Source organism: Cellulomonas sp. SG140, from assembly GCF_025770785.1.
In the GTDB taxonomy this organism is placed as follows: Bacteria; Actinomycetota; Actinomycetes; order Actinomycetales; family Cellulomonadaceae; genus Cellulomonas.
Genome location: NZ_JANZLA010000008.1, coordinates 57,672 through 112,359, shown reverse-complemented (window position 1 = coordinate 112,359; position 54,688 = coordinate 57,672). Strand labels below are relative to the sequence as shown.

Genomic DNA, 54,688 nt, shown 5'->3' with positions numbered 1-54,688 from the left:
CGAGCCGAGTGGCGGCGCCGAGCGCGCCGACGTGCTGACCGTCCAGGTACAGCCCGACGGTCACCACGATGCCGACGGTCACCAGCAGCACACCGCCGGCGCCGAGCGAGGCGAGGTCGAACGTCGCACTGCGGAACAGCGCCGTGGGGACCAGGGGTGTGCGTCGCCCGGCCGAAGCCGGGTCCCCACCGGCGGACCGCAGCGCCGCGACCAGGGCAAGAGCGCCGAGCACGACCGGCGCGGCGACCAACCGCCAGTCGCCCACCAGCACCACGGCCGCCACCAGGAACGGTCCGGTGCCCAGCCCGGCGACCGTGGCGGCGGACCAGCCGGCCGTCCGTCGTGCCCGCGCCGCACCGTCCCCGGGGATCCGGCTGAGGGCCACCAGGCTGCCGGTCATCGCGAGCGCCGCTCCGACGCCGGCGAGACCCTCGCCGACCCACGCCGCCCCCAGTGCGGCCCGCGGAGCGACCAGCCCGCCAGCCATCACGACCGTACCGGCGGCCGTGAGTGCGAGTCCCACGCGGACCACCTGTGCTGCTCCGCGCCGGGCGACCAGCGCGCCGGCCGGCAGCACCGCGACCGCGATCGCCGTCGCGAACGCGTCGGGCACCCACGCGAGCGTGGCGCCGGTGGCGTGCGTGGTGCGTGCGACGAGGGCGAGCGCACCCGTCGCCACGGAGAACGGCCAGTACGCCACCAGCATCGACATGCACAGCGCGAGCACCGTGCCGGTGCTGCGCCGGGGGAGTGCCGGGGCTACGGGTGCATCGGCGATGCCTGCGGGCGGGTTCGGCTGCGAGGTCACGCGAGGACGCTAAGTCAACATGTTGAGATAAACAAGTTGAGACTAGGATCGGCGCCATGCAGACGTCCCTCCAGCGGCTCGGCCAGAGCCTCAAGCGCGCCCAGTGGCGCGACCACCGGACCATGGACACCGCCCTGCGCGCGGTCGGCGTGAGCCTGGTGCAGTGGGACGTGCTGCGCGCGATCGACTCGAACCCGGATGCCTCGGGACACGAGCTGGCCGGCATGACGTTCATGAGCGACCAGGCGTTCGCGACGCTCTCGACGCGGCTGCTGCGCGCGGGGCTGATCGAGCGCAGCTCGGGGGGAGGCCGTCGCCTGCACCACGCGCTGACGGCGGAGGGCCGCAGGCTGCTCGACGAGGGTGGCCGGGTGGTGGAGAAGGAGCTCGATGAGCTGTTCGCCCCGCTGGACGCCGCGCAGCGCAGCCAGCTCCAGCACCTGCTGGACACGCTGACCGGCACGGGACCGGCCACCCGCTGAGCAACCACGGCCAGCGATGAACCGCCCGGTTCCGATCAGAACCGGAACGGGACCGGGATAGGCCCGCAGCAGCAGACGCCCTCGCCGTGCAGGCGGGCCGGCGTGATCATCAGCGCGGCGCGGTAGCAGAGCGCCAGCTGTGCCAGCGTCGGCAGCACGGCGCCGAGCGCGCCCCGGGTGCGGACGGCCTCCCGCGCCGCCGCCGAGCACGACGGGCCGCCCGTGACGACCCGGGCCGCGCACGACCAGCCCTTCCGCGGCGAGATCGAGCGCTGGTACCAGCCGATGGCGGCGTCGGCGGCTCGGGCGAGTTGGCTCATCGTTCGACGGTACGGAGGCGGTGGCGACGACGCACCCGGACCGTGTCGCCCGCCCAAGCCCGGCGGCTGGCCGAGCGGACGCACGACAGCGTGGGCGGCCGCCTGCAGAATCACGACGTGACCTCCGAACCCCGTACGTCATCCGCTTCGGCGGTCGAGGCCCTGCTGGTCGGCGGCCCGACCCTGCTCCTCCGACTGGGCGGCGTCACGCTGCTCACCGACCCGACCTTCGACGAACCGCGCTCCTACCAGGCGCCGCGGGTGCTGACCAAGCTGACCGCCCCCGCCGTCGGCCCCGACGACCTCGGTCCGGTCGACGCCGTGCTGCTGTCCCACGACCAGCACTTCGACAACCTCGACGTGTCCGGCCGCGCCTTCCTGGACCGCGTCCCGCTGGTGCTGTCCACACCCGCCGCGGCAGGGCGCATCGAGCACGTCACCGGCCTGGCGCCGTGGGAGCAGACGACCGTCGGCCCGCTGACGGTCACCGCGCTGCCGGCCCGGCACGGGCCGGTCGGTGCCGAGGCGCTGTCCGGCGACGTCACCGGCTTCCTGCTGCAGGGCGAGGGTCTGCCGACGGTCTACGTGTCGGGGGACAACGCCGGTGTGGACGTCGTCGAGCAGATCGCCGCGCGCATCGGGCGGGTGGACGTCGCCGTGCTGTTCGTCGGCGCCGCCAACGTCGGTCGGTTCGGGCCGGAGCCGATGACGCTGAACGGGGAGCGGGCCGCGCGGGTCGCCGCGCTGCTCGACGCGTCCGTGGTGGTGCCGGTGCACGCCGAGGGCTGGGAGCACTTCACTGAGGGGGTCGGCGAGGTGGCGGCGGCCTTCGACGCGGCCGGTATCGCAGACCGCCTGCTCGTGCTGACGCCGGGTGAGCCGACCCTCCTGTCGTAGGTCACGCGCGGCGGGTCAGACGGTGCTGGACTCCCGCACGACGATGCGGAAGTCGGGCGCGACCATGCGGCCGGGGGCAGCGTCGGTGGTGCCCATGATCCGTTCGAGCAGCATCGCGACGGCCAGCTCGGCGATCTGCCGGCGACCCGGGTCGACGGTGGACAGGCTGGGGTAGGAGTAGCGGCCCTCGTCGATGTCGTCGAACCCGATGACGGCGACGTCCGCCGGCATGCGCAGGCCGCGCTCGTGCAGGGCGCGCATCGCGCCGAGCGCCAGGTCGTCGTTCATCGCGAACACCGCGTCGAACACCGTGCCGGAGCGCAGCAGCTCCCACATCGCCGCCGCCCCGTGGTGCCGGTCCCACACCTCGATGGGCACCACCAGCTCGTCCGGCGTCGGCAGCCCCGCCGCCTCGAGCGCCGCCCGGTACCCGTCCCGGCGTAGGGAGGCCGTGGTGCCCTGCTCGGCCGGGTGGGCGCCGAGCAGCACGATGCGCGTGCGGCCGCCGTCGATGAGGTGCGTGGTGGCGGCGCGCGCCGCCGCCTCGTGCTGCATGGTCAGGTGGTCGGCCTCGTCGAGCAGCGGCTGGCCGAGCACGACGACAGGGCGGCCGAGCGCGATGTCCTTCGCGTCGTCGCGGGTGAGCCCGAGAGGGCTGATCAGGGTGCCGTCGGTCAGGGCCAGGCGGGGGTCGCGCAGCAGCTCGCGCTCCCGTTCCCGGCGGCCGCCGGTCTGCTCGACCAGCACCACGTAGCCCTCGGCGCCGGCCGCGCGGATCACGTCGTCTGCCAGCTGCGCGAAGTACGACTGGTTCAGCTCGGGCACCGCCAGCCCGATCACGCCGCTGCGCCCGGAGCGCAGGTTCCGCGCGACGAGGTTGGGTCGGTAGCCGACCGCCGCGATCGCGTCCATCACCCGCTGGCGCGTGGACTCGCGCACGTGCGGGTGGTTGCGGATCACGTTGGAGACGGTGGAGAAGGAGACCCCCGCGGCGGCCGCGACGTCGTGCAGGGTCGGGGCGCCGTCTCCGGCTCGGGTGCTGTCTGCCACGCCCAGAGGTTATAACGTTGCAAGCATCAGTGGCACCGGATCGCCGACCGACATCGTCGCCTGGACGGCGGTCCGTCGCCGACCGTGGCCGGCTCTGCATCGCAGGTGACATGCGGGAGCGGCTCGCCCGCGTGACGATGAGGAGCAGCTCGACCGCGCAGCGTCGCGGCGCTCCGTTGACACCTCCCGAGGCGGTGGCTACAGTCCCGTTCAAACGTTGCAATTGCAACGTTGTAAACCCGACGATCGACGAAGTGGTCGATCCGAGAGAGGCCTTCGATGAAGAACACCGTCGCGACACTCGCGGTCGTCACCCTCGGTGCGGCTCTCGCACTCACGGGGTGCTCCGGCCCGGCCAGCTCGTCCAGCACCGCCTCTGCCGGTCCCGTCAGCCTGACCTTCTGGCACGGCTACACCGAGGCCGACGGCAAGGTCCTCGACAAGATCGTCCAGGACTTCAACGCGTCCCAGAGCGGCGTCAAGATCACCACGACGACCAAGACCTGGGCCGTCATCGGCGACACCCTGCTCCCCGCCCTCTCCGCCAAGCAGGGGCCGGACATCGTCGCCCTGCCCGCGGAGAACCTGCCGGTCTACGCCGCCAAGGGCGCCTTCGCCAAGCTCGACGACTTCTACTCCAGCGCCACCACCAAGAGCGCGTCGCTGAACCCCAACGCCGTCGAGATGGAGAAGGTGAACGGCTCCTACTACGGCGTCCCCACCGGCTTCGTCCCCCTGTCCGTGATCTACAACAAGGCCCTGTTCGCCAAGGCCGGCATCACCACCTTCCCCACCACCTGGGACGAGTGGGTGGCCGACGCCAAGAAGCTGACGGTCGACCAGAACGGCGACGGCACGCCGGAGCAGTACGGGCTCGCGCTGCCGGACCACGCCACCGTCGGCAACGGCGTGTGGGCCAGCCTGTTCTACGGCAACGGCGGCGCCCTGGTGGACGGCACGAAGTCCGTGGTCGACTCCGACGCCAACGTCCAGACGCTGACCTACTGGGCCAAGGCCGTCACGCAGGACAAGATCTCGCCCACCGGCCTGGACGGCGTGGCCTCGGACAAGCTGTTCTCCTCCGGCAAGGCCGCGATGGAGATCGGCGGCCCGTGGATGGCGAGCGTCGCCACCGAGAACAAGATCGACTACGGCATCGCGGGCATCCCTGCCGGTCCGAAGGGTCAGGGCGCCTCGGCCATCGGCATCTCCGCGGCCGTCACGGCGCAGGCCGGTGCGGCGAAGAAGGCCGCTGCCGAGAAGTTCTTCGACTACCTGTTCTCCAAGGACGTCGCCACGCAGTGGTCGCTCGGCTCCGGCTGGCCCCCGCTGCGCACCGACATCCCGTCGAGCGCCGTGTCCTCCAACCCCGTCGTCGCGTCGCTGACCGAGATCGCCGGCACGGCCAAGCCGCTGCTGCCCGGCGTGGCCACCAGCAGCGACATCCTCAAGTCGGTGGACGAGGCCACCCAGAAGGCGTTGGCCGGAGGAGACCCCGCCGGTCTGCTGAAGACCGCCTCCACCGCTGTCCAGCAGTCGCTGGCCGGCTGAGCCGACGCACCCGCGGTGGCCGTCGTCCTGACGACGACGGGCCGGCGGCCACCGCCCCTCCCCAGGAGAACCACCATGGCCACATCCACCCGCACCCGCGGTCCACGGGTGTCCTACCGGGCACCCGCACCGCTCGGCGGTCGACCGGTCGCCGCCGGGCACCAGACCCGCGTCGCCGTGCTGTTCATGGCGCCGGCGCTGGTGATCCTGCTCGCGTTCGTCGCCTGGCCGATGGTGTCGGCGCTGCGCCTGTCGTTCACGGACGCCAGCGGCTTCGGCGCCGAGACCTGGGTGGGCCTGGCGAACTACGTCCGCATCTTCACGGACCACAAGATCCTCGCGACGCTCGGCAGCACGGCGCTGTACACCGTGATGTTCACGCCGGTGGCCCTGGTCGGCGCGCTGGCGCTGGCCCTGCTGCTGACCACCCGCTCGCTGATCGGCCGCAACGTGTTCCGCACGGCGTTGTTCGTGCCGTTCATCGTGTCGCTGGCCGTGGCGGCGTTCGCGTGGAGCTACCTGCTCGACCCGCAGATCGGCCTGCTGACCTACTGGTTGCGCGGGCTCGGCCTGCACGTGGGCAACGTGCTGCAGGACCCGACCTGGGCGATGCCCACCGTGGTGCTCGTCGCCGTCTGGAAGAACGTCGGCTTCTACATGGTCATCTTCATCGCCGGTCTGCAGGAGATCCCGGTGGCGCTGTACGAGGCGGCCAAGCTCGACGGTGCCGGCGCCTGGCGGCGGTTCTGGAACGTCACGCTGCCGCAGCTGAGCAGCACCCTGACCTTCGTCGTCGTGTTCGCGATGATCGCGGCCCTGCAGGCGTTCGACCAGATCTACGTGATGACAAGCGGCGGCCCCTACCGCAGCACCCAGACGGTGGTCATGGAGATCTACCAGGAGGGCTTCAAGAAGCTCGACCTCGGCATGGCGACGGCGCTGTCCTACGTGCTGCTGCTGGTCACGCTGATCCTCTCCCTGGTCCAGCTCCGGTTCTTCGGCAAGCGTGAGAAGGACGTCGCCTGATGAGCGCTGTCACGTCCTCCCAGCGCCGGTTCAGCCGGCTCCAGCCCAGCCGCGCCGCCTCGCGCTGGCTCGTCCTCGCCGCCGTCACCGTGCTCACGCTGCTGGTGCTGCTGCCCGTCCTGGTGATCGTCTTCACGGCGTTCAAGCCGACCGCGGAGATCAACGCGTTCCCGCCCACCCTGCTGCCGGGCTCGTGGACGTTGGCCAACTTCGGCCGCATCTTCACCGACCTGCCGTTCGCGCGGCTGTGCCTGAACAGCTTCGTGTTCGCCGGCGGGGTCACCGCGTTCGCCCTGGTCTTCGACTCGCTGGCCGCCTACGCGCTGGCGCGGCTCGACTTCCGCGGCAACCGCGTGCTGCTGGTGGCGATCGTCGCGAGCCTGATGATCCCGTTCCAGGCGACGCTGATCCCCGTCTACCAGCTGGTGGCGCACCTCGGCTGGGTGAACACCTTCGCGGGGATGATCGTGCCGCGGGCGGCCGACGCGTTCGGGATCTTCTTCCTGCGGCAGTTCTTCGTCTCGCTGCCGCGAGACCTGGACAGCGCCGCCCGGATCGACGGCGCCAGCGAGCTGCGCATTTTCCGCTCGATTGTGCTGCCCAACGCCGTCCCGGCGCTGATGACGCTGGCGATCTTCACGTTCGTGAACAACTGGAACGACCTGCTGTGGCCGCTCGTGTTCACCACCACGCCGGAGATGGGCACCATCACCTCGGGGCTGACGCTGCTCACGGGACCGAGCGGGATCGTGCCCTACGGCACGATGATGGCCGGCTCGCTGATCGCCGTGCTGCCGCTCGCGGTGCTGTTCCTCCTCATGCAGCGCCGCTTCATCGAGTCCGTCGCCACCACGGGGCTCAAGTGAGCGCCCGCTGGTTCGCCGACGGACGGCTGCACTTCGCACTGGGCATCGAGGACACCTTCGTGCCGCAGAGCCGGCCGGGGGAGCGGGCGATCGACGAGTACGTGCTCACCGAGCATGACCGGCGGTACGCCGCCGACTTCGCGCTCGCGGCGGATGCCGGTGCGGACCTGCTGCGCTGGGGCGTGCCGTGGTACCGGGTGAACCCCGAGCGCGGCAGCTGGGACTGGTCGTGGACCGACCGTGCCGTGGACGCGCTGCTCGGCGCCGGGCTGCGGCCGATCGTCGACCTGCTGCACTACGGCACCCCGTTGTGGCTGGACGAGCAGTTCGCCAATCCCGACTACCCGAAGCACGTCGCCGAGTACGCGCAGCGGATCGCGGAGCGGTTCGGCGACCGGGTCAGCGACTGGACGCCCGTGAACGAGCCCACGGTGCACGCCCTGTTCTGCGGCGAGTACGGCTACTGGCCGCCCTACCTGACCGGTGCCGACGGGTTCGCGACTGTGGCGCTGAACATCGCCCGCGGGTTCGTCGGGACGCAGCAGGCGATCCGGGAGATCGCCGGGCCGGGGTCGACGTTCGTGCACGTCGACGCGGCGATGAGCTTCGTCGTCGACCACCGTGCGCCGGAGCACCAGGACGAGGCGACGCGGCTGCGGCACCAGGTGCACCTGGTCGAGGACCTGGTCACCGGGCGGGTGGACGACGCGCACCCGCTGCGGGCCTTGGTGGCGGCCGCGACGAGCGACGACGAGCTCGCGTGGTTCGCCGCCAACGCCGTGCAGCCGGACGTGATGGGGGTCAACTACTACCCCCGGCACTCCACCGAGCTGTTCGAGGCGGGGGTGCGGCACGTCGGCGGCTTCTCCGACCCGCGGCCCAGCGTGGACCGGGGGACCGACGGGCTGCGCGAGGCGGTGCTGGCGTACGCCGAGCGGTACGGCGCCCCGGTGATGATCACCGAGACGTGCGTGACCGCGACGGTGGCCGAGCGGCTGCAGTGGCTGGACGAGTCCGTCGCACTGGCCGACACGCTGCGCGACGAGGGCGTGAACCTCGTCGGGTACACGTGGTGGCCGCTGTTCGACATGTACGAGTGGACGTGGCGGCACACCGACCGGCCGCGCGCCGACCACCTGCTGACGATGGGCTTGTACGACCTGGTGGAGAGCCCGGACGGCCTGCAGCGCGTGCAGAACCCGGTGGCCGACCGCTACCGGGAGCACGCCCTGCGGCACTGAGCCGCGGCGCCGGGCGTCCCGCTACCGGGCATCCCGCTACCGGGCATCGCGCCGCCGGTCAGAGTCCCTGCCACTCCGGCTTCGCCGCGTACGTGCTGCGGAAGTAGTCGGCCAGCTGCAGCCGACCGGCCGCCGCCGGGTCCACCAGCACGCTCACGTGCGGGTGGTGCTGCAGCACAGTCCCCGGCCACATCGCGCTGACCGGCCCCTCGACCAGGTGGTGCACCGCCTCCGCCTTGGCGTACCCGGTGGCGATCAGCACGACGTGCCGCGCGGACATGATCGTCGCCAGCCCCTGGGTCAGGCAGTGCCGCGGCACCAGGTCGATGTCCCCGCCGAAGAACCGTGCGTTGTCGCCGCGGGTCTGCTCGGTCAGCGTCTTGATGCGCGTCCGCGAGGCCAGTGACGACCCCGGTTCGTTGAACCCGATGTGCCCGTCGGAGCCGATGCCGAGGATCTGCAGGTCGACACCGCCCGCGGCGACGATGGCCGCCTCGTACTCGGCGCAGGAGGTGACGACGTCGGCCGCCAGCCCGTCCGGACCCCGCACGGCGCCGGGGGCGAAGTCGACGCGGGACACGATCTCCCGGTCGATCACGTTGCGGTAGCTCTCCGGGTGGTCGGCCGGCAGGCCCACGTACTCGTCGAGCGTGAAGCCGCGGGCCTGCGCGAAGGAGATCCGGCCGGCCTGGTACCGCCGCACCAGCTCGTCGTAGATGCCCAGCGGGCTCGACCCCGTGGCCAGGCCGAGCACGGCGGTCGGCTTGGCGGCCAGCAGCTGCTCGATCGCGTCGGCGGCCAGCCCGGCCAGCTCGTCGGGAGCGGCGATGACGACTTCCATGGCAGGTCTCTCTCTGCTCTAGGGGAGGGGTGGCCCGGTCAGGGGGTGACGACGACGCCCGCGCGCCAGACGGTGATGGGCCGCAGGTGGTCGTCGACCACGACGACATCGGCCCGGCGGCCCGCCTCGAGCGCGCCCACCGACGGGTCGCCCAGCACGGTCGCCGGCGTGGTGGCCGCCGCGCGCACCGCGTCGACCAGCGGCACGCCGCCCGCCACGGTGGTGCGCACCACGTCGAGCAGGTGCGCCGTTCCGCCCGCGATCGACCCTCCGTGGGCCAGCCGCGCGACGCCGTGCTCCACCGAGACGTCCAGGGAGCCGAGCCGGTAGGCGCCGTCCGGCATGCCGGCGGCGGCCATCGCATCGGTCACCAGCGCGACGTTGTCGGCACCGACCAGGCCGATGATGCTGGTCACCAGCTCCGGCGCGACGTGCGTGCCGTCACCGATCAGCTCGAGCACCGCCTCGCCGCGCGCCGCCGCGAGCAGGTAGGCCGGGATCGGCCCGGGGTTGCGGTGGTCGAGCGGCCTCATGCCGTTGAACAGGTGCGTCACCGTCGGACGTCCGGACCGTGCCGGCCCGGCTGCCAGCCGCCGTCGCGCGTCGTCGAGCGCCGCCGTCGTCTGCGCCCAGCTGGCGTCGGTGTGCCCGAAGCTCGGCAGCGCACCGTTGCTGATCAGCGCGTCGACCACCCCGCCGTCGCCCGGCACGCCGGCCAGCTCCGGCGCCACCGTCATGGTGACCAGGTGCCCGCCGGCCAGCTTCGCCAGCTCGGAGGTCAGGTCGGCGTCCGGCGCCTGGATCAGCTCCGGGTCCTGCGCGCCGCAGCGCACGGTGGAGACGAACGGCCCCTCGAGGTGGATGCCGGCGATCTCCCCGGCGTCGGCCAGCCCCGCCAGCACCTCGACGCGCTGCCGCAACGTCTCCGGCGCGGCCGTGACCAGGGAGGCGACCAGCGTCGTCGTCCCGTGGGCGCGGTGCTCGCGGACCGCCACCATCGCCTCCTCGGCCGTGGCCGAGTCCGGGAAGCTGGCGCCGCCGCCGCCGTGGTCGTGCACGTCCACCAGCCCGGGAAGCAGCGTGGCGGGGTTCGCGTCCGCCTCCGGGACGTCGGACCAGCCGGCCGCGGCGGCCCCCGCCGCCTCCCCGACCCAGGCGATCAGGCCGTCGCGCAGCACGACGAGGCCGTCGGCGATCACCTCCGCCGGGGTGACGACGCGGCCGCGAAGGAACGTCGGTGCGCTGTGCTCGGACAGGTGCTCGGACATGCGGGTGTCAGACCTCCGTGGTGGCCGTCGGGACGACGCTCGTCTCGATCGTGGTGCTGAGGGTGTGGCGCTCGCCAGGGGCGAGCTCGACGGCGGCGGGGCCGACGTTGGCCGCCTCGACGCAGAGCATCGTCGTCCAGCCGTCGTCGTCGATGTCGGCCGTGGCCCGGGCGCCGTCCTGCCAGGGGTTCCACACGACCGTGCTGGCCGACCCGCGCTTGGTCACCTGGGTCCACCGGCCTCCGGCGTCGACCACCATCACCGGCTTCAGAGCACCCGGGTAGATCCGGTCGGTCTCGCCGGTCAGGCGCAGGGCGTCCGGGTCGCCGGGGCGCTCGGCACCGTCGGCCGTCTTGTCGACGTACGGGATGTCCTCGAGGCCGGTCACCTCAGCGGTGGTGACGTCGGTGACGGCGAGGTAGGTGTGCAGCGCCTCCTCGTAGCGGAACGGCCGGTCGCCGGTGTTGGTCACCTCGAGAGCGACCGTCAGGCGGGCGCCGACCACCACCGTGCACACCGCCGAGAAGGGGTGCGGCCAGGCGGAGGTCCGAGTCCGGTCCGAGTCGCGCAGCGACAGTCGGACGGTGACGTCGGTGCCGTCGTCGTCCGCACCGTCCAGCGTCCACAGGGCCGTGCGGGCGAACCCGTGCCGCGGGGCGTCCGGATGGTCGGCCAGCGGACCGAACCACGGGAAGCAGACGGGGATGCCTCCGCGGATCGCCGAGTCGGGGGTGAACCGGCTCAGCGAGCTCAGCCACAGCGCGGGCGGCTGACCGTGCGGCCCCCAGGCGGTGACGTGGGCGCCGTGCAACGAGATCGCGGCCCAGCCGTCGGGTCCGTCGACGTGCAGCATCGGCAGCGGGCCGCTGGTGTCGAGCCGGACGGAGGCAGGGAGGGTGGTCATGCGCTGGGCTCCTCGGTCGGGATGCGGGCGACGGCGTCGGCCAGCTCCGTGAGGTCGGGGACGGTCTGGTCGGCACCGGCGGCACGCAGGTGCTCGGACGGATGGCCCGTGGTCACCCCGATCACCAGGCCGACACCAGCCTGCCGCGCCGAGGCGATGCCCGCAGGGGTGTCCTCGACCGCCGCGAGGCCGGCCGGGTCGAGGCCCAGCAGCTGTGCGCCGCGCCGGAACGGCTCGGGGTCCGGCTTGCCGCACGTGCAGTCCTCGGCTGTGACCAGGGCGATGCCGGTCGGGTCGACGTGCAGCCGCTCCAGCGCCGCCAGGGTCCAGTCGCGCCCGGCGGACGTGACGACGGCGACGGGGACACCGCGCGACACGCAGCCGGTGAGCAGCCGGGCGGCACCGGGGACCGCCTCGGGCCGGACGTCGAGCGTCGCGAGCACGTCGAGCACGTCCTGCCGCAGCCGCTCGGGGTCCTCGTCGCCCCACGGGCCGGCCAGGCTCGCGAACACCTCGTGCGCGCGGCGACCGGCGAACGCGCGGACCACGTCGTCGTGCACCTCCCAGCCGCGGCGCGCGAAGTAGAGCCGGTACGCCTGCCGGTTGGCGGGCTCGGTGAGCACCAACGTGCCGTCGAGGTCGACCAGCAGACCCGCCCCGGGCTGCGCGAGCCGAGGGGCCAGCCGGGCAGCGACCGGTTCGGGGCTCAGTTCCACTCGAACAGCGCCGCCCCGGACCGGATCTCCGCACCCGCGCCGACCAGTTCGGTCAGGGCCTCCCGCTTGGCGTCGAGCGCGACCACCGGGCACATCGGGGAGCGTCCGCCGGCCTCGACCTCGGCCGGGTTCCAGCTGACCACCACGTCGCCGGCCTTCACCACGTCGCCCTCCTTGGCGTGCAGCGTGAAGCCGGCACCGCCGAGCTGCACCGTGTCCAGCCCGAGATGCACCAGCGCCGAGTGCTGCGCGTCCGCGGTGACGACGAAGGCGTGGGCGTGCAGCTTGACGATGGTGCCGTCGATCGGCGCGATCGCCTCGACCACGCCGTCCCGGACGGGGTCGATCGCCAGGCCGGGCCCGACGAGCTCGCCGCCGAACACCGGGTCCGGCACGTCCGCCATCGCGCGCACCACGCCGGTGACCGGTGCGAGCACCGTCAGGGGCTCCGACATCAGCGCAGGTCCCCGATCTCGGAGGCGAGCGTGTCCGCCTCGGGGCCGACGACCACCTGCACCGCGTTGCCGGACCGCACCACGCCGTAGCTGCCGTTGGCCTTCAGCGCCGCCTCGTCGACCAGCGACGGGTCGACCACCTCGACGCGCAGCCGGGTGATGCACGGCTCCAGCTCGACGAGGTTGTCCGCCCCGCCGAGCGCCGCGAGGATGTTCTCCGCCTTGCTCATCTCGATCTCCTTGCTGACCGACTTGCTGGTGACCACGGCCGTGGGCCGCCTGTCCGGACTGTTCAGAGCAGCTCTTCGAGGTCCGACGCGATGATGTCGACGTTCGGCCCCATCACCACCTGCACCACGTGGCCGGAGATCATCACGCCGTGCGCGCCGGCCGTGCGCAGCGCCTTGACGTCCACCGCCGCGGTCTCGTGCACCTCCGACCGCAGGCGGGTGGTGCAGGGCTCGATCTCGATGATGTTGCCCACGCCGCCGAGCGCGGCGAGGATCTCCGCCGCCTGCGCCCGCTCGCCGTACCGCCGGTCGTCCCTGCCCACACTGCCCTCGCTCATGACAGGACCTCCGCCGTCGCAGGTTGTGCCGCTCGCTCCGCCGCGCCGCGCTTGGGGGTCAGCGCCGGCTTCGGTGCACGCAGCGGCACCCAGAGCACGTAACGGTCGGCCCGGTAGGTCGACCGTGAGTACACGCAGGCGGTCTCGCCCGCGAAGGTCCGCCGGGTGACGCGCAGCACGGCACGCCCGGGAGGGACGCCGAGCAGCTCCGCCTCGCCGGCGTCGACGTCCGCGGCCGAGACCACGTCCTCACCCCAGTCCGGCTCCAGGCCGCGGCGGCGCAGCTCGCCGTAGATGCTGTCCGGCAGCGGGCCGTCGAAGAAGCCGGGCACCAGCTGGCACGGCAGCCACGACTGCTCGATGGCCATCGGCTCACCGTCGGCCAGGCGCACCCGGTGCAGGGAGAACACGCGCTCACCAGGCAGGATGTCCAGCGCGTCGGCGATGTCCGGCGTGGCGGCGACCACCTCGGCGGACAGCACCTTGGACGCCGGTTCCATGCCGCGGCGCTGCATCTCCTCGCCGAAGGACGCCAGGCGCACCTCGAGGTCGACCTTGGTGGGGGCGACGAACGTGCCGCGGCCCTGCTCGCGGGCCAGCAGACCCTCCACGACGAGCGCGTCGACCGCCTGCCGCACGGTCATGCGCGAGACGCCGAACTGGTCGCACAGGATGCGCTCGGAGGGGATGGCGTCACCCGGCGCGAGCTCGTGGGTGACCAGGGAGCGCAGGTAGTCGCGCACCCGCACGTACTTCAGAACGGAGCGACCCACCCTCGTCCCCTCGTCGCGACTGGTCCAGACGGTGCGAAGCCTGCCGCTCTTGACACCGTGCGCGCCATTCCATCATGGTTGCGGGCAACTGGTCCAGACATCTAGCGCACTAGTCCGGACGAGTGTCCCGTCGCCGACGACGGACCGCCGGTGCGACCGGCCACCCGCACAGCCGCACGCAACGACATGCACACGATGACGAGCACACGACGAGGAGTGCACCTGTCATGACAGCCACCACCGCACCTGCGACCCGCGAGAAGCGCGGGATCCCCGGCCTCGCGCAGCTGCAGCGCGTCGGCCGATCGCTCATGCTGCCGATCGCCTCCCTGCCGGCCGCGGCGCTGCTGCTCCGGCTCGGCCAGGCGGACATGCTCGGTGCCGACGGGCTCGGCAAGCACGCCACCTGGCTGCAGCCGGTGGCCGACGTGCTGGGAGCGGCGGGCAACGCGCTGTTCGCCAACCTGGCGCTGCTGTTCGCGATCGGTGTCGCCGTCGGGTACGCCCGCAAGTCCGACGGGTCCACCGGCCTCGCGGCGGTGATCGGGTACCTCGTCTTCAAGGGTGTCACCGACGCTCTGTCGCCCTACGTGCTGGGCAAGCCCACCGGCGACGCGAAGCAGGAGCTGATCAACTACGGCGTCCTCGGCGGCATCGTGATCGGTCTGGTCGCCGCCTTGATGTTCCAGCGGTACTCGAGGATCAAGCTGCCGCCGTACCTCGCCTTCTTCGGCGGGCGACGGTTCGTGCCGATCGTCACCGCTGGCGCCTCGGTGGTCGTCGCGGTGATCGCCGCCCTGGTCTACAAGTGGTTCGACTCCGGCCTCACGGCCGTCGGCTCCTGGGTCACCGGCTCCACGATCCTCGGGGCGTTCGTCTACGGCACCGCCAACCGCCTCCTCGTCCCGATCGGGCTGCACCACCTGCTCAACTCGCTGCCGTGGTTCCAGTTCGGCTCGTACACCGACCCGAGCGGCAAGGTCTGGAACGGTGACATCCTGCGGTTCCTGCACGGCGACCCCACGGCCGGCACCTTCATGACCGGCTTCTTCCCGATCATGATGTTCGCCCTGCCCGGCGCGGCCCTCGCCTTCGTGCACACCGCCAAGCCCGGCAAGCGCAAGGTGATCGCGGGCATCATGGGCTCTGCCGCGCTGGTCTCGTTCGTCACCGGTGTCACCGAGCCGCTCGAGTTCTCCTTCGTCTTCCTCGCGTACCCGCTCTACGTGGTCCACGCGCTGCTGACCGGCACGTCGCTCGCGATCGTGAACTGGCTCGGCATCCACGACGGGTTCGGGTTCTCCGCCGGGGTGATCGACTACCTGCTGAACTTCCGGATCGCGCAGAAGCCGCTCTGGATCATCCCCATCGGGTTGATCTACGGGGCGATCTACTACTTCCTGTTCCGCTGGGTGATCACCAAGTGGAACCTGCGGACCCCGGGCCGCGAGGACGACGACGCGACGTCCGACTCGATGTCGATCCTGGTCGACCAGCCCGCCGACGAGCCGGTGAAGAAGACGGCCACCGCTGCGCCGGCCGCGCCGGCAGGGGGCGGCGCGACCGCCTAGCGAGGGTCGCCACAGACGAACGCCCGGCCGGGGACCGCTGCCCCGGCCGGGCGTCGTCGTGCGGGTCCGCGGTTCAGCCGGCGGACTCCAGGTACTGCACCAGGGCCTCGAGCGACGGCTCCGCAGCCTCGTCGTCGCTCGCGAGGAACACCTCGTCGCCGGGGCCGGCGCCCAGGCCCATCACCGAGAGGATGCTCGAGGCCGGGACGGGGTCGCCGTCGGCCTTGCGGATGGTGACCGCGACCGGCTGCTGCGCCGCGAGGTTGACGAACAGGGCGGCGGGACGGGCGTGGAGGCCTTCGGCGATGGCGACGACGGCACGGCGTTCGGGCATGGGCACCTCCGTTGGTGTGGTCCGGCGACGCGCCGGTGCGAGTGGTCTAGACCACCATAACGCACGGTGTGGCGGTGGCCAGCGGACGCATCCGGCCCGGCGTCGGGGCGGGTGGCCGCAGGGTCAGTACTCGCCCTTGATGACGAAGAACGAGCCGCGGATGGTGCCGGCCAGCTTCGACCTCTGCCGGGCGAACTTGAAGGCGCCCAGCTCGTCCGGCACGTCCATGCCGTCGGACAGCTTGAAGCCGACCGCGCGCTTGCCGGCATCGGCGAGCGTCCACAGCACGTTGACCGACAGGCCGGACTTGTAGAACACGTAGGTCCAGCGGATGCCCTCGACCTCGAAGTCGGTCGCCTCGAGCGCGGGGGAGGCGATGACGATGCCGCGCTCGTCGGCCAGGATCCGCGTGACCCGGTCGACGGCGTCGGGCGCCTCGGCGGCGGGCTCGACGGTGAACACGTGCTGGTACTTGTTGCGGAAGTAGCGCGCCTCGTTGGCGCGCAGGCCGGCGAGCGCGTCCGCCACCGGGGAGGACTCGAGGCCGACGGTGGAGACGTTCACGAAGTCGACGACGTACGGCACGGGTACCTCCGGTGGCGCTCAACGGTGAGGGCAGCCTAACGACGGCGCCACCACGGGAGCGTCGAGCGCGCGGGTGCACCCGCGCGGGTCACATCAGGGGTCACGCCACGCCGTAGCCCTCGCGCGGCAGCGCGACCGGGACGGGCGTGGGGGCGGCGGGGCGCCGGCGGTGGGCGACGTGGACGAACCACAGCAGCACCGCCACGCCGGCGGTGGCGATCACCAGGTGGACCGCCACGGACGTCGAGCCGTCCCAGGTGGCGTGCAGCAGGACGGCGGCGACGAACGTGCCGACGAACGCCAGCACGGCGCGCCCACGGCGGGGCGCTGACGGGATGCGCCACAGCATCGCCACCACCATGCCGGTCCAGGCGATGTGGCACGCCGGTGCCAGCAGGCCGCGCAGCAGCAGGGTGCTGTCCACCGCCGCGATGCTCCGGGCGGCGAGCAGGGTCTGGAACCCGTACCCCATCGTCTCCAGGGTGGCGAAGCCCATCCCCGACGCGATGCCGATCACCACGCCGTGCCGGGGGTCGTGCGGGCGCACGACGAGGAACACGAGGAAGGGCACGAGCAGCTTGGCCGACTCCTCGGCCAGCCCGACCGTGGTCATCGGCACGGTGCCGAGCCGCCGCAGGGCGCTGTACTCCAGGATCCCGGCGGTGACGGTGCCCGCGAGACCGCCGACGATCGCGACGAACGTCACCAGCGGGACGCGCACCGGTGGCACGCGACCGCCCTCGACCGCGAACACCAGCACGCTGATCGGCACCGTGATGGCGCCGATCAGCAGGAGCGACGGGAAGAAGTTGATGTTCTGGGTGGCGACCATGGTGCGCAGCACGATCACGTAGGCCACGACGCCCAGCACCAGGATGGCCAGCCACGACCAGCGGCGCAGCGCCGGCGGCGCGGTCCAGCCGCCGGTGGTCATCGGGGTGCGGCCCTCCAGCGGGACAGGGGCGATCCGGTCGTCGTCCGGTGCGTCCACGTCGTCCTCCCGTCAATCGACCGGTGCTCCTGCATCGAGCGTGGAGACCCGGACGTCGGACGGCAAGCGGTGGCCTGCACGACGCCCGCGACAGTCGCTCACCCGGAGGCGTAGGCGAGCTCGAGGTGGTCGTGGTGGTCGCCCCACGTGAGGTCGAGCGACCAGCAGCCGGGCGCGGGCAGGTCGATGGTGGACGGTCCCAGACCGTTCTCGACGGTGCGGTTGGCCGTCGTGCCGGTGGCCGTCAGGGTGGCGCGGATCTGCAGAGGTGTCCCGACGGGGGAGGCCACCCGCGGGACCCAGAGGATCTTGTTGTTCCGGCCGGCCACCGGCGGGGCCACCAGCGGGTCGTGGTCGGCCCAGAGGATGGCGACGACGTCGCCCCGGTCGCTCAGCACGTACGGCACCGGCTGGTCGGGCGGCGTGAAGCCGCCCCGCGCCCAGGTGGGCAGCGGCACCGGCGAGTAGTCCGTACGGCAACCAGCGTCCGACGGCAGGGGCGACGCCGCCGGCGACGGCGCGCCGGTGCTGCCGGCGGGCGGTGACGATGTCGCGGCCGACGATGAACCGGCCGCCCGGGTCGCGGACGGCGTGGAGCCGCCGGCCGTGCAGCCTGCGAGCAGGAGCCCGCCCAGCAGCAGGCTCGACAGGGCCGCCACCCCCGACCGTCCCATGACGGGAGGCTACGTCCGTGCCGTCGCGATCTCGATGGGTGGAGCGCGCCGGGGCGCAGCCCGGTCTAGCCGAGCCGCGGCAGCGTCTGGTCGTGCAGCAGGACGCCGCGGAACGGGTCGCCGCGCTCGGCGATCCGGTCGAGCACCGTGCGGACGGTGAAGGCGTCGGGGCGCAGCCAGTCCTCGTCGAGCTCGTCCCAGGTGATCGGTGTCGACACCGGGGCGCCCGCCGCCGGGCGTGGGCTGTACGGCGCGACCAGCGTCTTGTTGATCGCGTTCTGGGTGTAGTCCAGGCGCGCCTTGCCGCCGCGCTCGCGGACCTCCCACCGCCAGCTGACCAGGTCCGGGATCACCGCGCCGACCGTGCGGGACACCCGTTCCACCCAGTCGCGGGTCTCGTCGAACGACGGGCCCTCCGCGATCGGGATCCACACCTGGATGCCGCGCCGGCCGGTCAGCTTGGGGTAGGCGCGCACCTTGAGGTGGGCGAAGGCGTCCCGGTGCAGACGAGCCATCGCCAGCAGGTCCTCCCAGCGCGTGGACGTGCCCGGGTCGAGGTCGACCATCGCGTACGACGGGTTGTGCGGGTGTGCTGTCGTCGAGGTCCACGCGTGCCACTCCAGGCCGCCGAAGTTGGCCGCCCACACGAGCGCCGCCGGCTCGTCGACCACCAGGTAGGTCGTCGTCTCGTCGTCGTCCGCCTCCGGGTTGTCCCACCGGGTCAGCCAGTCGGGGGCGTGCTCCGGCAGCTGCTTGTGCCAGAACCCCGGCTTGTCGGCACCCTGCGGGTAGCGGTGCAGGTTGAGCGGCCGGCCGGTGAGGTACGGGAGCACCACCGGGCCGATCCGGGCGGCGTAGCGCAGCAGGTCGCGCTTGGTCACCGGCTGCTGGCCGGGCAGCGCGGGGAACAGCACCTTGTCGAGGTTGGTCACCTTCAGCGCGCGGCCGTGCACGTGCCAGGTGCCGCCGGTGCCGAGGGAGTCGAGCTCGGCGAGCTCGTCGGGCGTCGGGCGGGTCAGGTCGACGGTGCGCAGGTCGACCTCCGCCTGGGCCGCGGGGACGCCGGAGCGCCACAGCCGGTCCGGGTCGGCGGCGACCTGGTCGTTGGTGCGGCCCGACAGCACCGAGGTGGGGTGGTCCTCCGCGTCCCAGCCGTCGGACGCGAACTCGTCGTGCTTGTGCAGCAGCAGCCACTGCTCCTTGCCGCCGGCGCCCGCATCACCCGTGCGCACCAGGACGAACGTGCCGCGCAGCCGCTCGCCGTGCAGCGTCGCGTGCAGCTCACCGGCGGCGACGGCTGCCACCGGGTCCTCGCCGGGGTTCGGCTCCCACGTGCCGGCGTCCCACACGATGACGTCGCCGCCGCCGTACTGGCCGGCGGGGATGACGCCCTCGAAGTGCTCGTACTCCATCGGGTGGTCCTCGACGTGCACAGCCATCCGGCGGACGCCGGGGTCCAGGGTCGGACCCTTGGGCACCGCCCAGCTGGCCAGAACGCCGTCCATCTCCAGGCGGAAGTCGTAGTGCAGGCGGCGGGCGCGGTGGCGCTGGACGACGAACCGGCGGGCCTCGGGCGCCGCGGTGGTCGCGGGCGCGGACGCCGCGGCATCAGGTGTCGTGACGGCAGACGCGTCCCGGCTGGTGCTGCCGGACGGCTCCGGCGTGCGGTGGAAGTCGCGCTTGGACCGGTAGCTGCCGAGCCGCTGCTCGGCGTCGTCGTGCGAGTCCGCGTCGTCGTGCGAGTCGGCGTCGTCGTGCGCGCGTGCCATCTGCCTCACCGCCCTGGTCAGCCGGGTTGCGCACCACACTCGCGCCAGAGCGCGTGACCCGCACCCTGACACGTTCTGGCGACAACGCACCCGCCCGACCCGCCCCGGGTGGACACCGTACGGTCGCGCCCTGCCCGGCCGCGCCCCGCCCGGCCGGCGCCGAGATGAGCACTTTGACGCGAGATGAGCACTTCGGTCTGCTCATCTCGCGTCAAAGTGCTCATCTCGCTCGGGGCGTTGGGGTGTGGGGGCGTCGGAGTGTCCGCGTGTGGGGGCAAGGCTCGGCGCGCTGGTGCGGGCCGTGCGGTGGCTCGGGTGTCGAGGCGGCAGCGCTCGGGCTGGGGCAGGTGCGCGGTCAGGCGGTGATGCGGCGGGACGGCCACCACATCGACCGCCCCAGCTCCTGACCCAGCGCCGGCACCAGCAGCGACCGCACCAGCACGGTGTCCAGCAGCACGCCGAACGCCACGATGAACGCCAGCTGCAGCAGGAAGAGGATGGGGATCACCGCCAGCGCCGCGAACGTGGCGGCCAGCACCACGCCGGCGGAGGTGATCACGCCGCCGGTGATCGCCAGGCCGCGCGTCATGCCCGTGCGAGCGCCGGCGTGCAGCGCCTCCTCCCGCACGCGGGTCATGAGGAAGATGTTGTAGTCGATGCCCAGGGCCACCAGGAAGACGAAGCCGAACAGGGGCACGGCGGGGTCGGCGCCCGGCAGCTTCAGCACGTGGTTGAACACCAGCGCCGAGACGCCGAGGGTCGCACCGAAGGACAGCACCACGGTGCCGACCAGCAGCAGCGGGGCGACCACAGCCCGCAGCAGCAGGACCAGGATCACCAGGATCACCACGAGGACCAGCGGGATGATCAGGTTCCGGTCGTGCACGGAGGCGTCGTCCGAGTCCACCGCGGTGGCCGTCGCCCCGCCGACCAGCGCATCCGCACCGAGAGCGGTGCGCAGCTGGCGGACGGTGCGCTCCGCGGCGGCCGAGTCGGGCGCGTCGGTGAGGGTCGCCTCGAGCAGCACGTCGCCGTTCGCCACCGTCGGCGCGGGCGCCGGGGTGCCGGGGACCACCGGCTGCACACCGTCGGCCGTCACTGGCGCCTGACCGCTCGGCGAGGCGGCGCTCACCACGGCCACGGACTGCACACCAGGCGTGGCCAGGAGCGTGGCGGCGGTCGGCTGGAGCCGGTCCGAGGCGACGATCACCTGCACCGGGCTGCCGGAGCCGCCCGGGAAGTGCTGGGCCAGCTCCTGCTGACCGGTGCGCGCCTCCGAGTGGCCCAGCACCAGGTCGCTGGAGGGGACGCCGGACGCCCGCAGCTGCAGAATGCCGGCGCTCGCGGCCAGCAGCACCACCACGCCGACCACCCACACCGGCCGGGCACGCCGGACCACGAACCGCGGGACCCGCGCCCACAGGCCACGGGTCGGCACGGGGTCGGCGCCGGCGGCGTCGGGCGCGTACCGGGGTCGGCGCGGCCAGAACGCGGCCCGGCCCAGCAGCAGGAGCAGCGACGGCAGCAGGGTGAACGCGGCGAGCATCGCGAACACGATGCCGACCGCGGCGATCGGGCCCAGCGCCCGGTTCGACTGCAGGTCGGACAGCACCAGCATCAGCAGGCCGGCGATCACCGTGCCACCGGAGGCGAGGATCGGCTCGAACGACCCGCGCAGGGCCGCGCGCGTCGCGTCCCACCGGTGCTCGTGGGCGCGCAGCGCCTCGCGGTAGCGGGCGACGTACAGCAGCGAGTAGTCGGTGGCGGCGCCGATCACCAGGATGAACAGGATCCCCTGGGTCTGGCCGCTCAGCGGGAACACCCCGGCCTTGGCGATCCACCACACGGTGAACAGGGCGGCCGTCAGCGCGAACGTGCTGGTCAGCAGCACCACCAGCGGCAGCAGCGGCGACCGGTACACCACCACCAGGATCACCAGCACCGCCAGCACGGCGACCAGCAGCAGGATGCCGTCGATCCCGCCGAACGCCGTCACCAGGTCGCCGGTGAACCCCGCTGGGCCGGTGACGTACGCGGTGGTGCCGGACGGCACCAGGCCGGGCAGCGCGGCCCGCATGGCGGCGACCGTGTCCGCCACGGCCGCGGACGCCTTGACCGGGACGAACAGCTGGGCCGCGGTGCCGTCCTGCGACACGATCGGGGGGCTCGGCTGGCCCGACACGCCCTGGATGCTGGCCAGGGCCTTCGGCACGGTGGCGAGCTGCGTCTTCTGCGCGTCGGTCAGCGGGGAGCCCGCGGTGACCAGCACCACCGCCGGGATCGTGTCGCCGCCCAGGAACTCCGGCAGCCGCTCCTGGACCCGGGTCGCCTGGGCGCTGGTGGGCAGGTACGCCGTCGGCTCGTTGGAGGACACCTCGGCGATCCGGCCGAAGTACGGCCCACCGATGCCGCCGATCGCCAGCCACACCAGCACGAGCACCGCCGGCAGCACGATGCGCAGCGCGCGGGTGCCCCGGCCGGGGTGGGTGGTGCGGGCGGACGTCATGCGGGTCTCCTCGGTGTTGTCCCGGGTGCCCGAGGTGGCTCCAGGGCTGGACGGTGCGGTGGGCGTGGAGGTGTGGGAGCGGGTCATCGGTGCAGCCCGATCGCGATCAGGATCATGGTGACGGCGAACCCCACCAGGTAGTTCACCAGCAGGAACCGACGCCAGCCGCGGTTGGCCTGCGCCGAGTCCGCGTCGGTCACCGATCGGAACGGCCACGCCAGCGCGAGGTACGGGATCACCAGCGGAGCCGCCAGGACGCCGGGGAAGGGCTCGAGCAGCAGCAGCACCCCGGCCGCCGCCCACAACGTCAGCGACAGCCGGACCGTGCGGGCGGCGCCGAGGGCCGTGGCCACCGAGCCGATGCTGGCCTCCCGGTCCGGCACCACGTCCTGCACCGCGCCGAACGCCTGCGCTGCGACGCCCCACAGGAAGAAGGCTGCGAGGGCCACCACCGCCGGACGGCTCCACGCCCCGCCCGCCAGCACCAGCCCGTACACCGCCGGGCTGGTGAAGTGGGTGCTCGACGTCAGGGAGTCCAGCACCGGCCGCTCCTTGAACCGGAGCCCCGGCACCGAGTACGCGGCCACCGCGAACAGCGACACGGCCAGCACCGCCCACGACGCCGGGCCGCCCAGCAGCACCAGCGCGACGACGAACGGCACGCACGTCACCACGGCCGCCACCAGCGTCGCGCGGTGCACCCCGGGCTCGAGCAGCGCCCCCTCGACACCGCCCTTGCGCGGGTTCGCCGCGTCGGACGCGTAGTCGAACACGTCGTTGATCCCGTACATCGCCAGGTTGTAGGGGACCAGGAAGAACAGCGTGCCGATCACCCAGGCGGCGTCGACGTGGCCACCGGCCAGCAGGTAGGCCGCCCCGAACGGGTAGGCGGTGTTGACCCAGCTCAACGGGCGGGAGGCGGCGAGCAGCCGTGCCAGCAGGGGCGGCAGCAGCGGTCTACGGGTGGTCAGCACGGTGCCCCCTGCGGGTCAGCTCCCACACGGCCGGCAGCAGCACGGCGGCGGCGAGCGGGTAGGAGAAGTCCTCGATCGGTGCGCGACCGAGCGTCAGGCCCGACGCGTGCGCGCGCGAGTAGTCGTCGACGCCGGCGGCCAGCATGACGTTGTCGAAGACGGCGGTCAGGGCGACCACCGCCACCGCGGCGGCGACGGTGGGTGCGAGCGGGAGCCGGTGACCCCGTCGTCGGGCGAGCACCTGCGCCACGCCCCGGACGACGAGCGCGAGGACGATCAGGCCGACGGCCAGCTGTGGGTACGTCATCGTGGGGCCCCCGCCTGGGGCAGGGCCGCCGGCCGAGCGTCGGACGACGGCCCGTGCGCCAGCACCCGCTCCGCACCGCGGACCAGCAGCATCGTCAGGTAGCAGAGGAACCCGAGGAACACCGGCTCCTCCACCGGCAGCTCCGGCGCCAGCAGCACCCCCGTCATCACGCGGGTCGGCGCCTGGAAGAAGAGCCCGTTGGCGATCCCGACGAGGTCGGCCCCCAGCAGCACCACGACCCCGCTGACCAGCACGGTCACCGCCCGCCGCGCGTCGTCCCACAGCAGCAGCCGCCACCGGCGGTCCACCAGCACCAGCCCCCCGGCGGAGAAGAGCAGCGCCCCCAGGTAGGTGAACCTCATGCCGGCACCCGCACCGGCACGGGCAGCGGCGCCGCGCTCCGGTCGCCGCGCACCCGCTTGGCCACCAGCTCGGCGCTGATCAGGCACATCGGCACGCCGATGCCCGGGATGGTGCTACCGCCGGCGTAGAGCAGGCCGCGCACGCGCCGAGAGGCGTTGGGCGCCCGCAGGAAGGCGCTCTGCCGCAGCGTGTGCGCCGGGCCGAGCGCGCTGCCGGACCAGGACCGCAGGTCGGTGGCGAAGTCGCCGGGGGCGACGGTGCGCCGCACCACCACCCGGTCCGCCAGGTCGTCGGCCCCCGTCCAGCGCGCGATCTGCCCGATGGTCCGGTCGACGAACGCCTCCACCGGCCCGTCGCCGCCTCCCTCGACGCCGCCGTGCCCGATCCCCGGCTCGGCCGGCACGGGCACCAGCACGAACAGGTTCTCGTGGTCCGCAGGCGCGACCGTCGGGTCGGTGGCGCTCGGCTTGCCGATGTAGATCGACGGCGTGGACGGGAGCCCACGACCGCGGGTCAGCGCGGCGAACCCGCCGTCCCAGTCGTCCGCCAGCAGCAGGGTGTGGTGCGCCAGCTGGGGCAGCCGCCCGCGGACGCCCAGCATCGCCAGCACGGCACCGGGTCCGGGGTCGCGGCGGCGCCACCAGCGCTCGTCGTGGTCCCGGTACGGCTCGTCGAGCAGTGCCGTCTCGGTGTGGTGCAGGTCGGCACCGGAGACGACCAGCTCGGCCTGGACCCGGTGCTCAACGCCGAGCGCGTCCCGGTAGAGGACGCCGCGCACGGCACCGTCCTTCACCAGGATTCGGGTCACCGTCGCGCGCGTGACCAGGCGCGCACCGGCGCCGGCCGCCAGGTCGGCGATCGTCCGGATCACCTGGGCGAAGCCGCCGTCGGGGTACCGCACGTCGTCGTTCACGTCGAGGTGGCTCATCAGGTGGTACATGCTCGGCACGCGCATCGGCGAGCCGCCGAGGAACACCGCGGGGTAGCCCAGCAGCCGGCGGATCCGGGAGTCGGTGCTGTGCCGGCGGATCTCGGCGTCCAGCGACCGCGTGAGCAGCCCCGCCAGCCGGGGGAGCCGGGACAGCAGGGCCGGGTCCAAGAACGGGCCCACCGAGTCGAACGAGCTGTAGAGAAACTTCTCCAGCGCCAGGTGGTACGTCTCCCCGGCCGAGTCGAGGTAGGCGTCGAGCCGGTCCGCCGACCCAGGGTCGAGCGCCTTCAGCGCCGCACGTGCCGCGGGGCCGCCGGCCGGCAGGTCGAACGGTTCGAGGTCGCCCTCGAAGTACGCCCGGTACCCGGGGTCGAGACGGCGCAGGGTCAGCTGCTCGTCGGCGGAGGTGCCCATCAGCCGGTAGAAGTGGTCGAACACCTCCGGCATCAGGTACCACGACGGCCCGGTGTCGAACCGGAAGCCGCCGGACTCCCACGAGCCGGCACGGCCACCGAGCTGCGGCATCGCCTCGAGCAGCGTCACCTCGTGGCCGTCGGCCGCGAGCAGCGCGGCGGTGGCGAGGCCCGACACGCCACCGCCGATCACCACGGTGTCCAGCAGGCGGCTCATGACAGCGCCCCGGCGTCCAGCGACGGCGCGAGGGTCCAGCGCAGGACCAGCGCGAGCTTCACGGGCGCCGGGACCGACACCCGGGTGCTCGCCAGGCGCGAGGCCGGCGTCCGCTCGAGGCGACGCAGCAGCTCGGCGAACAGGGCGGTGGCCACCAGCACCGGACGGCGGCAGTCGCCCGGCAGGTGCCGGACCACGGCGCGGGCGGCCCGCAGGTCGGACCGGATGTCGTCGACCACCCCCGCCTTCTGCTCGTCCGTCATGCCCGACGCCGACACCCCCGGCAGGTACGACCGGCCCAGGTAGCCGCGGTCGTGCGCGACGTCCCGGAGGAAGTTGACCTTCTGGAAGGCGGCGCCCAGCCGTGCGGCACCCTCGTCGAGCCGCGCCGCGGTCTCCGCCGCCACCGGCGTCCCGGCCAGGAACACCCGCAGGCACATCAGCCCCACCACCTCGGCCGACCCGTGCACGTACGTCCGGTACTCCGCCTCGTCGAACGCGACGTCGTCCAGGTCGCGGCGCATCGAGGCGAAGAACGCCCTGGTCAGCGCGGGTTCGATGGCGGCCTCGCGCGCCACCGCGGCGAAGGCGTGCACCACCAGGTTCGCGCTGAACCCCGTCGCTACCGCGCGCTCCGTCTCCCGCTCCAGCTCGTCCAGCACCGCCGCCCGCGCCGTCCGGTCGAGCCCCGCCTCCGCGGCGGTGCCGTCCACGATCTCGTCGGCGATCCGCACCAGCGCGTAGATCGAGGCGATCGCCGCCCGGCACCGGCGGGGGAACAGGCTGGTCGCCAGCCGGAACGACGTCGAGTACCGGCGGATCACCGGTGCCGCGGCCACCCGCGCGGTGCCGTCGTACAGGGCCAGGCCCGTCTGGCGGCTCATGCTCGTCGCTCCGCCGCGCGCTCCGCCTCGGCGGCGAGCAGCCGGGCCAGCGCCTCGGGCAGGTCCGCGCCGCCGATCAGCGTCAGAGCCGCGTCACGCTCCTCACCGATCTCCCGCTCCAGCCGGGCCCTCGCCCCGGACGCCTCGAGGGCCCCGCGCAGCACGTCCGCGCCGGCCTCGTCCAGGTCCTCCCGACCGAACAGGTGCGCTGTCGCCGACCACTCCGCCGTGCCGCGCGCGTACGCCACGAGCAGGGTCTGCTTGCCCTCGCGCAGGTCGTTCGAGCAGCTCTTGCCGGTCTCCGCCGCGCTGCCGAACACTCCCAGCAGGTCGTCGCGCATCTGGAACACCAGGCCCAGCCGGTGGCCGATCGCGCCGAGGCGGTCGCCGAGCCACTCCGGGGCGCCGGCCAGCAGCGCGGCGGCGCGCAGCGGCAGCTCGAGGGAGTAGTGGGCGGTCTTGTCGGCCATCAGCCGGCGGATGTCCGAGGGCTCCGGGGTGGCCAGCCCGGCGGCGTAGGTCACGTCGGCCAGCTCGCCGGCGGCGGCGCGGTACACGCTCTCGTCCACCAGCTCGACCAGGGCCGTGCGACGGGCGTGGTCGAGCTCGAGGCGGGCGGTGATCCGCAGGGCCGACGTCAGCAGCAGGTCGCCGGCGAGCAGCGCCGCCTGCTCACCCCAGCGGCGGGCGGGGTGCTCGGGCAGGCCCTCGGCACGAGCGGCCTGCTCGAACGCACCGACCACGTTGAGCACGCCACGCCGCTGCACGTCGCCGTCGATCACGTCGTCGTGCACCAGCAGGGCCGTGTGCAGCAGCTCCACCGCGACGGCGAGCTCGACCGCCGGCTCGAGCCGGGTGCCGCCCAGGTGCAGGAACGTCGCGAGCAGCAGGCGGGGCCGTAGCCGCTTGCCGCCCTGCGTCATGGTGCGCACCGCGCGCCACAGCTGCTCGTAGTGCGGCCCGTGCACGGCGGAGCGACGCAGCGCCTCGTCGAGCACCAGGTCCAGGCGCCGCTCCACCTCGGCCATCGCAGCCGCGAGGTTGGGCAGCACCAGCGGGGCGGCGGGGCGCGTGACGGGCTCGACGAGCGGGGCGGAGTCCGCGAGGTCGTGGGTCATGCCGGGTTCCCCTTGGTGAAGTCGTGCAGCTGGTCGATCTGCAGGGCCAGCCACGGGCTGAAGGCCCAGGGCGTCAGGTGGACGGCGGTGGACAGGCGGGCGGGGTCGACCCACACCGCCTCCATCACCTCGTCCGGGTGCGGCACGACGAGGGACGACGTGACGGCCGAGAAGACGGGGCACACCTCGTTCTCGACGACGCCGGAGGCGTCCACGGCCAGGTACCGGAAGTCGGGGAGCTCGGCGTGGAGCCCCTCGAGCTCCACGCCGAGCTCGAGCCGTCCGTGCCGGCGGACGGCGTCCTCGAGCTGCTCACCCGGCTGCGGGTGGCCGCAGAACGAGTTGGTCCACACCCCGGGCCACGTCCGCTTGGTCAGCGCCCGCCGGGAGACGAGCAGCCGCCCGGAGACGTCGTACACGTAGCAGGAGAAGGCCAGGTGCAGGGGCGTGTCGCCGCTGTGCACCTGCGCCTTCGGCGCCGTGCCGATCGGGGTGCCGTCCTCGGACAGCAGCACGACCTCGTCCATCGCTCTCCCATTTCGCTAGCCAGGTGAGAAGTAAGGTAGGCGAGATACTTCCATTCCGCTACTGTTTCGCCCATGCCCGATGAACCGCTCCCCGAGCCGACCGACGCGCCGCCGGCCGCGCAGCCCGGCGTGCCACCGGCGCCGCGGCCGGGCCCACGAGCGGACGAGGCCCCGGAGATCGCCCAGGGGTTCCACGACCCACGCGTCGTCGACCGATCCGGACGTCTGGTGCAGACCGCCGGCATGGACGAGGCGGAGCTGGCGCAGATCGTGCGCGTCATGGACGCCCTGTTCCGCTGGCGCACCGCCGAGCAGCGGGCCAGTGCCGCCTCCCGCCGCTACATGCAGCTCGGCGAGACGGACATGAAGGCACTGCGGTTCGTCATCGTGCGGACGGGGCAGGGGCACCACGTGACGGCGCGGGACATCGCGGCGCACCTCGGGATCTCGAGCGCGTCGACCACCAAGCTGCTCGACCGGTTGGAGGCGGGCGGCCACATCCACCGCACCGCGCACCCCACCGACCGGCGTGCGATCGCCGTGGTCGTCACCCCCGAGACGCGCAAGGCCGCGGAGGAGACGGTGGGCCGGGAGCACGCGCGGCGGTTCCGGGTCGCCGCGGCGCTCAGCCCGCAGGAGCGCGAGACGGTGATCCGGTTCCTCGACGACCTCAGCGCGACCAGCGAGGAGAGCTGGGACGGTCAGGCGGCGGCGGCCGCGTCCACCGCGTCGGACGGCGCGGTCTGACGGGTTCGTACGCGGCGAAGCCGCTGGTCTCGCTGCTGATCCCCTGGCTGGGGGCTTGCGCCGCTCACCGGCGCCGGTCGACGATCGATGCGTCCGCCGACGGGCTCGGCGCGGCAGTCGCGAAGGTGGTCGGCGTGGATCGCAGGGGCGTGTCCGTGCGCACGTTCGGCGTCGAGGAGGAGTTCCTGCTCGTCGACCCGCAGTCGGGCTGCGCCGTCCCGGTGGCGCCTCAGGTGCTGGCCGGGGTGGACGACGTGCCGGCCTGGTCCGACCAGCCCGGGGACGACTCGCAGACAGGCGCTGCGCCGGCCTGCCCACGGCGCAGCGAGCTCACCATGGAGCTGCAGCAGCAGATGATCGAGGTCGCGACGCCACCTCGGACGGCGCTCGCGGCCCTCTCCGACGACCTGCGCCGGCTCCGCCGCACCGCCGACGCCGCGGCACGTCGGGTCGGCGCCCGGGTCGCGGCGCTCGCGACCTCCCCGCTGCCGGCGCGGCCGCGCATCAGCCCGTCGCCGCGGTACCAGGCGATCAGCCGCGCGCTGGCGCTCGCCTGCGACGAGCAGCTGACCTGCGGGTGCCACGTGCACGTCGCCGTCACCTCGCCCGACGAGGGCGTCGCGGTGCTGGACCGCATCCGGCCCTGGCTGCCGGCGGTCGCGGCCGTGGCGACCAACTCACCGTTCTGGAACGGCATCGACACCGGGTACGCCAGCTACCGGACCCAGTCCTGGAGCCGCTGGCCCGCGACCGGCCCGACGGAGGTGTTCGGCTCCGCCGCGGCGTACCGCCGGCTGGTGGACGACATGATCGGCACCGGCACCCTGCTCGACGAGGGGATGGTCTACTTCGACGCCCGCCTGTCCCGGCGCTACCCGACGGTCGAGGTGCGGGTGGCGGACGTGTGCCTGGACGTGGCCGACGCCGTGCTGGTCGCAGCGCTGTGCCGGGCGCTGGTCGACACCGCCGCGGGTGAGTGGCGCGCCGGTGCGCCGGCGTCGGGCGAACCTGCGGCGCTGCTGCGGCTGGCGTCCTGGCGGTCCAGCCGGTCCGGCACGGACGGCGACCTGGTGGACCCGCGCACCCACCGGCTGCGACCGGCTGCCGAGGTGCTGGCTGGGCTGGTGGGCCACGTCGAGGCGGCGCTGCACGCCAACGGGGACCTCGACGTGGTGCGCGAGTCGATCCACCGGGTGGTGGAGCAGGGGACCGGTGCGCGCGCGCAGCGCGAGTCGGTGGCCCGGCACGGCCGGCTGGACGCGATGGTGCTGGAGGCGGTCGAGCGCACCAGTGCGTGAGGTGCGGCCCCGCCCACGCCACGGGTGCGCCCGCTCACTAGGCTGGAGGTGCGCTCCGGCGCAGGTGCCGGGTGCGAGCCGGCCGCTCGACCGACTCACCGATCGCCACAGGCGGGAGGACAGGTCGTGAGCATCTCCAGTGCCGATCAGAAGGAATCGTCCGGGCGGATCGTCGTCGGCGTCGACGGGTCCGCCTCCTCCAAGGCCGCACTGCAGTGGGCGGTGGCCCAGAGCCGGCTCACGGGGCAGCCGGTCGAGGCGGTGATGTCCTGGGACTACCCGGTGAACTACACGGTCGCCGCCCTCGGCAGCTTCGAGTGGGCGGGCAACGCGACGCTCGCCCTCGAGAACGCCGTCAACGAGGTGGTCAAGGGTGACGACGCGGTGCACGTGCGGCAGCGGGTCGAGCAGGGGCACGCCGCACGCGTGCTGCTGGACGCCGCCCGCGACGCAGCGCTCGTCGTGGTCGGCAGCCGCGGGCACGGCGGCTTCACGGGCCTGCTGCTCGGCTCCGTGAGCCAGCACGTCGTGACGCACGCGCACTGCCCGGTGGTCGTGGTGCACGCACCGGCCGTCACGCACGGGACGACGGAGGCCTGAGGCCCTGCGGCCGGGCGGCCCTCGGGTCACCCGGCCGCTACAGGTCGTTGCCGGCGTAGGACTGGTTGAAGCTCTTGTTGGCCAGGGGGAAGTCCGGGACGATCGTGTCCGCCAGCGCGACCGGCAGCGCGGGCCAGGTGAAGAACGACGGGTCGACGATCGCGGCCCTGGTCAGCCGGCCGGCGCCGTCCAGCTCGACGCGGTGGCAGGCGGTGCCGCGCCAGGCCTCGACGAGCGCGAGGCCATGGGCAACGGGGGTCGTGGTGCCGTCGTCGCCGTCGTCCGCACCGCCTCCGTCCGCACCGCGCGCTTCCTCCTCCGCAGCCGGCGCACCGGTGCCGAGGTTCCCCCCGAGCCTCTCGACCAGGTCGGCGATCAGCGCGGCGCTGACCGCCACCTCGTCGGCGCGCACCGTGAACCGGGCCATGGCGTCGCCGGTCTCGGCGGTGCAGACCCGGAACGACGGGCCGAGGTCGACGAACGGGTGGTCGCGACGCGCGTCGACGTCCAGCCCGCTGGCCCGTGCGACGTAGCCGAGCACGCCCATCTCGGCAGCCTGCTGGCGGTGCAGCACGGCCGTGCCGGTGAAGCGGTCCACCAGCACCGCGGTGCCCAGGGCGATCCGGACCAGCTCGGCCACCTCGGTGGCCACGGAACGGACCAGGTCGACGTCCGGCAGGGCGTGCAGTCGCGCCGAGCCGATGCCGAGGCCGCCGCGCAGCAGCCGGTGCCCGGTGACCAGGGCGTTCGACCGCAGCAGCTGCTCGCGCAGCCGCAGCGTGTGCGTCTGCAGGATGCCGAGGCCGACGTCGTTGGCCATCGCGCCGAGGTCGGCGACGTGGCAGTGCAGCCGCTCGAGCTCGAGCAGCAGCGCGCGCACCAACCGGTCCTGCTCGCCGACCCCGATGCCGAGCGCGTCCTCCACGGCCATCGCGAACGTCAGCGCGTGCCCGACGGCGGTGTCACCGCTGATCCGCTCGGTCAGCGGGAGCGCCTGCTGCGGCGTCCGCCCCTGCAGGTGCTTCTCCAGGCCCCGGTGGACGAACCACAGGCGCGCCTTCATCCGGACGATGGTCTCCCCGACCACCGAGAACCTGAAGTGGCCCGGCTCGATCATCCCGGCGTGCACCGGCCCCACCGGGATCTCGTAGACGCCCTGGCCCTCGACCGGCACGAACGCGAAGCCGCTCTCGTCCGGCCCGAACGTCGGGTCTGCAGCGGCGTCCCGGCGCATCGGGTACCAGCCGGCGGGCCAGTGGGCGTGCCGGGTCAGGCGCCGCGGACGCACGTGGTCGCGGGGCTCGATGCCGAACCCGTCGCGGACGGCCCGCTCGAACCGGCCGGCGGGGAACGAGACCGTGGACAGGGACGGGACCCACGCGTCGTCCCGCGGCACGGCGACGGTCAGCTCGGTGCGCCGGTCGGTGGCCGGGTCGGCGAACGCGTAGACCACTCGGAAGCCGGTGGGTCCGTCGTCGTGCGCGGCGATCAGCGCGATGCGGTGGCCGGCGGCGAGGTGGGCCTCGACCTGCTCGGGCAGCTCCGCGCGGGTCACGAAGGGGGAGGACGACCCCACCGGGCTCGTCGGACGAGGCGCGGTCATGACAGCCCCAGCACGGCGGCCGCCCGCGTCAGCACGTCACCGACCGGCGACGCGACGAACCCGATGACCGCCGTGGTGCCCAGTGCCAGGACGAGCGGCAGCACGGGGCCGCGGTCGGCGCCGTGCGCCTGTGGCTCGTCGTGAACCGCGGGCGCCTGCTCGGCCCGGCCGAGGGTCATCGCCGCGGTCGCGCGGACCAGGCCCGCGACCACCACCAGCAGCAGCGCCACGACCAGGGCCATCGCCCAGCCGAGCCCCGCCCGCCAGCCGGCCAGCACGATCGCCACCTCGGAGAAGAACAGCGCGAACGGCGGGAAGCCGAGCAGCGCCGCCATCCCGACGACCAGCGGAACCGCCAGGTCGGCACGGCGGCTCAGCAGACCGCGCACCTCCGCGATCGTCGTCGTGCCCTCCGAGGCGAGCACCCGCCCCGCCACCACGAACAGGCTCGCCTTGGCCAGCCCGTGCCCGATCAGGTGCAGCAGCACCGCAGCCAGCGCCACCGGACCGCCGACGGCGGCCCCGACCGCGAGGACTCCCATGTGCTCGATGCTCGAGTAGGCGAGCATCCGCTTGTGGTCCCGCTGCCGCAGGATCAGCGCGCCGGCGACGGCGAGGGAACCAAGACCTGCCGCCAGCAGCAGCCCCCGGACCAGCCCGGGCCCGATCACCACGGCGGCGACGGCGCGCACGCGCAGGATCGCGTAGAACGCGACGGCCAGCAGCACGCCGGACATCAGGCCCGACACCGGCGCCGGCGCCTGGCTGTGGGCGTCCGGCAGCCAGGAGTGCATCGGCGCGAGCCCGGCCTTCGTCGCGAACCCCAGCACCGCCAGCCCGGCGGCCACCTTCACCAGCGCGGGGTCCAGCGGCAGCTCACCGCTGACCAGCCGGGTCCAGGACAGGGTCGGCTCGCCGGCGCTGCGGCTCGCGGCGTACAGCAGCACGGTGCCGAGCAGGGCGATCGCGATGCCGACCGACCCGAGCACCACGTACTTCCACGCCGCCTCGAGCGAGCGGGCGCCACCGCGGTGGCCCACCAGGAAGGCGGTGGCGATGGTGGTCGCCTCGACGGCCACCCACAGCACCCCGAGGTTGTCCGTGGTGACCGCGATCGCCATCGCACCGAGGAACACGCACACCAGGGCGGCGTAGCGACGCTCGCTGCGGGTGGCTCCGGTCGGTGCCGACGTGGCGGGTGACGTCCGCGGTTCCAGTCCCGCCCACGTCGCGGTCAGGCCGACGGCGCCCACCACCGTGAGCATCAGGGCGGACAGCGCGTCGGCGCGCAGCAGGTCGCCGCCGAGGGTCGGGACGGCACCGCGGTGCACCAGCAGCGCGACGCCGGTCGCGAGCAGGATCGCGCTGACCAGGACGCCCGAGAGGCGGGTGGTCGCCGACGCCAGCCCGGCGAGGGCGGGGACGCCGGAGCGCGGGCCTGCGGCTCTCGGGCCAGCGGCGCTCGGCACGGCCGGTCGCGGCGCGGCCGCCGCGAGGCCCGCGAGGAGGGCCGCCACCGGCGGCAGCAGCAGGAGCAGGCCCATCAGTCCCTCAGCTCCGTCATCGAGTCGAGCGTGGTGGACCCGACCTGGGCGTGGATCCGTCGGGACAGCACCGCCAGGATCAGCACCACCAGCAGCACGTCGGACGAGATGCCGAGCTCCACCGCGAACGGCACGCCTGCCGCCGTCAGGAACGCGACGGTCGCGATCCCGTTGTCCAGCACCAGGAAGCCGACCAGCTGCGACATCGCCCGGCGCCGGCCGACCAGCAGCAGGAAGCCGATCAGCACCATCGCGATGCCGACCGGCACCGCGAAGGCCGCCGGGCCGGCGGTGCCCGCGGGGCTCGGCGCACCGGCGTGCTCCGCGACACCCTCCGAGATCGGCCGGCTGACCAGGTACGCGACCGTGGTGAGCAGCGCGACCAGCACCAGACCGGCCGTCGGGTTGAGGCGCGGGCCGTCCTCCCGGGCCGCGTCACCCGCCTCGATCCCCGCTCGCAGCCGGCGGCCGAGCACCCACGGCAGCAGCCAGCCGCGCAGCGCCAGCACCAGCACGGCCACCAGCAGCAGCTCCGCACGGGAGGTGCCGGGGCCGCCGGACAGGCCGATGGTGGTCGCGAGCGCCGCCAGCGCGACGCCCTGCAGCATCAGCAGGCGCACCTGTGCCGACAGGTCGCGCCGCCAGACCAGCAGCACCGAGGTGACCAGCAGGGCGCCGGCGGTCAGCGCGACCAGCTGCGTGGCGACGGACCCGGACGGGGACATGGCGACCTCTCGGACGGCGTTCATGCGGCGGCGTTCATGCGGCGGCGCTCAGGCGACCAGGTACGACGCGGTGACGGCGAGGAAGGCCAGCACGAACGAGCCGGCCAGCAGCTCCGGCACCCGGAACAGGCGGAGCTTGGCCATGCCCACCTCGGCGGTGGCGAGCAGCGCGGCGAGCAGGGCGAGCTTGCCGGCCAGCGCGAGGGTGCCCAGCAGCAGCGGCCCGGCGCCGACCGTCGCCGCGACGCCCCACGGCAGCAGCAGGTTGCCGACCAGCCCCAGCAGCACCGACAGCCGCAACCACGACGCGAGGTCCACCCAGGCCAGGTCGCGGCCGGACTGCTCCAGCACCATCGCCTCGTGGATCATCGTCAGCTCGAGGTGGGTGGAGGGGTTGTCGATCGGCAGCCGTCCGGTCTCGGCGAGCACCACGATGCCCAGCGCCACCACGGCCAGCACGCCGGCGGGCGAGATGATGCCGGCCGGGTGGTCGCGGCGCGCCGCGACGATCAGCGGCAGCGCCGAGCTGCCCACCGGGATGGACAGCGCGTAGACCGACACCAGCACGGTCGGTTCCACCAGCGCCGCGATGGTCATGTGCCGGCTGGACCCCATGCCGCCGAACGCCGAGCCAGCGTCGAGCCCCAGCAGGGCGATCGCCACCGTGCCGAGCAGCAGCACGGACACCACCACGAACAGGTCGCCGGGCACCAGCGCGACCGGCACGGCGCCGACCGACGGCACGAGCGCCGCCAGCAGCAGGCTCGAGACGAGGAGCACCAGCGGGGCGGCAACCGTGACGACGCCGGTGCCGGCGGCGCGCAGCGGCGTCTTGGACAGCAGCTTGCGCAGGTCGCGCCACGGCTGCAGCACGCCCGGGCCGGCCCGGCCCTCGAGCCGAGCCCTCGTCTGGCGCGTCACGCCGATCACCAGGGGCGCGAACGCGACCGCGACCAGCACCTGCACCAGGGCGAGCAGCAGCGCGCGGCCGCTCATACGACCACCACCAGCAGCACCGCGACCAGAGCGGTGAACGAGAACGCGAGGTACCGGTGGATCGACCCGTTCTGCACCCGGCGGGCCCGGTCGGCCAGGGCGTCCGCCGCACGGACCAGCGGGCGGTACAGCCGCGCCTCCACCACGTCGTCCACGCGCTGGGCGAAGCGGACGCGCTCCGCCAGGTACGCCGACTCCGCGACGTGCGTGACCACGACGTCGCGGGTGGGTTGCAGAGCGTCGTCGAAGATGCGCATCACCGGCTCGGCGTAGGACGTCGCGTTGTACTGCATCCGCGGGCTGGTGCGGACGCCGCCGCAGCCCCAGCCGAGCACGTCGGTGGTGGCCGGCCGCCGCCGGGCCAGCACGAGCGTGACCACGAGCGCGGGCACACCGACACCGGCGCCGAGCCCCAGCAGGGCCACGGGGCTCAGCACCGCGCCCACGCCGAGCAGCTCGACGCCGCCCAGGCCCACCGTCCGCACGTCGCCGTCCACGCCCGCAGCAGCGGCGAGCACCCGCGCCAGCGGGCCCGGCAGCACCCCGAGCCCGACGACGCCGATCGCACCGGCCAGCATCGCGACCCGCATGCTCCACGGCCCCTCCTGCGCGCCGAGCACTGCTACCGACCGTGCTCGGGCCAGGAACCCGATGCCGAACGCCTTGACGAAGGTGACCAGCGCCAGCCCCGCGGTCAGCGCCAGCGCGGCGAGCGCCAGCGGGATCGCGACGGCCACCACCCGGTCCGCCGGTCGAGCCGAGTGGATCAGCGCCTGCAGCAGCGTCCACTCGGCGACGAAGCCGCCGGTCACCGGCAGTGCCGCCGCGCCGAGCGCGCCGACGCCGAACGTCGCCGCCGTCCACGGCATGGCGTGCACCAGGCCGCCGAGGCGGTCCAGGTCGCGTTCACCGGTGGCGCGCAGCACCGCACCGGCCCCGAGGAACAGCGTCGCCTTGAACGCGGCGTGGCTGACCAGCAGCAGCAGGGCCGCCAGCAGCGCGGCGCTCGCGGCACCCGGCACGTGGTGGGTGGTCAGCAGCATCGCGGTGCCGAGGGCGACGGCGACCAGGCCGAGGTTCTCCGACGTCGAGTAGGCGAGCAGCCGCTTGAGGTCGGTGGCGACGCCGGCCTGCAGGATGCCGTACACCGCCGAGACGGCACCGAGACCGATCAGCAGCACGCCCCACCACGTGGGGCCTCCGGGCAGCAGCCGCACGCCGACCAGCAGCAGCCCGTACGCCCCGAGCGACACCATCGCGGCGCTCATCAGGGCGGACGCATGGCTGGGCGCCTCGGGGTGGGCGCGCGGCAGCCACACGTGCAGCGGCACCAGGCCCGCCTTGGCGGCGAAGCCGACGACGAGCAGGACGAAGGCGGCGGTCGCAGCGGCGCCCGTCGGCCGCGCCGTCGCCATCGCGTCGAACTGCGTCGAACCGGCCGCGGCGGACAGCGCGGCGAACCCGGCGAGGATCAGCACGAGGCTCAGGTGCGTCATCACGGCGTACCAGACGGCCGCATCCCGCACCGTCGCGCGGTGGGCGTGCTCGGCGAGCACCAGGACGGTCGACGCCGCGGCCATCAGCTCCCAGGCGACCAGGAAGCCGACCACGTCGCCGGCGGCCGGCACCAGCTGCATGCCGAGCAGGAACAGGGCGAGCGCGGCCCACTGGGTGCGCGAGGCCGAGGCGCCGTGCACGTACCCGATCGCGTAGACCGAGGCGACCACGCCGACGGCACCGACCAGCACCATCAGCAGCCCGCCCAACCGGTCGGGCGCCAGCACCATCGGCGGCAGGGGGAGTGCCGTGGCGATGCTCACGCTGACCGTCCGCCCTGCGAGCACCAGCGCGCCCGTCACCACGCCGGCGGCTCCCAGCGCCGCGCACAGCGCGCCGGCCACCACGTTCCGCACTCGGCCGCGGGTGCCGATCGCCGCCACGACGGCGCACGCGGCCAGCACCGCCTGCGCCAGCAGACCCCACGCCACGGCGTTCATCGGCCGGTGACCTGCCGCAGCGCCGCGACGATGTCTGCCGGGGCCGGCGGGCAGCCCGGCACCGACAGGTCGACTGGCACCACGTCGGACGCGGCCCCGACCACGCCGTAGGCGCCCCGCAACATCCCGCAGTCGCGCGCGCAGTCGCCGACCGCCAGGACCACACGCGGCTGCGGTGTCGCCTCGACCGTCAGTCGGAGCGGCTCGGCCATGTTGCGCGTGACCACGCCGGTGACCAGCACCGCGTCGGCGTGCCGGGGCGAGGCGACCAGGCGGGCGCCGTAGCGCTCGGCGTCGTAGACCGGACCGAAGGCCGCGGCCAGCTCGATCTCGCAGCCGTTGCACGAGCCGGCGTCCACGTGCCGCACCTGGACGCTGCCGCGCAGCGCGCGGGGGAGGTCGCGAGCCGGGCCGTCCGCCGACGTGGTCGCAGAGCCGTCGACTCCCTGCACCGACGGCTGCTCCGAGCCGCCGCGGGCGGCGGGCGCCGGTTCGGCGATCCGGCCGGTGCGCCGGATCAGCCGGGCCAGGTCCACCAGGCTCATGCGCGCACGGACCCGTGGTCGACCGCCGGTGCCGCGCCGTCCTCGAGCTCCGCCTTGAGGTTCTGCTGCTCGGTCAGCAGGTCCGCCAGCAGCCGCCGGGCGATGCGCAGCAGCTCGGACACCGCGGGCAGGCTGGCGGCGTAGACCACCTCGCCGCCCTCGCGCCGCTGGCTGACCAGTCCGGCCCGGCGCAGCACCGCGAGCTGCTGCGACAGGTTGGACTGCTCGATGTCGATGCTGGCCAGCAGCTCGTGCACAGGGCGGTCACGCTCGGCCAGCAGCTCCAGCACGCGGATCCGCGCGGGGTGCCCGAGGGTGCGGAAGAGCTCGGCCTTGACCTTGTAGAGCTCGCTCACGGCACCTCCCGGGTGACGGCTCGATGACTCGCGCACGTTAGCAGAACAAACAATCTTCAAGTCGCGTCGTCTCGGCCGCCCGCGTATCCACGTCCGCACCGGCCGGCTCCTTCGAGGCACCTGGACATCCGCTGCCAGGAGGCGTGCCGGCCACGCCGGCACCGTCGCGGAGGACGGTTCCCATGCCCCTGTCCATGCAGGCCATCTCGATCATCGGGCGGCTGCACCCCGAGATCTTCGACATCCTCGGCACGCCGACCGCCGCGGTCGGCCGCTACCGCTCCCGCTTCGACCTCGCCGCCCTCAACCCGCAGCCGCTGCCCCCCGGACCGCCGGAGGCGCTGATCACCGGCGTGCGCGCCGCCGCCGAGCTGGTGCGGCTGGCGTCCACGGCGCACCAGCTGGGGGTCGCCTTCGACGCCGATCCCGACGACTGGTGCGGCACCCCGCCGCACGTGCCCATCCCGTGGCCGTACCCACCGATCACCCAGGACCCCGACCCGCACCCGTGGCTGGTCTACAACCTCGGCGTCGCGCTGGGGCTGGAGCTGTCGGCGTCCGTCTGGTCCGGCCTGCGCTCCGAGGCGGCGCTGAACGCCGTGCACGACGGTGCGCTGTCCTACGCGCAGAAGGCGGGGGAGCAGTCCCGGACGCTGTAGTGCCAGGCGCTGTAGTGCCAGGCGCTGTAGTGCCAGACGCTGCAGGGCCGGACGCTGCAGGGCCGGAAGGTGGTGGCGCGGCGGCACGAGCCGCGCCACCACCTTCCGTCGTCGGGGCGATACCGGGGGATGCTCGCTGCGGCCTGTGCGTGGGTGGCGGTCGTTACCGTGCGCGCATGGCTGACGAGCTTCCGGAGCTGCTGGTCGCCGACCAGCAGGCGTGGCACGCGTGGCTCGCCGAGCACGCGGACGACGGGCGGGGCGTGTGGCTGGTCCTCGCGAAGAAGGGCACCACCGACCCGACCAGCCTCACGTACGACCAGGCGCTGGACGAGGCGCTGTGCCAGGGCTGGATCGACGGGCAGCTCAAGCGGCGGGACGCCACCACCTACCTGCAGCGCTTCACCCCACGCCTCGTGCGCAGCCCGTGGTCCCGGCGCAACACCACCCTGGTCGGCCGCCTGCTCGAGGAGGGCCGGATGCGGCCGCGCGGGCTCGCCGAGGTGGACCGGGCGCGTGCCGACGGACGCTGGGACGCGGCGTACGCCGGTGCCGCCGGCAGCGAGGTCCCGCCGGACCTGGCGGCTGCACTGGCGGCCGATCCCGACGCCGCCCGCACGTTCGCCGGGCTGACCAGCCAGAACCGCTTCGCGATCCTGTACCGCCTGGGCACGGTGAAGCGTGCCGAGACACGCGAGCGCCGCATCCGTGAGTTCGTCGCGATGCTCGCCCGCGGCGAGACGCTCCACCCGCAGGGGCGACGCACCGGGGAGCCGAGCGGCGGCGCCCAGGGCTGAGCCGGTCGACCCGAGCGTGCCGGGCTCAGCCCACGCGGAACCGCTCGACGAGCCGGTCCATGAGCCCGTCCAGCCGCTCGTCGACCACCCGGCGCGCCGGGTCCTCGTCGTGCCAGGCGACGATCTCCCGGGCGCCCTGCTCGAACGGCACGGTGCTGACGAAGTCCGGCACCACCGAGCGCAGCTTGGACGTGTCGAACACCGACGACCACGTCTTGTCGCCCAGCAGCGACGCGCCCCACTCGGAGTCGGCGGCGGCGATCTGGTCCGACGGCACGTGCACGATCCGCGCCTCCGTCCCGGCGGCCGCCGCCAGCGCCTGAGTGATCTGGTCCCACGTCAGCACGTCGTCACCGGTGATGGTGAACGCCTCGCCCAACGTGCGGGTGTGCCCCAGCAGGGGGACGAACCCGCGGGCGAAGTCGGTGTGGTGCGTCAGGGTCCACAGCGACGAGCCGTCGCCGTGCACCACCACCTCCTGCCCGCGGCGCATGCGCTCGACGGCCGTCCAACCGCCGTCCAGCGGCACGAGCGTGCGGTCGTAGGTGTGGGACGGGCGGACGACGGTGACAGGGAAGCCGCTGTCCCGGTAGGCCTGCGTCAGCACGTCCTCGCAGGCGATCTTGTTGCGGCTGTACTCCCAGTGCGGGTTGCGCAGCGGCGTGGACTCGCGGATCGGCAGGCGCAGGGCCGGCGTCTGGTAGGCCGACGCCGAGCTGATGAAGACGTACTGGCCGGTGCGGCCCTCGAACAGCTCGATGTCGGTGCGCACGTGCTCCGGGGTGAACGCCACCCAGTCGACCACCGCGTCGAACTGCCGGTCGCCGAGCGCGTCGCGCACCGACTGCGGGTCGCGGACGTCCGCCACCACCGACTCGACGCCGTCCGGCAGGGGCCGCCGGCCCGTCCCGCGGTTCAGCACCGCCAGCTCGATGCCGCGGGCGACGGCCAGCTCGGTGCAGGCCGAGCTGATGACGCCGGTGCCGCCGACGAACAGGACGCGCAGCGCTGACATAGGGCTCTCCTCAGGGATGGTGACCGGCCTGGTCGACGCCTCGACGGCTCAGGAGCTCGACGGCTCAGGACCCAGTCTCCCGTACCTGCCGTCGTGCGCAGCCCGGCGTCAGTCGCGCTCCAGCCGCGTCACGCCCCGGCCGGCGTGCCACGACTCGACCGCCAGGCGGGTGCCCGTCGGGTCCATCCCGGTCCACACCACCTCGAGCAGGTCCGCCCGGAACAGGTCGCCCGGAGGGCCGTCCTCCGGGAGCGGCCCCTCGAGCACCGCCCGGCCGGCGACCTTCCCCTCACCGGCCCAGCCGGACGGGGTCTCGCCCGGTGGGTCGATCGTCGGGCCGTGCAGCGCGAAGCGCGGGTCGCGGCGCAGGTCGGCGCTCTTCAGCGAGCCCGGCATAGACCCGAACCTCAGCTCGCCGCCGTCGAACCAGCACTCGATCCCGCTGATCCGCGGGGACCCGTCGGCCCGCAGCGTCGCGATCGTCTTGTGCCGGCGCGCCCCCGCCGCCGGGTCCAGCGCCGCACGGACGCGGGCCGCCAGCGCCGGCGCCTCCCGCTCGATCTCGTCCCAGCTCGCCATCCCGGCAGCATGCCGGCGACCACCGACACGACCGGGCCCTCGTGCGCGGGTGGCGCCACGGATCACGCCCTGCTCGCGAAGCGCACGCGTGCGGTCCAGCGCCGTGGTCGGGGCGGCGCCGGGCTGGTCGGGCCACGGAACCGCGTCGACCGCATCGTCGGCCGGCTGCCGCTGCTCTGAGCGAACGCGACGCTCGTCCTTCCTGTGCATCGCCCACCTGCGGGAATGCGCCGGTGGTCGGCCCGGTTGGCGCGAGTCGTGACAACTCTCGGACTCATCGGCTCCGGCCACATCGGTTCCCAGCTCGCCCGCCTCGCCGTCCGCAACGGCTACGACGTGGTGCTCAGCAACTCCCGCGGCCCGGCCTCGCTGGCCGGTCTGGTGCAGGTGCTCGGCCCGCGGGCGCGCGCCGCCACCCCGGACGAGGCGGCGGCCGCCGGGGACCTGGTCGTGGTGACCATCCCGCTGCACGCGCTCGACACCGTCCCGGTCGAGCCGCTGGCCGGCAAGGTCGTCATCGACACCAACAACTACTACCCGCAGCGCGACGGCCAGATCCCGGAGCTGGACGACGAGTCCACCACCGTCTCGGAGCTGCTGGCCCGACGTGCGCCGGGCGCCCACGTCGTCAAGGCGTTCAACCACATCCTCGCCTCGGAGCTGACCACCGACGGCTCACCGGCCGGCACGCCGGGCCGTCGCGCCCTCGTCGTCGCGGGGGACGACCCCGCCGCCCGGCGCCGCGTCGTCGAGCTGCTCGACGAGTTCGGCTTCGACGCCGTCGAGCTGGACTCGCTGGCCGAGGGCTGGCGGATCCAGCGGGACACCCCCGGCTACGGGGCACGCCGGGACGCGGACCAGCTGCGCGCCGACCTGGCCGCCGCGAAGCGCTACCGCGACATGTGACGGCTCGCTGAGACCAGCCCGGACGTGACGGCGCCCGGTACCGAGAAGCTCGGTACCGGGCGCCGCGCCGTGTCGCCAGGTGCTACTGGCGGGTCTCCTGGACGTTCTCCTTGGCCTGCACCGCCTCGTCCTTCAGGTCGGACGCCGCCTGGGTGCCGTGCTCCTTGAGCTCGCCCGCGGCCTGGGTCGCGGCCTCCTTCACGGCCTGGCCGGCCTGCTGCGCCGGCTCCTTGAGGTGCTGCGCCACCTCGGCCGCGGTCGCCTTGGCCTCCTCGGTCAGGTCGGCCGCCTGCTCCTTGACCGCGAGGGCCGCGCGCTGCTCGTGCTCGGTCGCGGGGACCAGCGACGAGGCGAGCCAGCCGACGCCGAACGCGATCAGCCCGGCGGCCAGCGGGTTGCCCTCCGTCTGGCGCGCCACCGTGTGCGGCAGGCCGGTGACGGCCTCCCCGGCCGACGAGAGGGCGTCGCCGGAGGACGAGGACACGTCCCCGGCGGTGTCACCCGCCTTGTGGGCGGCGTCGCGGGCGGTCCCCATCACGCGGGACTTCAGCGACGTGGCGCCGGCGCGCAGCTTGGTGGCCTGCCGGTGGGCCATGCTGCCGGGGCTCACCTTGTCGCCGAGCGCGTCGACGTCGTAGCTGAGCTCGGCACGGGTGCGCTCGATGTCCGCGCGGATGCGGTCCGGGTCGTTGGTGGTCATCGGTTCTTCTCCTCGTGTCCGGCGAGAGCGTTCGGGATCTTCTTGGCCGTGTCGGTGGTCTGCTGCAGACCCGACATGCGGCGCAGCTCGGCGCGACCGCGGGCCGCCAGCACCGCGCCGATCACCGCCCAGACGACGGCGACCACCACGGCGGCCCAGCCGTGGCCCATCGCGGAGCCGAGGCCCCACCACAGGGCGACCGACAGGAACAGCAGCACCATGTGGCCGGCGACGCCGGCGCCGGCGAACATGCCCGCGCCCTTGCCCGCGTTCTTCGCCGACTGCTGCAGCTCGGCCCGAGCGAGGGCCACCTCCTGGCGCATCAGCGTGGAGACGTCCCGGCTGATGTCGGCGAGCAGGTCGCCCAACGACGGGGCTGCGGACGCCTCGGCCTCGGCCCGTGCCTGAGCGGCCTCGGCCTGCGCCTGCGCCGCGGCCTCGTCGAGGTTCATCGCCAGCCCTCCTCGTTCCGCGGCTCGGCGGCCGGGTCGACGGTGGGGTCGGTCGCCCGGTCCGGGCGCAGCGGCGCGTCGAGCGGGTCGGCCGTCTCGTCGGCACCCGTCCCGTAGCCCGTCCGGTCGTAGCCGCCCTGGTCGTAGGTGCTCCGCTCGTAGCCCGACTCGTCGTAGCCCGCCCCGCCGAGCTGGCCACCGGTCGCTGCGGGTGCGGTCTCGTACGACGTCGTGCCCAGGTCGGTGACGCCCGAGCCGTAGCCCGCCGCATACCCGGCGCCCTGCCCGTACCCCGCGCCCTGCCCGTACCCCGCGCCCTGCTGCTCCACGCCGGTGGGCGGCCAGGCGGTGACCCGCTCAGGCGCGCCGGCCGCCCGGTGGCCGGGGGACGTGCGGCCGGCCGACCCCACCGTGGTGCCGCCCGGCTCGTCGGCGTCCTTCAGGCCGCGCGTCAGCCGGCCCGCGAGCACCCCCGCGCCGGCCGCGATCGCCAGGAAGGCGCCGGGACGACGACGGGCGAACTCCTTCACCTCCTCGAGCACGCTGCCCGGCTCGTGGTCCTCGAACCACTGCGCCAGGTCGTTGGTGCGCGACGCGACCTGCCGTGCGACGTCCGAGGCGAGGCCGCGCTCGGTGGAGCTGTCGGCCATCGAGCCCAGCTCGTGCCCGAAGCTGCGCAGCCCGCCGGCCAGGCGCTGCTGCTGCTCGTACGCCTGGGCGGTCAGCTCCACACGGGCCTCGTCCATCAGGTCGCTGGCCTGCCGGGTGGCCTCTCCGGCCACCGACCTGGCCTTGTCCACACCCTCGTCGACCAGGTCGCTGCTCTTCTCCTTCGCCGAGCTCGCGACGCCCATCGCCTCGTCCTTCGCGACGGCCGCCGTCTCGCCGGCGCTGCCCGTGTCGCCGGAAGGGGCGACGGACGGGAGCTGCGTGGTGGGCTGGTCGTCGGCGGGCCAGCTGCCGCCCGACGACGCTCCCGTGCCGGGGGAGGTGGTCCCGTAGTCGTAGGTCATGACATCTCCTCGCAGGTGGGCGAAGGCACGCCGTAGGTACGGCGGTGCCCTCGATCGGTCGTGGAGGGGCTCGACGGAGCTGTCCGCGCGCTCGCCGGCGCGCCGTGCCCGTGAACCGGCGGGCCCTCGACGGCTGTCCTGCGCCGACGCCCGCACCCCCGGCGGGGACGCCGGCTGGTCGTTTCACGGTAGGCATGAGCGTGTCGAGCCCGCCACCGGAACGGGGGTCGGCCCGCGCGGCGCGGGTGCGTGCACCGTCGCGGTGGCGGCCCGCGCGCCTGGGCCGCACTGTGGTGCGATGCCGCCGCTCGCCGACGTCGACGACAGCCGCCGGCAGCCGCTCGCCGGAAGCGTGCCGCCAGCCGGGAGCCCGCCGCTGGCCGCGCTGAGCGCCGCGCTGCACGAGCGAGCGGTGGTGGAGCCCGCGCTGGAGGCGTGGGCCGAGGCCGTCCCCGGGTTCCTGGCGGTCCGGATGGACGTGCGGGTGCGGCTGACCCGCCCGGACGGACACGTGGTGCAGGTGCGGACCGACGAGCGTCGCGACGACGGCGGTGCCCTTCCGGGGCCGGGCGACGAGGCGCCCGACGCGGCGGCCGGTCGCCTCGTCGAGGACGGGTGCCTCCTCGACGACGGCTGGCTCCTGGACGACGGCTACGGCCGTCCCGCGGCGCTCGCGTCCGACGAGCACCCGTCGGGTGCGGTGCTCGGCGGGCCGGTGGTCGGCGGCGGCGCCGTGCTGGTGATGCTGCTCAGCCGCTCACCGGTGGACTGGCACCACGGTCTGGGCACCACCGCCCGGTGCCTGGTGGACGAGCTGCGGACGGTGGTCGGCCTGGCCGTCGGGCTCGAGCAGGCCGTGGCGTCCGTGCAGGACGCCGACGCCGTGCTGCGCTCGCGGGCCGTGATCGACCAGGCGGTCGGCGTGGTGATGGCCCATCACTGCTGCGGAGCGGGTCAGGCGATGGAGCGGCTGCGGCGGGCGTCGCAGCGCACCGGCGTGCCGGTCGCCAGGCTCGCCGAGCGGCTGGTCACGGACGTGTCCGGGGGCCCGCCGGCGTCCCCGGACGGGTTCCGGCTGCGGCCGTCGGCGACGGCCTGACGGAGGGCGGCCACCCGGATCCCGCTCATGCGGACTCCGCACGTGGCCCGTCTGGCGTCAGCACGCCGGAGTCCAGCGCCACGGCGATGTCCAGCGCCACGTAGCCGCGGGACTCGAACAGCACCGTGACGCGGTCCGCCTCGACGACGCTGACCACGCCGCCGCCCCAGGCCTGGTGCCGCACGTGCTGGCCGGGACGCAGCGGACCGGCGTGCACCTCCACGGACGTGCCGGCGTCGCACGAGTCGCAGCGGCCGCACACGTGCGGGTGCTCCTCGCCGAGCAGCTCCAGCAGCACCCGCCGGCGGCAGTCGGTGGTGTCGGCGTAGGTGCGCACCAGCTCGACGCGGGACCGGTCGAGCGTCGCCCGGTGCTCGTGCCGCCGCTGCACCGCCTCGGCGGCGTCGCGCACCGACGTGCCGGTGCCGGCGAACCGGTCGCCGACCCGCCGCACCGCGTCGACGTCCACCAGCTCGGCCAGGGCGCGGGACAGCGTGCGCGCCGCCAGCCCGGTGGCCGAGGCGAGCGCCGCCCGGTCCGTCGGCTCGTCGCCGACGCACCTCAGCACGGTCGCGAGCGTCTCGCGCCGCGGCCCGGCGGAGCCGCGCAGGTACCTGTTGAGCGCCACGTCCTCGGCCCGGGCCACCAGCACGGCACGCGCCGGCTCCTCGTCCCGACCCGCGCGTCCCACCTCCTGCCAGTACTGCTCGAGCGACGGCGGCGCCCCCGCGTGCACCACCAGCCGCACGTCGGCGCGGTCGACGCCCATGCCGAACGCGCTGGTGGCCACCACCAGATCGGCGCGCCCGTCCAGGAAGGTCCGCTCCACCCGCTGCCGCGCCATGGGCGGCAGCCCGGCGTGGTACCGGAGCGCCGGACGACCCGCGGCGTCCAGCGCCTCGGCGAGGCTCTCGACGTGGCGCTTGGTGCGGGCGTACACGATCACGGCGCCGGGCTCCTCGAGAGCGAGGTCCACCACGAGCGCGTCCCGCTCGCCCTCGGACGCCGCGTGGTGCACGCCGAGCCAGATGCCCGGCCGGTCGGCGTCGTGCACCACCACGGCCGGGTCCCGCATCCCCAGCCCCTCGACGATCTGCCGGCGGACGTCGGCGGACGCCGTGGCCGTCATGGCGAGCACCCGAGGGTGCCCCAGCCGCTCGACCAGCCCGGTGACGTGCCGGTAGTCGGGCCGGAAGTCGTGCCCCCACTCGCTGACGCAGTGCGCCTCGTCCACCACCACCAGGCCCGGTCGCGCCCGCTCCACCGCGGCGACCACGTCGGGCCGCGCCAGCTGTTCCGGTGCCAGCAGCAGCACGTCGAGCTCCCCGGCGGCGAACCCGTCGAGCGCGGCGCGGTGCCGGGCCGCACCCCCGGCGGAGGACGCTGCCGCGGCACGCAGCCCGGCGTCCTGCAGTGCCGCGACCTGGTCGCGCTGCAGTGCCAGCAGGGGGCTGACCACCAGCGCGGGCCGGCCGATCAGCAGGGTCGCGATCGCGTACACCGCCGTCTTGCCCGCGCCGGTCCGGGCGACCAGCAGCACGTCGCCGTCGGCCAACCGCCGCAGCGCGTCCCGCTGCTCGGGACGCAGCCGCGCCTCCGGCCCGAGCACCGTGCGGACGGCGTCGTCCAGCTCTCGGCGCGACGCGGCGAGACGGGGGACCGTCCCGTCGTGCGGGGCGACGTCCGCAGTGGTCTCCGGCACAACAGGCTCCCGTCGGCAGACGAGCCTCGACGGTAGGTCGGTGGTGCAGGGCCTGCCAGCGGGGTGACGGCGGGCGCCGCTCAGCCTCGTGGGCGGTACGGTCCCGTGCTCGCGCGGACCTGCAGCGTGGTGCCCACCACCACGTGCTCGCGCGACACGTCGACGTGGTCGCGCACCTGCGCCAGCAGCAGGCGCACCAGCTCCGAGCCGATGGTGCGGAAGTCCTGGCGGACCGTGGTCAGCGGCGGCCAGAGGAACTCGGTGAGCGCCGCGTCGTCGAACCCGACCACCGAGACGTCCTCCGGCACCCGCACGCCACGCTCGTGGAGCGCTCGCATCAGCCCCGCGGCCATCTCGTCGTTGGCGCTGTAGACGGCGGTGACGGACGGGTCGTCCGCGATCTGCGCGCCGAGGGCGTAGCCGGACTGCGGCGTCCAGTCGCCGCGGAGCACGGGTGGCACCGGGCGGCCGGCACGGCGCAGCGTCTCCTGCCAGGTCTCCTCGCGCTGCACCGCGGGCGCGGAGTCCGCCGGTCCGGCGATGTGGTGCACCGTCGGGTGGCCGAGGCCGAGCAGGTGCTCGACCGCCGAGCGCGAACCGCCGATCTGGTCCGACCCGACGGCGGCGTGGTGCCCGACGAACCGCGAGTCGGAGACCACCACCGGCATGCCCGGCGGCAGCGCGAGGTCGTCCGGGGTCGCCACCTCGGCCCGGATGACGATGAGACCGTCGACCGCCTGATGCCGCAGCCGCGTCGCGGCCTCGGACACGTCGGCGGGGGAGACCACGTCGACCAGGGCGACCGTGTAGCCCTCGGCACGGGCGGCCTCGACGACACCCTCGATGGTCCGCGACTCGCCGGTGCGGGCGAACCGGTGCGCCACCAGGCCGATCGTCTCGAAGCTGCCGTTGCGCAGCGCCCGGGCCGCCGTGTTGGGCGCGTAGCCGAGCATCGCCATGGCCGACTGCACCCGCTCGCGGGTCGCGGCCCGCACGGCGTCCGACCCGTTGGCGACGCGCGAGACGGTGATGGGGGCGACGCCGGCCAGGCGCGCCACGTCGGCGATCGACGCCCGCGGCGGCTGCGGTGCGCCGGCTGCCCCCTGAGGACCTGCGGCCATGCCGGGAGCATAGCCATGGTGACGTGCCCATCGCCGTCTCGGGCCGGGTGAGTCCGCAGAAGCCGTTATCGCACCGTGACCGCAGGGGGGTTGCAGATGACAACGTGACCATCTAGGTTCGGTCTCGCTTGGTAACGTCACCAATGTCGGTGACCGGCAGACCGGAGACAAAGGTGTCAGCAGCTGTCGTCCTCACGGACGTGGGCCCCGCGCCCGCCCAGCCCAGCAGGCGTCGGTCCTTCGCGGGCCTGTGGTTCGCGATCCCGTTCCTCGCCGTGTTCCTGTTCGTGCTCGTCGTGCCGGTGCTGTACTCGCTCTACCTGTCCGTGTTCAAGGACAAGCTCATCGGCGGGCGCAGCTTCGTCGGGCTGGACAACTACTCCCAGCTGTTCTCCGACCCGAAGTTCTGGGACGGCCTCGGCCGGGTGGCCCTGTTCCTGGCGGTCCAGGTGCCGGTGATGCTGGGCCTGGCCCTGGTCGCCGCGCTGGCGATCGACTCCGGCCGGCTGCACGGCGCCTCGTTCTTCCGCATGTCCGTGTTCCTGCCGTACGCGGTCCCCGGCGTCGTCGCGGTCCTCATGTGGGGCTTCATGTACGGCGACCAGTTCGGCCTGGCCGGCAACATCAACAGGCTGGTGGGCCACGAGCTGCTCACGCCGCTGAGCCCGCAGTGGATCCTCGTCGCGATCGGCAACATCGTGACCTGGGAGTTCGTCGGCTACAACATGCTGATCTTCTACTCGGCGCTGCGGTCGGTGCCCCACGACCTCTACGAGGCCGCGGCGATCGACGGCGCCGGTGCCTGGCGCGTGGTGTTCAGCATCAAGCTGCCGGCCCTGCGGCAGGCGATCGTCATCGCGACGATCTTCTCGATCATCGGCTCGTTCCAGCTGTTCAACGAGCCCAACATCCTGCGCACGCTGATCCCCTCGGTGATCGCGACGTACTTCACGCCGAACATGTACGCGTACAACCTGTCCTTCGCGGGTCAGCAGTACACGTACGCGGCGACCCTCGCGATCGTCATGGGCCTGGTCACCGCGGTGATCGCCTACGTGGTCCAGCTGCGCGGCTCCCGGGAGGCGAACCGCTGATGGCGACCACGACGATCGACCCGACGGCCCCCCGGACGGCCGGCACCGACGCCGGCTCGGCCCGCGCCCGGCGCGCCCGCCGGTCCCGCGCGGTGAGCCCCTTCGGCGGCCCGTCCGTCCGGCTGACGCTGGTGATGGTGGTGTTCGCGCTGTACGCGCTGGCACCGTTGGCGTGGCTGGTGATCAACGCCAGCAAGACGCAGCAGTCGATGTTCGGCTCGTTCGGGCTGTGGTTCGCCGGGCGGTTCGCGCTGCTGGACAACCTGCACCAGGTGCTGACGTACGACGGCGGCATCTACGTCCGGTGGCTGGCCAACACGCTGCTCTACGTGGTGGTCGGCGCCGGCGGCGCGACCGTGCTGGCGACGCTCGCCGGGTACGGGCTGGCCAAGTACGACTTCCCCGGCAAGCGAGCCGTGTTCGCCACGGTGCTCGGCGCCATCGCGATCCCGGGGACGGCGCTCGCGGTGCCGACGTTCCTCATGTTCAGCCAGCTGCACCTGACCAACACGATCTGGGCGGTGATCGTCCCGTCGCTGGTCAGCCCGTTCGGCCTGTACCTGATCTGGGTGTACGCCCTGGACGCGGTGCCGACCGAGATCCTCGAGGCGGCCCGGATCGACGGCTCCGGCGAGCTGCGCACCTTCCTCACCATCGGCGTGCGGCTGCTCGCGCCGGGCGTGGTGACGGTGCTGCTGTTCTCGGTGGTGGCGACGTGGAACAACTACTTCCTGCCGCTGATCATGCTCAACGACCCGAACCTCTTCCCGCTGACCATCGGCCTGCAGCAGTGGAACCTGCGGGCGACCGGCGTCAACGCGACGCCGATCTACAACCTGGTCATCGCCGGGTCGTTGCTGGCGATCGTCCCGATCGTCGCCGTCTTCCTCTCCCTGCAGCGCTACTGGCAGTCCGGCCTGGCCGCGGGGAGCGTCAAGGCCTGACCCGTCGCGGCCGCACCGAGCCCGACCCCCGGGCCGCGGCGCGACCGCGTCACCCTCTCGATCCCTCCCCGCACGTCCCGCACCCCCCTCGCACGACGATGTGAAAGGAAGTGTCATGTCCCTGCACCCCCGTCGCCGCCTGCGCGGCGCAGCCGTCCTCGCGGCTGGTGTCGTGGTCGGCCTCGCCCTGGCCGCCTGCTCCTCCTCCGGTGGCTCGTCCGGCGGCAGCACGTCCGCCGGTGGCTCCGGTGGCGGTTCCGCCGCCCTGGACGCCGCCCTGTCCAAGGGTGGAGAGATCACCTACTGGACCTGGACGCCGTCCGCCAAGGCGCAGGTCGCCGCCTTCGAGCAGGCGTACCCGAACGTCAAGGTCAACCTGGTGGACTCCGGTGGTGCCGGCGACACCAACACCAAGCTGCAGAACGCGATCAAGGCGGGTTCCGGTGCGCCGGACGTGGTGCAGGTCGAGTACCAGTCGCTGCTGCAGTTCGTGCTGCCCAAGGACCTGGTGGACCTGACCAAGTACGGCTTCGGGGACCTGAAGAGCAAGTACTCGGCCTCCACGTGGGGCGCGGTGACCGGTGCGAACGGCATCTGGGGCCTGCCGCAGGACTCCGGGCCGATGGCGCTCTTCTACAACAAGACGGTCTTCGACAAGTACGGCCTGACCGTGCCGAAGACGTGGGACGACTACATCGCGGGCGCCAAGAAGCTGCACGCGGCCGACCCCACCAAGTTCTACGTCAACGACACCGGCGACGCGGGCATGACCACGTCGCTGATCTGGCAGGCCGGCGGCCGGCCGTTCAAGTCGGACGGCGACAAGGTCTCCATCAACCTGCAGGACGCCGGCAGCAAGAAGTTCGCCGACATGTGGAACCAGCTCAACGAGGGTGGCCTGCTGGGCAACATCCCCGGCTGGAGCGACCAGTGGTTCAAGGCGCTCGGTGACGGCACCATCGCCACGCTGGTCACCGGCGGCTGGATGCCCGGTGTGTTCGAGGCCAGCGTCCCGGCCGGCAAGGGCCAGTGGCGGGTGGCGCCGATGCCGACGTTCGGCAGCGACACGGCGACCGCCGAGAACGGCGGCTCCACCGAGGTGGTCGTCAAGCAGTCGAAGAACCCCGAGCTCGCCGCGGCGTTCCTGCGCTGGCTGAACTCCGACCCGGCGTCGGTGAAGGTGTTCCTCGCGTCCGGCGGCTTCCCGGCCACCACGGCCGACCTCGAGTCGGCCGACTTCCAGGGCAAGACGGACGACTACTTCGGTGGCCAGCAGGTCAACAAGGTGATCGTCGACTCGTCGAAGAACGTCGGCACCGGCTGGCAGTACCTGCCGTGGCAGTCGTACGCGAACAGCATCTTCAGCGACACCGTCGGCAAGGCCTTCCTCAACAAGTCGGACATCAACGAGGGCCTCAAGGCGTGGCAGGACCAGAACGTGTCCTACGGCAAGGAGCAGGGCTTCACGGTGACGGCCGGCTGACCTGATCCGACCGGCGGGGGTGGGCCGGCTCCTCGGCCCACCCCCGCGCCCGTCCTCGACCGACTTCCCTCCAGCGACGGAGCACCCGTGCCCACGTTCACCATCGGCGACGCCGACTTCCTGCTCGACGGCAGCCCCGTCCGGCTGCTGTCCGGCGCGCTGCACTACCCCCGGATCCACCCGGGGCAGTGGCGGGACCGCATCGTCAAGGCCCGTCAGCTGGGGCTGAACACCATCGAGACCTACGTCTTCTGGAACGAGCACAGCCCCGAGCCGGACGTGTTCGACACCTCCGGCCGCCTCGACCTGGTGCGGTTCTTGCAGCTCGTCGCCGACGAGGGCATGCACGCGATCGTCCGGCCCGGGCCGTACGCCTGTGCCGAGTGGGACAACGGCGGCCTGCCGGCATGGCTGACGTCGGACCCGCAGGTGGGCCTGCGCCGGTCCGAGCCGCACTACCTCAAGGCCGTGACCGAGTACCTGCACCGGGTGTACGACCTGGTCGCACCGCTGCAGGTGGACCGCGGCGGGCCGGTGGTGCTGGTGCAGGTGGAGAACGAGTACGGCGCCTACGGGGACGACGCGGACTACCTGCAGGCGCTGGTGGACGTGACCCGCGACGCCGGGATCGCCGTCCCGCTGATCACCGTCGACCAGCCCGAGCCGCAGATGCTGGAGCGCGGTTCGCTGCCGACGCTGCACCGCACCGGCTCGTTCGGCGGCCGCGCGGCCGAGCGCCTGGCCACCCTGCGGCAGCACCAGCCGACCGGTCCGCTGATGTGCAGCGAGTTCTGGTGCGGCTGGTTCGACCACTGGGGCGACCGGCACCACACCGCGCCGCCGGACGCCTCCGCCGCCGAGCTGGACGCGATCCTGTCCGCCGGCGCCTCCGTGAACGTCTACATGGTGCACGGCGGCACCAGCTTCGGGCTGACGTCAGGCGCCAACGACAAGGGCGTCTACCAGCCGACCGTCACCAGCTACGACTACGACGCCCCGCTCGACGAGGCGGGGAACCCCACCGCCAAGTTCTGGGCGTTCCGCGAGGTGATCGCGCGGTACGCGCCGGTGCCCGACGACGTGCCCGCGCCGGCCGTCCCGGCACCCGAGCTCAGCGTGCCCCTGCGCCCGGTCGCCCCGCTGCGGACCGCCGCCGAGGCCGTCGCCCCCTGGCTGGTGGTCGACGCCGACCAGGACGCGCCGCCGACGTTCGACCAGCTGCGCCACTGGCGGGGCCTGGCGTTCCAGCGCGCGTGGCTGCCGACGGCCGCCACCGAGCGCGTGCTCGCGGTCGGCGAGGTGCGCGACCGCGTTCAGGTGTGGCTGGACGGCCGGCCCGTCGGCGTGCTGGCGCGCGACCACCACGACCGGACGCTGGTGCTTCCCGCCGGTGGTGGCGAGCTGCTGCTGCTGGTCGAGGACCAGGGACGCGTCGGCTACGGGCCGCGGCTCGGCGAGGTCAAGGGCGTGCTGGGGCCCGTGACGGTCGGCGGGGTGCCGGTGCGCGGGTGGCAGTCGCTGGTGGTGGAGCACGACGCGCTCGCGGCCGCGGTGGCGGCGCAGGCGGTGGATGACGACGAGGCGCCGGTGGCCGACCTCGCGGGCCCCGTGCTGGCGCACGCCGCGTTCACCCTCGACGAGCCCGCCGACGACCTGTTCCTCGACACCACCGGCTGGGGCAAGGGCTTGGCCTGGGTCAACGGCTGGCCGCTCGGCAGGTACTGGAGCCGCGGACCGCAGCACACCCTGTACGTCCCGGCGCCGGCCACCCGTGCCGGCCGCAACGACCTGGTGGTGCTGGAGCTGGGGATCGCGGCGCCCGTCGCGCGGTTCGTCGCCCGTCCCGACCTGGGCCACACGGAGGCCTGACCCCACCCTTTCCCCGCCCCCCGAGGGCCCGCAGACCTGAACCACGCACGAGGAGACACACGCATGGAGCTCACCCCCCGCCGCCTGCGGTTCGGCGGCGACTACAACCCGGAGCAGTGGCCGTCCGACGTCTGGGACGAGGACGTCACGCTGATGAAGCAGGCCGGTGTCACCACCGCCACCGTCGCCGTGTTCGCGTGGGCGCGCCTCGAGCCGTACCCGGGGCTGTACGACACCGCGTGGCTGGACGACGTGCTCGACCGGCTGCACGCCGGCGGGGTGCGCGTGCTGCTGGCCACCGCCACCGCGTCCCCGCCGGTATGGCTGGCACGGGACTTCCCGGACACGCTGCCCGTCACCGAGAACGGGGTGCGGCTCGAGTTCGGCTCGCGGCAGCAGTACAGCCCCGCGTCGGCGACGTACCGCGAGCACGCGCTGCGGCTGGTCGAGATGCTGGCGCAGCGGTACGGCGAGCACCCCGCGGTCGAGGGCTGGCACGTGAACAACGAGTACGGCTGCCACGTGCCGTACTCGTACGACGAGGAGTCGGCGGCGGCGTTCCGCACCTGGTTGCAGGCGCGGTACGGGACCGTCGAGGAGCTGAACCGGGCGTGGGGCACCGCGTTCTGGTCGCAGCTGTACACGTCGTTCGACCAGGTGGAGCCGCCGCGCGCCGCGCCGACGTTCCGCAACCCCACCCAGCTGCTCGACTGGGACCGGTTCGGCTCGGACACGCTGCTGGCCCTGCACCGCGCCGAGCTCGAGGTGCTGCGCCGGGTCACCCCCGACCTGCCGGTGACCACCAACTTCATGGGGTTCTTCCCGCACACCGACTACTGGGCCTGGGCGCCGCACGTCGACGTCGTGTCCGACGACGCCTACCCGGACCCGGCGGATCCGCGCGCCCACATCCG

At 73.7% G+C, this 54,688-nt stretch carries 57 protein-coding genes (2 of these 57 only partly in view); 19 read left to right on the top strand and 38 right to left on the bottom strand.

The genetic code is table 11. The features are described from left to right. A protein-coding gene (locus N0B34_RS14705; RefSeq protein WP_263732166.1) for an MFS transporter crosses the window boundary here: on the bottom strand, positions 1 to 808 show its 5' portion. 446 nt of this gene lie to the left of the window's left edge; only the first 808 of its 1,254 coding nucleotides appear in the window; the start codon lies at positions 806 to 808; its stop codon lies beyond the left edge, outside the window. A gap of 56 nt (positions 809 to 864) precedes the next feature. Between N0B34_RS14705 and N0B34_RS14700 the strand changes: the two genes are divergently transcribed. Then, positions 865 to 1,290: a MarR family winged helix-turn-helix transcriptional regulator gene (locus N0B34_RS14700; protein ID WP_263732165.1), complete on the top strand. Its 426-nt coding sequence runs from the start codon at positions 865 to 867 to the stop codon at positions 1,288 to 1,290. 35 nt (positions 1,291 to 1,325) lie between these two features. On the opposite strand, the gene yidD is transcribed toward N0B34_RS14700, so the two are convergent. Then, positions 1,326 to 1,610, bottom strand: coding sequence for a membrane protein insertion efficiency factor YidD (gene yidD, locus N0B34_RS14695; RefSeq protein ID WP_263732164.1), 285 nt, complete (start codon positions 1,608 to 1,610; stop codon positions 1,326 to 1,328). A gap of 117 nt (positions 1,611 to 1,727) precedes the next feature. On the opposite strand from yidD, the gene N0B34_RS14690 reads away from it, so the two are divergent. Continuing rightward, positions 1,728 to 2,507 (top strand): MBL fold metallo-hydrolase, encoded by a 780-nt coding sequence (locus tag N0B34_RS14690; protein ID WP_263732163.1) that lies wholly within the window; start codon positions 1,728 to 1,730, stop codon positions 2,505 to 2,507. Positions 2,508 to 2,522: 15 nt separating this feature from the next. Here N0B34_RS14690 and N0B34_RS14685 read toward each other — a convergent pair whose 3' ends face one another. Continuing rightward, entirely contained in the window at positions 2,523 to 3,557 is a 1,035-nt protein-coding gene (locus tag N0B34_RS14685) for a LacI family DNA-binding transcriptional regulator (RefSeq protein WP_263732162.1), read from the bottom strand. Positions 3,558 to 3,836: 279 nt separating this feature from the next. On the opposite strand from N0B34_RS14685, the gene N0B34_RS14680 reads away from it, so the two are divergent. From N0B34_RS14680 to N0B34_RS14665, 4 genes are all read left to right on the top strand, one after another. Next, positions 3,837 to 5,108: an ABC transporter substrate-binding protein gene (locus tag N0B34_RS14680; RefSeq protein ID WP_263732161.1), complete on the top strand. Its 1,272-nt coding sequence runs from the start codon at positions 3,837 to 3,839 to the stop codon at positions 5,106 to 5,108. Positions 5,109 to 5,183: 75 nt separating this feature from the next. Then, positions 5,184 to 6,134: a carbohydrate ABC transporter permease gene (locus tag N0B34_RS14675; protein ID WP_263732160.1), complete on the top strand. Its 951-nt coding sequence runs from the start codon at positions 5,184 to 5,186 to the stop codon at positions 6,132 to 6,134. After that, a complete protein-coding gene (locus N0B34_RS14670) occupies positions 6,134 to 7,000 on the top strand; it encodes a carbohydrate ABC transporter permease (protein WP_263732159.1) in 867 nt (288 codons plus the stop codon). Before N0B34_RS14675 ends, N0B34_RS14670 begins: the two co-directional genes overlap by 1 nt. After that, positions 6,997 to 8,241, top strand: coding sequence for a family 1 glycosylhydrolase (locus N0B34_RS14665; protein WP_263732158.1), 1,245 nt, complete (start codon positions 6,997 to 6,999; stop codon positions 8,239 to 8,241). Before N0B34_RS14670 ends, N0B34_RS14665 begins: the two co-directional genes overlap by 4 nt. Positions 8,242 to 8,299: 58 nt before the next feature. Here N0B34_RS14665 and nagB read toward each other — a convergent pair whose 3' ends face one another. The 8 genes from nagB to N0B34_RS14625 are packed head-to-tail and all read right to left on the bottom strand — an operon-like array spanning position 8,300 to position 13,766. Further along, positions 8,300 to 9,082 (bottom strand): glucosamine-6-phosphate deaminase, encoded by a 783-nt coding sequence (nagB, locus tag N0B34_RS14660; RefSeq protein ID WP_263732157.1) that lies wholly within the window; start codon positions 9,080 to 9,082, stop codon positions 8,300 to 8,302. 38 nt (positions 9,083 to 9,120) lie between these two features. Next, positions 9,121 to 10,350 (bottom strand): N-acetylglucosamine-6-phosphate deacetylase, encoded by a 1,230-nt coding sequence (locus N0B34_RS14655; protein WP_263732156.1) that lies wholly within the window; start codon positions 10,348 to 10,350, stop codon positions 9,121 to 9,123. 7 nt (positions 10,351 to 10,357) lie between these two features. Continuing rightward, on the bottom strand, positions 10,358 to 11,254 hold the full coding sequence (locus N0B34_RS14650) for a D-hexose-6-phosphate mutarotase (protein WP_263732155.1): 897 nt from the start codon (positions 11,252 to 11,254) through the stop codon (positions 10,358 to 10,360). Continuing rightward, entirely contained in the window at positions 11,251 to 11,970 is a 720-nt protein-coding gene (locus tag N0B34_RS14645; protein ID WP_263732154.1) for an HAD family hydrolase, read from the bottom strand. The genes N0B34_RS14650 and N0B34_RS14645 overlap by 4 nt, the downstream gene beginning before the upstream one ends. Continuing rightward, a complete protein-coding gene (locus N0B34_RS14640) occupies positions 11,961 to 12,425 on the bottom strand; it encodes a PTS glucose transporter subunit IIA (protein WP_263732153.1) in 465 nt (154 codons plus the stop codon). Before N0B34_RS14640 ends, N0B34_RS14645 begins: the two co-directional genes overlap by 10 nt. Continuing rightward, positions 12,425 to 12,691 carry a PTS glucose/sucrose transporter subunit IIB gene (locus tag N0B34_RS14635; protein WP_263732152.1) on the bottom strand — a complete coding sequence of 89 codons (267 nt, stop codon included), beginning with the start codon at positions 12,689 to 12,691 and terminating at the stop codon, positions 12,425 to 12,427. Before N0B34_RS14635 ends, N0B34_RS14640 begins: the two co-directional genes overlap by 1 nt. A 26-nt stretch (positions 12,692 to 12,717) precedes the next feature. Then, complete coding sequence (locus N0B34_RS14630; protein ID WP_263732151.1) at positions 12,718 to 12,993, bottom strand: PTS glucose/sucrose transporter subunit IIB; 276 nt, start codon at positions 12,991 to 12,993, stop codon at positions 12,718 to 12,720. Continuing rightward, complete coding sequence (locus N0B34_RS14625) at positions 12,990 to 13,766, bottom strand: GntR family transcriptional regulator (protein ID WP_263732150.1); 777 nt, start codon at positions 13,764 to 13,766, stop codon at positions 12,990 to 12,992. The genes N0B34_RS14630 and N0B34_RS14625 overlap by 4 nt, the downstream gene beginning before the upstream one ends. 227 nt (positions 13,767 to 13,993) lie before the next feature. On the opposite strand from N0B34_RS14625, the gene N0B34_RS14620 reads away from it, so the two are divergent. Further along, a complete protein-coding gene (locus N0B34_RS14620) occupies positions 13,994 to 15,337 on the top strand; it encodes a PTS transporter subunit EIIC (protein WP_263732149.1) in 1,344 nt (447 codons plus the stop codon). 73 nt (positions 15,338 to 15,410) lie between these two features. Here the strand turns inward: N0B34_RS14620 and N0B34_RS14615 are convergent, their stop codons facing one another. From N0B34_RS14615 to idi, 13 genes are all read right to left on the bottom strand, one after another. Next, positions 15,411 to 15,671, bottom strand: coding sequence for an HPr family phosphocarrier protein (locus N0B34_RS14615; RefSeq protein WP_263732148.1), 261 nt, complete (start codon positions 15,669 to 15,671; stop codon positions 15,411 to 15,413). A 123-nt stretch (positions 15,672 to 15,794) separates the two neighbouring features. Continuing rightward, positions 15,795 to 16,256, bottom strand: a complete 462-nt coding sequence (locus tag N0B34_RS14610) for a phage tail protein (protein ID WP_263732147.1) — start codon at positions 16,254 to 16,256, stop codon at positions 15,795 to 15,797. Between the two features lie 100 nt (positions 16,257 to 16,356). Next, complete coding sequence (locus tag N0B34_RS14605) at positions 16,357 to 17,247, bottom strand: PrsW family intramembrane metalloprotease (RefSeq protein ID WP_263732146.1); 891 nt, start codon at positions 17,245 to 17,247, stop codon at positions 16,357 to 16,359. 98 nt (positions 17,248 to 17,345) lie between these two features. Continuing rightward, positions 17,346 to 17,921 (bottom strand): hypothetical protein, encoded by a 576-nt coding sequence (locus tag N0B34_RS14600; protein ID WP_263732145.1) that lies wholly within the window; start codon positions 17,919 to 17,921, stop codon positions 17,346 to 17,348. A 65-nt stretch (positions 17,922 to 17,986) separates the two neighbouring features. After that, a complete protein-coding gene (gene ligD, locus N0B34_RS14595; protein WP_263732144.1) occupies positions 17,987 to 19,690 on the bottom strand; it encodes a non-homologous end-joining DNA ligase in 1,704 nt (567 codons plus the stop codon). A 355-nt stretch (positions 19,691 to 20,045) separates the two neighbouring features. Further along, complete coding sequence (locus tag N0B34_RS14590) at positions 20,046 to 22,196, bottom strand: MMPL family transporter (protein ID WP_263732143.1); 2,151 nt, start codon at positions 22,194 to 22,196, stop codon at positions 20,046 to 20,048. An 83-nt stretch (positions 22,197 to 22,279) separates the two neighbouring features. Further along, positions 22,280 to 23,170, bottom strand: a complete 891-nt coding sequence (locus N0B34_RS14585; protein ID WP_263732142.1) for a prenyltransferase — start codon at positions 23,168 to 23,170, stop codon at positions 22,280 to 22,282. Then, the gene (locus N0B34_RS18070) at positions 23,154 to 23,477 is read right to left on the bottom strand and encodes a lycopene cyclase domain-containing protein (protein WP_318529994.1); all 324 of its coding nucleotides are present in this window, start codon (positions 23,475 to 23,477) and stop codon (positions 23,154 to 23,156) included. Before N0B34_RS18070 ends, N0B34_RS14585 begins: the two co-directional genes overlap by 17 nt. Next, positions 23,474 to 23,839: a lycopene cyclase domain-containing protein gene (locus tag N0B34_RS14575; protein ID WP_263732141.1), complete on the bottom strand. Its 366-nt coding sequence runs from the start codon at positions 23,837 to 23,839 to the stop codon at positions 23,474 to 23,476. The genes N0B34_RS18070 and N0B34_RS14575 overlap by 4 nt, the downstream gene beginning before the upstream one ends. Next, a complete protein-coding gene (crtI, locus tag N0B34_RS14570; protein WP_263732140.1) occupies positions 23,836 to 25,401 on the bottom strand; it encodes a phytoene desaturase family protein in 1,566 nt (521 codons plus the stop codon). Before crtI ends, N0B34_RS14575 begins: the two co-directional genes overlap by 4 nt. Next, the gene (locus N0B34_RS14565; protein ID WP_263732139.1) at positions 25,398 to 26,285 is read right to left on the bottom strand and encodes a phytoene/squalene synthase family protein; all 888 of its coding nucleotides are present in this window, start codon (positions 26,283 to 26,285) and stop codon (positions 25,398 to 25,400) included. The genes crtI and N0B34_RS14565 overlap by 4 nt, the downstream gene beginning before the upstream one ends. Beyond that, positions 26,282 to 27,403, bottom strand: a complete 1,122-nt coding sequence (locus tag N0B34_RS14560) for a polyprenyl synthetase family protein (RefSeq protein WP_263732138.1) — start codon at positions 27,401 to 27,403, stop codon at positions 26,282 to 26,284. The genes N0B34_RS14565 and N0B34_RS14560 overlap by 4 nt, the downstream gene beginning before the upstream one ends. Next, positions 27,400 to 27,930 carry an isopentenyl-diphosphate Delta-isomerase gene (gene idi, locus N0B34_RS14555; RefSeq protein ID WP_263732137.1) on the bottom strand — a complete coding sequence of 177 codons (531 nt, stop codon included), beginning with the start codon at positions 27,928 to 27,930 and terminating at the stop codon, positions 27,400 to 27,402. Before idi ends, N0B34_RS14560 begins: the two co-directional genes overlap by 4 nt. 72 nt (positions 27,931 to 28,002) lie before the next feature. Here idi and N0B34_RS14550 point away from each other — a divergent pair, with 72 nt between their 5' ends. From N0B34_RS14550 to N0B34_RS14540, 3 genes are all read left to right on the top strand, one after another. Then, positions 28,003 to 28,677 carry a MarR family winged helix-turn-helix transcriptional regulator gene (locus N0B34_RS14550; protein ID WP_263732136.1) on the top strand — a complete coding sequence of 225 codons (675 nt, stop codon included), beginning with the start codon at positions 28,003 to 28,005 and terminating at the stop codon, positions 28,675 to 28,677. A 134-nt stretch (positions 28,678 to 28,811) separates the two neighbouring features. Further along, positions 28,812 to 29,975, top strand: a complete 1,164-nt coding sequence (locus tag N0B34_RS14545; protein ID WP_263732135.1) for a glutamate--cysteine ligase — start codon at positions 28,812 to 28,814, stop codon at positions 29,973 to 29,975. Between the two features lie 126 nt (positions 29,976 to 30,101). Next, positions 30,102 to 30,575, top strand: a complete 474-nt coding sequence (locus tag N0B34_RS14540) for a universal stress protein (protein WP_263732134.1) — start codon at positions 30,102 to 30,104, stop codon at positions 30,573 to 30,575. Between the two features lie 37 nt (positions 30,576 to 30,612). Here the strand turns inward: N0B34_RS14540 and N0B34_RS14535 are convergent, their stop codons facing one another. Genes N0B34_RS14535 through N0B34_RS14505 form a run of 7 tightly spaced genes read right to left on the bottom strand, consistent with a single transcriptional unit; the run spans position 30,613 to position 38,341 of the window. Further along, complete coding sequence (locus N0B34_RS14535; RefSeq protein WP_263732133.1) at positions 30,613 to 32,178, bottom strand: NADH-quinone oxidoreductase subunit C; 1,566 nt, start codon at positions 32,176 to 32,178, stop codon at positions 30,613 to 30,615. Further along, a complete protein-coding gene (locus N0B34_RS14530) occupies positions 32,175 to 33,722 on the bottom strand; it encodes a proton-conducting transporter membrane subunit (protein ID WP_263732132.1) in 1,548 nt (515 codons plus the stop codon). Before N0B34_RS14530 ends, N0B34_RS14535 begins: the two co-directional genes overlap by 4 nt. Beyond that, on the bottom strand, positions 33,722 to 34,471 hold the full coding sequence (locus tag N0B34_RS14525) for a hypothetical protein (protein ID WP_263732131.1): 750 nt from the start codon (positions 34,469 to 34,471) through the stop codon (positions 33,722 to 33,724). Before N0B34_RS14525 ends, N0B34_RS14530 begins: the two co-directional genes overlap by 1 nt. A gap of 24 nt (positions 34,472 to 34,495) precedes the next feature. After that, positions 34,496 to 35,443 carry a respiratory chain complex I subunit 1 family protein gene (locus tag N0B34_RS14520; RefSeq protein ID WP_263732130.1) on the bottom strand — a complete coding sequence of 316 codons (948 nt, stop codon included), beginning with the start codon at positions 35,441 to 35,443 and terminating at the stop codon, positions 34,496 to 34,498. Then, positions 35,440 to 37,440: a proton-conducting transporter membrane subunit gene (locus tag N0B34_RS14515; protein ID WP_263732129.1), complete on the bottom strand. Its 2,001-nt coding sequence runs from the start codon at positions 37,438 to 37,440 to the stop codon at positions 35,440 to 35,442. Before N0B34_RS14515 ends, N0B34_RS14520 begins: the two co-directional genes overlap by 4 nt. Continuing rightward, positions 37,437 to 37,985 carry an NADH-quinone oxidoreductase subunit B family protein gene (locus N0B34_RS14510; protein ID WP_263732128.1) on the bottom strand — a complete coding sequence of 183 codons (549 nt, stop codon included), beginning with the start codon at positions 37,983 to 37,985 and terminating at the stop codon, positions 37,437 to 37,439. Before N0B34_RS14510 ends, N0B34_RS14515 begins: the two co-directional genes overlap by 4 nt. Further along, positions 37,982 to 38,341: an ArsR/SmtB family transcription factor gene (locus N0B34_RS14505; RefSeq protein WP_263732127.1), complete on the bottom strand. Its 360-nt coding sequence runs from the start codon at positions 38,339 to 38,341 to the stop codon at positions 37,982 to 37,984. Before N0B34_RS14505 ends, N0B34_RS14510 begins: the two co-directional genes overlap by 4 nt. Before the next feature lie 182 nt (positions 38,342 to 38,523). On the opposite strand from N0B34_RS14505, the gene N0B34_RS14500 reads away from it, so the two are divergent. Continuing rightward, the gene (locus tag N0B34_RS14500; protein ID WP_263732126.1) at positions 38,524 to 39,000 is read left to right on the top strand and encodes a hypothetical protein; all 477 of its coding nucleotides are present in this window, start codon (positions 38,524 to 38,526) and stop codon (positions 38,998 to 39,000) included. Between the two features lie 176 nt (positions 39,001 to 39,176). Continuing rightward, positions 39,177 to 39,797, top strand: coding sequence for a YdeI/OmpD-associated family protein (locus N0B34_RS14495; protein WP_263732125.1), 621 nt, complete (start codon positions 39,177 to 39,179; stop codon positions 39,795 to 39,797). Between the two features lie 25 nt (positions 39,798 to 39,822). Here the strand turns inward: N0B34_RS14495 and N0B34_RS14490 are convergent, their stop codons facing one another. Both N0B34_RS14490 and N0B34_RS14485 read right to left on the bottom strand, forming a co-directional pair. Then, positions 39,823 to 40,812, bottom strand: a complete 990-nt coding sequence (locus N0B34_RS14490) for an SDR family oxidoreductase (RefSeq protein ID WP_263732124.1) — start codon at positions 40,810 to 40,812, stop codon at positions 39,823 to 39,825. Positions 40,813 to 40,920: 108 nt separating this feature from the next. Beyond that, positions 40,921 to 41,391, bottom strand: coding sequence for a pyridoxamine 5'-phosphate oxidase family protein (locus N0B34_RS14485; protein ID WP_263732123.1), 471 nt, complete (start codon positions 41,389 to 41,391; stop codon positions 40,921 to 40,923). A 258-nt stretch (positions 41,392 to 41,649) separates the two neighbouring features. Between N0B34_RS14485 and N0B34_RS14480 the strand changes: the two genes are divergently transcribed. Further along, on the top strand, positions 41,650 to 42,297 hold the full coding sequence (locus N0B34_RS14480) for an NADPH-dependent F420 reductase (RefSeq protein WP_263732122.1): 648 nt from the start codon (positions 41,650 to 41,652) through the stop codon (positions 42,295 to 42,297). 82 nt (positions 42,298 to 42,379) lie between these two features. Here the strand turns inward: N0B34_RS14480 and N0B34_RS14475 are convergent, their stop codons facing one another. The 3 genes from N0B34_RS14475 to N0B34_RS14465 are packed head-to-tail and all read right to left on the bottom strand — an operon-like array spanning position 42,380 to position 44,462. Next, entirely contained in the window at positions 42,380 to 42,997 is a 618-nt protein-coding gene (locus N0B34_RS14475) for a DUF3618 domain-containing protein (protein ID WP_263732121.1), read from the bottom strand. Beyond that, on the bottom strand, positions 42,994 to 43,449 hold the full coding sequence (locus N0B34_RS14470; RefSeq protein ID WP_263732120.1) for a phage holin family protein: 456 nt from the start codon (positions 43,447 to 43,449) through the stop codon (positions 42,994 to 42,996). The genes N0B34_RS14475 and N0B34_RS14470 overlap by 4 nt, the downstream gene beginning before the upstream one ends. Then, the gene (locus tag N0B34_RS14465; RefSeq protein ID WP_263732119.1) at positions 43,446 to 44,462 is read right to left on the bottom strand and encodes a hypothetical protein; all 1,017 of its coding nucleotides are present in this window, start codon (positions 44,460 to 44,462) and stop codon (positions 43,446 to 43,448) included. The genes N0B34_RS14470 and N0B34_RS14465 overlap by 4 nt, the downstream gene beginning before the upstream one ends. 298 nt (positions 44,463 to 44,760) lie before the next feature. On the opposite strand from N0B34_RS14465, the gene N0B34_RS14460 reads away from it, so the two are divergent. After that, a complete protein-coding gene (locus N0B34_RS14460) occupies positions 44,761 to 45,561 on the top strand; it encodes an ANTAR domain-containing protein (protein ID WP_263732118.1) in 801 nt (266 codons plus the stop codon). A 25-nt stretch (positions 45,562 to 45,586) separates the two neighbouring features. Here N0B34_RS14460 and N0B34_RS14455 read toward each other — a convergent pair whose 3' ends face one another. After that, on the bottom strand, positions 45,587 to 47,263 hold the full coding sequence (locus N0B34_RS14455) for a RecQ family ATP-dependent DNA helicase (protein ID WP_263732117.1): 1,677 nt from the start codon (positions 47,261 to 47,263) through the stop codon (positions 45,587 to 45,589). Between the two features lie 80 nt (positions 47,264 to 47,343). Then, a complete protein-coding gene (locus N0B34_RS14450; RefSeq protein ID WP_263732116.1) occupies positions 47,344 to 48,384 on the bottom strand; it encodes a LacI family DNA-binding transcriptional regulator in 1,041 nt (346 codons plus the stop codon). 143 nt (positions 48,385 to 48,527) lie between these two features. Here N0B34_RS14450 and N0B34_RS14445 point away from each other — a divergent pair, with 143 nt between their 5' ends. The 5 genes from N0B34_RS14445 to N0B34_RS14425 all read left to right on the top strand — a co-directional run. Continuing rightward, positions 48,528 to 49,478, top strand: a complete 951-nt coding sequence (locus tag N0B34_RS14445; protein ID WP_412175758.1) for a carbohydrate ABC transporter permease — start codon at positions 48,528 to 48,530, stop codon at positions 49,476 to 49,478. Further along, positions 49,478 to 50,422: a carbohydrate ABC transporter permease gene (locus N0B34_RS14440; protein WP_412175757.1), complete on the top strand. Its 945-nt coding sequence runs from the start codon at positions 49,478 to 49,480 to the stop codon at positions 50,420 to 50,422. Before N0B34_RS14445 ends, N0B34_RS14440 begins: the two co-directional genes overlap by 1 nt. Before the next feature lie 115 nt (positions 50,423 to 50,537). Then, on the top strand, positions 50,538 to 51,905 hold the full coding sequence (locus N0B34_RS14435; RefSeq protein WP_263732115.1) for an ABC transporter substrate-binding protein: 1,368 nt from the start codon (positions 50,538 to 50,540) through the stop codon (positions 51,903 to 51,905). Between the two features lie 87 nt (positions 51,906 to 51,992). Next, the gene (locus N0B34_RS14430; protein ID WP_263732114.1) at positions 51,993 to 53,774 is read left to right on the top strand and encodes a glycoside hydrolase family 35 protein; all 1,782 of its coding nucleotides are present in this window, start codon (positions 51,993 to 51,995) and stop codon (positions 53,772 to 53,774) included. A 63-nt stretch (positions 53,775 to 53,837) separates the two neighbouring features. Beyond that, positions 53,838 to 54,688 carry the 5' end (the start) of a beta-galactosidase gene (locus tag N0B34_RS14425; protein ID WP_263732113.1) on the top strand. Its footprint extends 1,096 nt past the window's final position, so 851 of the gene's 1,947 nt are visible here — the first part of the coding sequence; it begins with the start codon at positions 53,838 to 53,840; the stop codon falls past the right edge of the window.

What these genes read in the sequence shown, in the direction of transcription:
- N0B34_RS14700 (WP_263732165.1), top strand. Translation starts at nt 865, where the DNA reads ATGCAGACGTCCCTCCAGCGGCTCGGCCAGAGCCTCAAGCGCGCCCAG.
- yidD (WP_263732164.1), bottom strand. Translation starts at nt 1,610, where the DNA reads ATGAGCCAACTCGCCCGAGCCGCCGACGCCGCCATCGGCTGGTACCAG.
- N0B34_RS14680 (WP_263732161.1), top strand. Translation starts at nt 3,837, where the DNA reads ATGAAGAACACCGTCGCGACACTCGCGGTCGTCACCCTCGGTGCGGCT.
- N0B34_RS14675 (WP_263732160.1), top strand. Translation starts at nt 5,184, where the DNA reads ATGGCCACATCCACCCGCACCCGCGGTCCACGGGTGTCCTACCGGGCA.
- N0B34_RS14670 (WP_263732159.1), top strand. Translation starts at nt 6,134, where the DNA reads ATGAGCGCTGTCACGTCCTCCCAGCGCCGGTTCAGCCGGCTCCAGCCC.
- nagB (WP_263732157.1), bottom strand. Translation starts at nt 9,082, where the DNA reads ATGGAAGTCGTCATCGCCGCTCCCGACGAGCTGGCCGGGCTGGCCGCC.
- N0B34_RS14655 (WP_263732156.1), bottom strand. Translation starts at nt 10,350, where the DNA reads ATGTCCGAGCACCTGTCCGAGCACAGCGCACCGACGTTCCTTCGCGGC.
- N0B34_RS14650 (WP_263732155.1), bottom strand. Translation starts at nt 11,254, where the DNA reads ATGACCACCCTCCCTGCCTCCGTCCGGCTCGACACCAGCGGCCCGCTG.
- N0B34_RS14640 (WP_263732153.1), bottom strand. Translation starts at nt 12,425, where the DNA reads ATGTCGGAGCCCCTGACGGTGCTCGCACCGGTCACCGGCGTGGTGCGC.
- N0B34_RS14630 (WP_263732151.1), bottom strand. Translation starts at nt 12,993, where the DNA reads ATGAGCGAGGGCAGTGTGGGCAGGGACGACCGGCGGTACGGCGAGCGG.
- N0B34_RS14620 (WP_263732149.1), top strand. Translation starts at nt 13,994, where the DNA reads ATGACAGCCACCACCGCACCTGCGACCCGCGAGAAGCGCGGGATCCCC.
- N0B34_RS14615 (WP_263732148.1), bottom strand. Translation starts at nt 15,671, where the DNA reads ATGCCCGAACGCCGTGCCGTCGTCGCCATCGCCGAAGGCCTCCACGCC.
- N0B34_RS14600 (WP_263732145.1), bottom strand. Translation starts at nt 17,921, where the DNA reads ATGGGACGGTCGGGGGTGGCGGCCCTGTCGAGCCTGCTGCTGGGCGGG.
- ligD (WP_263732144.1), bottom strand. Translation starts at nt 19,690, where the DNA reads ATGGCACGCGCGCACGACGACGCCGACTCGCACGACGACGCGGACTCG.
- N0B34_RS14590 (WP_263732143.1), bottom strand. Translation starts at nt 22,196, where the DNA reads ATGACGTCCGCCCGCACCACCCACCCCGGCCGGGGCACCCGCGCGCTG.
- N0B34_RS18070 (WP_318529994.1), bottom strand. Translation starts at nt 23,477, where the DNA reads ATGACGTACCCACAGCTGGCCGTCGGCCTGATCGTCCTCGCGCTCGTC.
- N0B34_RS14575 (WP_263732141.1), bottom strand. Translation starts at nt 23,839, where the DNA reads ATGAGGTTCACCTACCTGGGGGCGCTGCTCTTCTCCGCCGGGGGGCTG.
- crtI (WP_263732140.1), bottom strand. Translation starts at nt 25,401, where the DNA reads ATGAGCCGCCTGCTGGACACCGTGGTGATCGGCGGTGGCGTGTCGGGC.
- N0B34_RS14565 (WP_263732139.1), bottom strand. Translation starts at nt 26,285, where the DNA reads ATGAGCCGCCAGACGGGCCTGGCCCTGTACGACGGCACCGCGCGGGTG.
- N0B34_RS14560 (WP_263732138.1), bottom strand. Translation starts at nt 27,403, where the DNA reads ATGACCCACGACCTCGCGGACTCCGCCCCGCTCGTCGAGCCCGTCACG.
- idi (WP_263732137.1), bottom strand. Translation starts at nt 27,930, where the DNA reads ATGGACGAGGTCGTGCTGCTGTCCGAGGACGGCACCCCGATCGGCACG.
- N0B34_RS14550 (WP_263732136.1), top strand. Translation starts at nt 28,003, where the DNA reads ATGCCCGATGAACCGCTCCCCGAGCCGACCGACGCGCCGCCGGCCGCG.
- N0B34_RS14535 (WP_263732133.1), bottom strand. Translation starts at nt 32,178, where the DNA reads ATGACCGCGCCTCGTCCGACGAGCCCGGTGGGGTCGTCCTCCCCCTTC.
- N0B34_RS14530 (WP_263732132.1), bottom strand. Translation starts at nt 33,722, where the DNA reads ATGGGCCTGCTCCTGCTGCTGCCGCCGGTGGCGGCCCTCCTCGCGGGC.
- N0B34_RS14525 (WP_263732131.1), bottom strand. Translation starts at nt 34,471, where the DNA reads ATGAACGCCGTCCGAGAGGTCGCCATGTCCCCGTCCGGGTCCGTCGCC.
- N0B34_RS14520 (WP_263732130.1), bottom strand. Translation starts at nt 35,443, where the DNA reads ATGAGCGGCCGCGCGCTGCTGCTCGCCCTGGTGCAGGTGCTGGTCGCG.
- N0B34_RS14515 (WP_263732129.1), bottom strand. Translation starts at nt 37,440, where the DNA reads ATGAACGCCGTGGCGTGGGGTCTGCTGGCGCAGGCGGTGCTGGCCGCG.
- N0B34_RS14510 (WP_263732128.1), bottom strand. Translation starts at nt 37,985, where the DNA reads ATGAGCCTGGTGGACCTGGCCCGGCTGATCCGGCGCACCGGCCGGATC.
- N0B34_RS14500 (WP_263732126.1), top strand. Translation starts at nt 38,524, where the DNA reads ATGCCCCTGTCCATGCAGGCCATCTCGATCATCGGGCGGCTGCACCCC.
- N0B34_RS14495 (WP_263732125.1), top strand. Translation starts at nt 39,177, where the DNA reads ATGGCTGACGAGCTTCCGGAGCTGCTGGTCGCCGACCAGCAGGCGTGG.
- N0B34_RS14490 (WP_263732124.1), bottom strand. Translation starts at nt 40,812, where the DNA reads ATGTCAGCGCTGCGCGTCCTGTTCGTCGGCGGCACCGGCGTCATCAGC.
- N0B34_RS14485 (WP_263732123.1), bottom strand. Translation starts at nt 41,391, where the DNA reads ATGGCGAGCTGGGACGAGATCGAGCGGGAGGCGCCGGCGCTGGCGGCC.
- N0B34_RS14475 (WP_263732121.1), bottom strand. Translation starts at nt 42,997, where the DNA reads ATGACCACCAACGACCCGGACCGCATCCGCGCGGACATCGAGCGCACC.
- N0B34_RS14470 (WP_263732120.1), bottom strand. Translation starts at nt 43,449, where the DNA reads ATGAACCTCGACGAGGCCGCGGCGCAGGCGCAGGCCGAGGCCGCTCAG.
- N0B34_RS14465 (WP_263732119.1), bottom strand. Translation starts at nt 44,462, where the DNA reads ATGACCTACGACTACGGGACCACCTCCCCCGGCACGGGAGCGTCGTCG.
- N0B34_RS14460 (WP_263732118.1), top strand. Translation starts at nt 44,761, where the DNA reads ATGCCGCCGCTCGCCGACGTCGACGACAGCCGCCGGCAGCCGCTCGCC.
- N0B34_RS14450 (WP_263732116.1), bottom strand. Translation starts at nt 48,384, where the DNA reads ATGGCCGCAGGTCCTCAGGGGGCAGCCGGCGCACCGCAGCCGCCGCGG.
- N0B34_RS14445 (WP_412175758.1), top strand. Translation starts at nt 48,528, where the DNA reads ATGTCGGTGACCGGCAGACCGGAGACAAAGGTGTCAGCAGCTGTCGTC.
- N0B34_RS14440 (WP_412175757.1), top strand. Translation starts at nt 49,478, where the DNA reads ATGGCGACCACGACGATCGACCCGACGGCCCCCCGGACGGCCGGCACC.
- N0B34_RS14435 (WP_263732115.1), top strand. Translation starts at nt 50,538, where the DNA reads ATGTCCCTGCACCCCCGTCGCCGCCTGCGCGGCGCAGCCGTCCTCGCG.